Genomic DNA, 57,671 nt, shown 5'->3' with positions numbered 1-57,671 from the left:
GGAACAGCCAGTCCGACGAGAAGGAGACCACGCAGAAGCGCGTCTTCGAACCCTTGAACGCGTTGGCGAGAAGGCCGTCATGCTCGGCGGCGATGTCGAAATAGTCCATCGCGCGGGTGAGATAGAGATAGGAATTGGCGTCGAACCGGTCGACGAAGCTCGATCCCTGATGGCGCAGATAGCTCTCGATCTGGAAATCGGCCTCGAAGCCGAAACCGAACCGGTCGCGATCCTGCAGGTTGCGGCCGAACTTCCGGTGAAGCGCGATCTCCGAGAGATAGGTCACATGGGCGGTCATGCGCGCGACGGCCAGGCCTTTGACGGGCCGCTTGCCCTCGGAGAAATAGCGCCCGTTGCACCAATCGGGGTCCGCCATCACCGCCTGACGACCGACCTCATGGAAGGCGATGTTCTGGGCGGAATGGCGCGATCCCGTCGCGATCGGCACGGCCGCGAACACCTTGTCGGGATAGCTTACGGCCCATTGCAGCACCTGCATGCCGCCCATCGAGCCGCCGATGACCGCGAACAGCGTGTCGATGCCGAGGCGCTCGACGAGCATCTTCTGGGCGCGGACCATGTCGGGAATGGTGACGACGGGAAGGTCGAGACCGTAGGGCTCGCCGGTGCGCGGATCGATCGTCGCCGGCCCGGTCGACCCGAGGCAGCCGCCAATGACGTTCGAGCAGATCACGAAGAACTTGCTGGTATCGATGGGCTTTCCCTCGCCCACGAGCGACGACCACCAGCCGGGCTTGCCGGTCGTGGGCGAAGGCGAGGCGGCGTAGTGATCCATGGTCAGCGCATGGCAGAGCAGGACCGCATTGGTCTTGTCCGCATTGAGCGTGCCGTAGGTATTGTAGGCGATGCGGAAGGGGCCGAGATCCACCCCGGCATCCAGGCGCAAGGGCTGGTCGCCTCCGAATTCGGCGACGGGGCTCGATGGATTGTTCGCCTCCCGGCTTCCGACGGATCGGGCGAGGTGGGCGTTCGCGGCCGCTTCGTTCATGGGCGAGACATGTTCTTTCGATGCCTGTGTCGTCGGCTTTCTAGACGATTGCGGAGAAAGGGCAAACCGGAGGGCCCGCAAAGCGCCTCTCCGGCGCCTTGAAATGACCGGTCCGTCCGTGAGAGGCAGGCCGCGACGACGATCCACCTTCCGACTTCAATCGAGAGAGACCCCGTCATGGCCGAATTCACGCTGCGTGCAAATGCGCCCTTCGATCTGGAACCCCTTGCGCGCCTGCTTCACGCACCCGACGATCTCGCACGCGTCAACCCGAATGCGAAACACCCCTTCGACCCGCTGGAATGGCAGGAGAAGTGGCTGAACGAGCCGAGCGACCGCTCCTACTTCCTCATCGACGAGAGCGGCCGCGAGGTGGGCTTCTTCGCCCTGCGCGAAGGCATCGGCCCCGAGGTCCGCCACCTCGTCTACGTGTTCGTCGAGGAGGCAGCGCGCGGGGGAACCGGCAAGCTTCTCGCATCCCTTGCCGAGGAGAGGGCGCGCGAGCTCGGCGCGATCTCGATCACGCTCAAGGTCGAGCTCGACAACAAGCCGGCTCTGTCCGTCTACGAAGAGGCCGGATTCGAGGAGCTCGGCCGCTCCAATGGAATGGCGACGATGCGCAAGGATTGGGGTCCGAGCCTCGGCGTCTGACCGGAGAGGCCCTCGCCGGAGGTTCCGGTGTGGTTGAAATTGCAACCACAGATTAGATCTTGTCTACGACGAAACCCCAAATTAAGGGTCTTCGCGTACTTGAAGAGTCGATAACTCTGTTTCGGAGGCCGATCCAAGCTCCATGACGACTTTGCGCTCAGATTTGCCGGGTCTCCTCGTGGTGACGACCTCTCTTTTCGCTGCGGCAGGTATCGCGCTTCTACTCGTCTTGGGCATGCCGTTGCTGGCTGGGCTCGATCCGGTTCAGCAACGCGTAATGGAGGCGGTGGCGGGCGTCACCGCCCTCTCGACCTTCGCAACGACCGGCATCGGCCTGTTCTGGCTGTTTCCGCAGATGCGGCGCCAGTCGAAGGAGCGCGGCAAGCTGCAATCCCTCACCGGCGATCTGGAGCGCCGCTCGCAGGACCTCGAGACTGCGGCCCTCACCGATCCGCTGACCGGCCTGAACAACCGGCGTTTCTTCGACGAGGCCGTGCGATATTATCTCGACGAGTTCTGCAAGATCGGCCGCCCGCTCGGCTTCATGCTGCTCGATCTCGACCATTTCAAATCGATCAACGACACCCATGGTCACGATGTCGGGGACGAGGTGCTGCGCGCCATCGCGACCTGTCTTTCGGATTTCACGCGCCCGCACGACATCGTTGCACGCCTCGGCGGCGAGGAATTCGCGGTGATCGCACCCAATATGGGACGGGCCGAGGCCGAAGGCTTCGCCGATCGCATCCGGGAGGCGATCGGCAAGCTCGCGATCCGGTCGGGCAATGTCCACCTGCGCGTCACCGTCTCGATCGGCATCGCCATCTCGCAGCGCAGCGACGACGTCAACAGCTTCTACAAGCGCGCCGACGTCAATCTCTACAACGCCAAGCAAAGCGGTCGGAACCGGGTCTGCGCCTGACGGCCGGGCAGGCAGGCCTGTCTAAGCGAAGCGGTGAGGGGGCTTTCGCATTCGCGGGCCTTTTCGTTTATAGCGGCTTGGAAAACGGCATGTCCTGCCGAAATTCATCCAGACGATCAGGATCGGCATGACACAGACGGCGCAGTCGCAGCCCGGTGAGGCGAACCGGACGATGACGACCCTGCCATCCCGGCTCGTCGATACGGCGAAGGAGCCCTTCGTCTCTCTGACGGGCATCCTCGATGCGGCAGCGCTTCGCGCCCGGCTGGCCAAGCTGTGCGAGGACGATCCGGACGGCGATGGCCTGAAGGTTCGCCCCCGGATCCTCGCCGAACTGAAGACGGCCGTCCAGGAGGGCCGCGCGGCGATCCGGGCCATGCTCTTCGAGGACAACTTCGGCACGTTGTGTGCAAGGCGGCTCGCCGCCCTACAGGACGAACTGATCCGCATCCTCTACGATCTGGCCGTGACCCATGTGGGCGAACCGGGCGACGGGGCGGGGGACGAGAGGTTGTCCGTGCTCGCGGTCGGCGGCTACGGGCGCGGGACGCTAGCGCCGGGTTCCGACATCGACCTTCTCTTCCTGCTGCCGCAGAGGGAAACCGCGGTCGGGGAGCGTATCGCCGAATACATTCTGTACCTGCTCTGGGATCTGGGCTTCAAGGTCGGTCATGCCTCGCGCAGCGTGGACGAATGCATCGCCTTGTCCAAGGAGGACTTCACGATCCGCACCTCCATCCTCGAGCGGTGGCGGATCGCCGGGTCCGTCAGGCTCGCGGCGGATCTCGAGACGCGCTTCGACACCGAAGTCGTGCAGGGAACGAGCCGCGAGTTCATCGCCGCCAAGATGGCCGAGCGCGAGGCCCGCCACGCAAAGAGCGGCAATACGCGCTATCTCGTCGAGCCGAACGTGAAGGAAGGCAAGGGCGGGCTTCGCGACCTCAACACCCTGTTCTGGATCGCGAAATACCACTACCGGGTGGACACCTCGGAGGCCCTCGTGAAGGCGGGTGTCTTCTCCCGGCGCGAGCAGGCCCTGTTCGCAAAGGCCGAGGATTTCCTATGGGCGGTCCGCTGCCACATGCATTTCGAGACCGGAAAGGCGGAGGAGCGCTTGTCCTTCGACCTGCAGCCGACCATCGCCGACCGGCTGGGCTACAACCTGCATCCCGGCCTGCAGGCCGTCGAGCGGTTCATGAAGCACTACTTCCTCATCGCAAAGGATGTCGGCGACCTGACGCGCATCTTCTGCGCGGCGCTGGAAGAGGAGGAGGCCAAGGAGGCGCCGGGGCTGCGGGGCTTCGTCAGATCCTTGCGCCACCGGGCGAAATCGATCCCCGGAACCCTCGATTTCCATATCGACAACAACCGGATCAACGCCGTCTCGCGTGACGTCTTCAGAAAGGATCCGGTCAATATCCTGCGCATCTTCCGCCTCGCGGCGATGCACGATCTCGAATACCATCCGGACGCTCTGAAGCTGATCCGGCGCTCTCTCAGGCTCATCGGCGCGGATCTCCAGAAGGACCCGCATGCCAACGCCCTGTTCCTCGACGTCCTCACCGATCGGCGCAATCCGGAACTGCATCTGCGCCGCATGAACGAGGCGGGCGTCCTCGGTCGTTTCGTGCCCGAATTCGGCAAGATCGTCGCGATGATGCAGTTCAACATGTATCACCACTACACGGTGGACGAGCACCTGCTGCGCACGATCGCCGAGTTGTCGAGGCTGGAGCGCGGCGAACTCGCCGAAGAACTGCCGCTCTCCACCGAGATCGTCCGGACCCTTCGCGACAGGCGGCTCCTCTACGTCGCCCTGTTCCTGCACGACATCGCCAAGGGGCGGCCGGAAGACCATTCGCTCGCAGGGGCGAAGGTCGCACGGCACCTGTGTCCGCGTTTCGGCCTCGACGCGCGCGAGACCGAACTCGTCGCCTGGCTCGTCGAGGATCATCTCGTGATGTCGATGACGGCGCAGCAACGCGACCTCTCGGACCGCAAGACGATCATCGATTTCGCCGAGCGCGTGCGCACGCTGGAACGTCTGAAGCTTCTCGCCATCGTCACCGTCTGCGACATCCGGGCCGTCGGACCCGGGGTCTGGAACGGCTGGAAGGGGCAGCTGCTTCGCACCCTCTATCTTGAGACCGAACCGACATTGTCCGGCGGCTTCACGCTCACCTCGCGCGAGGAGCGGATCGCCATCGCCCGCCGCCGCCTGGACGCGCGTCTGGAGGATTGGGAGGAGGGCGAGCGCAAGGCCTATCTCGATCTTCACTACCCGAACTATTATCTCAACGTGCCGATCGACGAGCAGGTCGCCGATGCCGATTTCATCCGGCGCGTGGGCACCGGGGAGCCGCTCGCGACGGAGGTGACCACCGATCGCTTCCGGCAGGTGACCCGGATCAAGGTTCTCGCCCCCGATCATCCGCGCCTCGTTTCCCAGCTCGCCGGGGCCTGCGCGGGTTCTGACGCCAACATCGCCGATTCCCAGATCTTCACGCTGACCGATGGCCGGGCGCTCGACGTCATGACCATCTCGCAGTCCTTCGAGAACGAGGAGGACGAGCTCAGGCGCGCGGCGCGGATCTGCGAGAACATCCGCAAGCTCCTGCGCGGCGAGACCATGACCTCGCATCTCCTGGGAACGAAGCGGGCCGCCCGGCGCGCCGATCTCTTCAATGTCGAGCCGAAGATCACGGTGGACAATTCCCTCTCCAACCGCGTGACGGTGATCGAGGTCGAGGGTCTCGACCGCACCGGCCTTCTCGCCGACATCACCGGCGCGATCTCCGATCTCAGTCTCGACATCCGCTCCGCCCATATCTCGACTTATGGCGAGAAGATCATCGACGCCTTCTACGTGACCGATCTCATCGGTTCGAAGGTGACGTCCGAGGCGCGGATTGCCCGCATCGAACGGCGTCTCAAAAGCGTCCTCGAAAGTGCCGAAGGGGAGGTCTCCTCCTCGACGGTCATGGCGTCCGAAAGCGCCTTCGGTATCCAGGCCCCATGAGTCTCGTCTCCAAATTCGCCACCGTCGGTGGCGCGACCCTCGTCTCACGCGTCTTCGGTTTCGTCCGCGAGATGATGATGGCGTCCGCCCTCGGCGTCGGGCCGGTGGCCGACGCCTTCAATCTCGCCTTCCGGTTTCCCAACCTGTTCCGGCGGCTGTTCGCGGAAGGCGCGTTCAATGCCGCCTTCATCCCGCTCTTTTCGCGGGCGCTGGAGGAGAACGGCGAGGACAGCGCGCGCCGCTTCGCCTCGGAGGTCTATTCCACCCTGTTCGCGGTGCTCGCCGTCTTCACGGTCGTCGCCTGGATCTTCATGCCGTTCCTCGTCCAGACGATCATCGCGCCCGGGCTCGCCTATTGCGTCGACGAGGAAGCCGGGCGCGAGGCTTTGTCCTGCGCGGCCCGCTTCGACCTGACCGTGACCCTGTCGCGGATTATGTTCCCCTATCTCGCCTGCATGTCGCTGATGGCGATGGTGTCGGGCATCCTCAACGCGTTTCGCCGCTTCTTTGCGGCCGCGGCCGCTCCGACGGTCCTCAACTTCGTGCTGATCGGCGTCATCGCCTATGCGATCCAGACGGGATACGACAAGTCGGCGACGGCCTTCCTGATGAGCTGGGGCGTGCTCGTCGCAGGCATTCTCCAGCTTCTCATCGTCGTCGTCGCGATGCGCATGGCAGGCTTCTCCGTCAGGCTCGGCATGCCGCGCTGGACGCAGAACCTGAAGCGTCTGCTGATCCTCGCCGGTCCCGCCGCCCTCATCGGCGGCATCACGCAGATCAATCTCTTCGTCGGCCAGGCGATCGCCTCCTTCAAGCCGGGCGCGGTCTCGATCCTGCAATATGCCGATCGTCCCTATCAGCTGCCGCTCGGCATGGTCGGTGTCGCGATCGGTGTCGTGCTCCTGCCCGAACTCTCGCGCGCGCTGAAGGCCGGCCGGCTGAAGGAGGCTCAGCACACCCAGAACCGCAGCCTGGAATTTGCGCTGTTCCTTACCGTGCCGGCGGCCGTCGCCCTCTTCATCATTCCTGAGCCGATCATCCGCGTGATCTACGAGCGCGGCGAGTTCGACGCCTCCTCGACGCCGCTCGTCGCCTCCGTTCTCGGCCTCTACGCCCTCGGGCTGCCGGCCTTCGTCATCATGAAGGTGTTCCAGCCGGGCTATTTCGCGCGCGAGAACACGCGCAGCCCGATGATCGCGACCCTCATCTCGGCGATCGCCAACATCCTCCTGTCGCTCGCCTTGTTTCCGCTGATGGCCGAACAGGGCATCGCCGTCGCGACGACGATCGCCGGCTGGCTGAATGCCGGTCTTCTGTTCTGGGGGCTCTACCGCAAGGATCTCTGGGAGATCGACCGCCAGCTGATGAAGCGTGCGGCGCTCGTCGTCCTGTGCTCGGCGCTGATGGGCCTCTCGCTGGTCGCGATGATGTGGGAGCTCGGCGACTGGCTGAACCCTGCTGACCCGATCACGGCACAGATCGCGGCCATCGGCATTCTGGTGGTGGTCGCGATGGGCGTCTATTTCGCCCTCGCGCTCGCGACCGGAGCGGCCGATCGACGCCTCGTCCTCGCCGTCCTGCAGCGGCGCCGCGCCAAGCGTTGATCGGCGCCGCGGGCTCCGCGTGAGAACCGGCCACCCGCCGGCCGCGTGGAGCCTGCGCGACGCCCGGCGGATCCCGATCGGCGATCTCCACCGGACTTTCCTTTTGCGCGCGCGCCGTTATGGTGCGCCCACTTCGTCTTCCGGTTTGCACAGAGTTTCGCGATGACACAGCCCGTCCAGCCGCCCGCCTCGGCCTATTTCATAACGCCCGAAGCGGAGGATACGCAGACGCGCACCCTCTCGGTCATCGTCGACAACGAGCCCGGCGTCCTCGCCCGGGTGATCGGCCTGTTCTCCGGCCGCGGCTACAACATCGAGAGCCTCACCGTTTCGGAGACGGAGCACGAGCGCCACGTCTCGCGCATCACCATCGTCACGCGCGGCTTTCCGCATGTGATCGAGCAGCTGAAGAGCCAGCTCGACCGCATCGTCCCTGTCCATCGCGTGATCGATCTGACGCGCGACGGCTCCGTCAGTGAGGCCGGTCAGCCGATCCAGCGCGAGCTTGCGATCATCAAGGTGGCGGGGAAGGGCGACAGGCGCGTCGAGGCCCTGCGTCTCGCGGACATCTTCAGGGCCCGCGTCGTCGACTCCTCGATCGAGCATTTCGTGTTCGAGATCGTCGGCCGTCCCTCGAAGATCGATCGCTTCGTCGCGATCATGGAGCCGCTCGGCCTCGTCGAGATCTGCCGCACGGGCGTCGCCGCGCTGTCTCGTGGGCCCGCCGCCGACTGACGGCGTTCCGGCGAGGCGGCGAGCCGTCTCTTCCCGAAACTCGACGGGTCCTTCTGCAGGACCCGTCCTGATAGGCGATCGGTCCGCCTCAGTCGGCCGGCAGGAAGGGCACGTCGAAGGAGGGCGTCTTGCCGATCCATTCGGGGATCGGAAGGTTCTTCTCGCGCAGGAAGTCCGGATTGAACATCTTGGATTGATAGCGATTGCCGTAGTCGCACAGGATCGTCACGATCGTATGGCCGGGTCCGAGATCGCGGGCGAGGCGCTTGGCGCCGGCGATGTTGATGCCGGACGATCCGCCGAGGCAGAGACCCTCTTCAGTGACGAGATCGAAGACGATCCGCATCGCTTCCTCGTCGGTGATCTGATAGGCGAAATCCGGCTCGAACCCTTCGAGATTGGCCGTCACCCGGCCCTGTCCGATCCCCTCGGTGATCGAGGATCCCTCCGACTTCATCTCCCCGTGCTTGTAGTAGTTGTAGAGCGCCGCACCCATCGGGTCAGCGATGCCGATCTTGATGCGGCCGGAATGACGGCGCAGGCCGAGTGCGGTTCCCGCAAGGGTGCCGCCGGTGCCGACGGCGCAGATGAAGCCGTCGATCTCGCCGCCCGTGTCGTGCCAGATCTCCTCGGCGGTCGTCACCACGTGGCCGTCGCGATTGGCCACGTTGTCGAACTGGTTCGCCCAGATGGCGCCGGCCGGATGGCTCTTGGCCAGCTGTTCGGCGAGGCGTCCGGAGAGCTTCACGTAGTTGTTCGGGTTCTTGTAGGGAACGGCCGGCACCTCGACGAGTTCGGCGCCCATCAGCCGCAGCGCGTCCTTCTTTTCCTCGCTCTGGGTCTCCGGGATGACGATCACCGTGCGATAGCCGAGAGCGTCGGCGACGAGCGACAGCCCGATGCCGGTATTGCCGGCGGTTCCCTCCACGATGATCCCGCCCGGCTCGAGCAGGCCCTTTTCCTCGGCATCGCGAATGATGAAGAGCCCGGCCCGGTCCTTCACCGACTGGCCGGGATTGAGGAACTCCGCCTTGCCGTAGATCTCGCAGCCCGTTTCTTCGGACGCACGGTTCAGGCGGATGAGCGGCGTGTTGCCGATCGCATCGAGAACGGAATTGTAGCGGGGCATGGTTCTGTCGTCACTCGTTAGACTGTCGGAAGGACGTCGTGAAGGGTGGATCTAGTGTGGGTGTTTCTAAGGGCGAGTTCCGGTCAAGGGAAGTGTCCTAGAAGGAGGGCGGCGAGGGGCGCCGACTGGCTTTCGGGACGGGCGCATTCTGGACCGTCGGGCCGCCCGGAATTTGGGATTCGTGCCTAAAGATGCATCGGTATTTGTCGCGTGACGGAGCCCGCGATGTGCTATCAGCGGCGATATCTTTTGAACCCAGGCTGCGGCAGCGACGCGCTTGTTTCGGTGTTTTCGGAACGTTATAAGCCGGACGCTCGGCGATGGAGGACCGTATGAGTGAAACGCTTGATCTTTCGACCGCACTCTCGGAGGAAGGGTCGTTCATGAACGATCGGCAGAAAGAGTATTTCAGGCGCAAGCTTCAGCTCTGGAAGGCCGATATCCTTCGCGAGTCGAAGGAGACGCTCGAAGCGCTGGCGAACGGCAATCCGAATCAGGCCGATGCGGCCGATCGGGCCTCTTCGGAGACCGATCGCTCGATCGAGTTGCGGGCCCGCGACCGCCAGCGCAAGCTGGTGGGCAAGATCGATGCCGCGCTTCAGCGGATCGACGAGGGCACCTACGGCTATTGCGAGGAGACCGGGGAGCCGATCGCGCTCAAGCGGCTCGACGCCCGCCCGATCGCGACGCTCTCCCTGGAAGCCCAGGAGCGCCACGAACGGCGCGAAAAGATCTACCGCGACGAATAGTCTGCGGCCCGGCCCGGCAAACATGCCGGCCGGTATTCGACATGACGGTCGAGCGGCTTCGGGAGGTGCCGCTCTTCCCTTTCCTAGAGGTCGAGGACGATTTCGGCCTTCTGCCCAAGGACGGCAATTCATGATCGTCCGGCCGCGATCGGCCGAGACGGGTAATCGATCAGGCCGTGCGCGCGGTGCCCATGCCCGTGGCCCCCTGAAGCGCCGGCGCGGGTGAGCCGGCGGTCTCGTCCGCCCCGCTACGCTCCGGTCCGGAGAGGCCGGAAGCGACCACCAGATCGGTATGTCCCCCCAGCATCAGAAGATGTTCCTTGTCGTCGTGTCGCACGAGGACGAGCCGTCGGCGTTCGCCGATGCCGATCGTCTCGACGACTGCGAGGCGCGGCCGCTGCACCCGCGCGACCGAAAGCAGCGATCCGCCTGCCTGGGTGCGCCGCGCGAGCAGGAGAACGACGACGGCGAGCGCGCAGACCGAGGCCGCGACGAAGACGACCCAGAGAAGCGGGGCGAAGGTCTCGCCAGCGAGTTCGGCGAACCAGTTCGGCATGAGCGAGCCTCGATTGCACGGACGGGAGAAGGGACGCCGGCGGGCCTTGAGCCTGTCGGCCAAAGCTTCGGGCAAGGTCCGGATCGCGTCCTCCAGGGACGATTGCGGAAAACTACACTATCTTGGCCGGCATAAAAGCCACATCCCGCCATCGAGACAGCCCCGGCACCACCGGCAGGCTCGCAACTCGATCCGCGATGATTCAAGATAGCCCGTGCGGCGCGGAGCATGCGAGGACATGAATACGATGGCAGATACGTTCGACAAGCCTCTCGTCGATCGTACGGAGCGAGCGGGCAATGTGCGGCGTCTTCTGCTCCTCGGCGGCTGCCTCATCCTGGCGGCGGCGAGCCTTGCGCTGTTCGGCAACCTGCACGGGCGCCTCGCTCTGCTCGCGGTCTTCGCCGTCGTCGCGGTGATCGGCGTCATCTGCCTTTTCGGATTCGCCCTGGGTCTCCTCGCCATCGGAGGCCGGGCGGATGAAGGCGCTGCCGCGCGCAGCTTCCTCGATGGTGCCAATCAGGGCACCGTCTTCGTCGATGCGAAAGGCGCGGTGCACTATGCCAACCAGGCCTATGGCCGGCTGATCGGAAACGCGAGCGGCTCCTCGGTCCAGACGCCGGTGCAGATGCTGGCGCGCCATCCGGCCGTCGCCGAGGACGTCTACTGGCTCGCGAAGGCGGCGCGGGAGGGAACCGGCGGGCGCCGCGAATTCCGGCTCGATACCCCGCTTTCGGGCGAGGACGGCCATGCGCGCTGGTACCGCGTTTCGGTTCGGCCGATTTCCTCGCCGAGCGGCAAGCTGGAAGCCTGGCAGATCGCGGACATCACGGCCGACCGCCGCCAGGAGGAAGCCTCCTTCCGCTCGCTGCAGGATGCGATCGACTATCTGGACAAGGCGCCGGTCGGCTTCTTCGCCACCGATTCCGATTTCGATCTGACCTATCTCAACGCGACGCTCGCCAACTGGCTGGATACCGATCTCGGCGATTTTGAGCCCGGGCGAACGGCGCTCGACGATTTCCTGCCCAAATCCGTGCGCGCCGGCGTGATGGGCCGCATCGGATCGATCGGCGAAGGCGAGTCCCGGACGATCGAGGTCGATCTGACGACCAGAAGGGGCCGTGTTCTGCCGGTGCGCATGATCGTGCAGAAGGCGCGCGAGCGCGATGGAAGCCAGGGCCTGCGAACCATCGTCCTCAACGACAATCCGGGCGAGCGCACCCATTCGGAGGCTGCGGGTGCGCGTCTCAACCGGTTCTTCAACGCAGCGCCCATGGGGATCGCCACGCTGAACGAAGGGTTCGAGACCAAGCAGTCGAACCCGTCTTTCGCGCGCATCTTCGGCGATCGGGCATCCCAGCATGCGGTCGCCTTCCTGGATCTCCTGAACGACGAGAGCGCCGAGCGCATGCGCGAGCGGCTTCGTGCGGCGTCAGCCGGCGCTGCCGAGATCGCGCCCGTCGACGTGACCGTCAAAGGCGAACGGCCGCGCTCGGCCCGCGTCTATCTCAACGTGTTCCCCGACCGCGAGAGCGCCGAGGACGAAGCGATCATCCTCTTCGCCGTCGACACCACCGAACAGCGCGCCCTGGAAGACCAGTTCGCCAAGGCGCAGAAGATGCAGGCGGTCGGCAATCTCGCCGGCGGCATCGCGCACGACTTCAACAACGTCCTCACCGTCATCACGGCGTCGGTGGACTTCCTCCTGATGAACCAGAAGCCCGGCGATCCGTCCTTCCAGGACCTGCTCCTCATCAAGCAGAGCGCCAATCGCGCCGCCTCGCTGGTGCGCCAGCTTCTCGCCTATTCGCGCCGCCAGACCATGCGGCCGAAAATGCTGAGCCTCACCGACGTCGTCGCCGATCTCGACCTCCTCCTGAAGCGGATCGCGGGCGACCGGACCCGCCTCGAGCGCCGCCACGCCCGCGACCTGTGGCCGGTGATGGCCGATATCGGCCAGTTCGAGCAGGTGATCACCAATCTCGTCGGCAATGCCCGTGATGCGATGCCCGATGGCGGAACCATCACCATTGCCACCCGGAACGTGGAGGACCACGAGGTCGCCGCTTTCGGCTACGGCGAACTGGGCACCGCGGAATACGTCCTCGTCGAAGTGTCCGATACCGGCACCGGCATGCCGCCCGAAATCGCAGAGCGGATCTTCGAGCCGTTCTTCACCACCAAGGAGATCGGCAAGGGGACAGGCCTCGGCCTCTCCATGGTCTACGGCATCATCAAGCAGTCCAACGGCTTCATCTTCGTGGACTCGACCGAGGGCAAGGGAACGGTGTTCCGCATCTTCCTGCCGCGTTTCGTTCCCGAGCCCCAGCTCGGCGTCGCGCCGAAGGTCGGCGCCGTCGAAGCCGTCGAGAAGATGGACCTTTCGGGCAGCGCCACCATCCTTCTCGTCGAGGACGAGGACTATGTGCGGGCAGGAAGCGTGCGCGCGCTGAAGATGAAGGGCTACGACGTTCACGAGGCCGATTCAGGGCTCGACGCGCTCGACGTTCTGGAAGAGCTCGACGGCAAGATCGACCTCGTCGTCTCCGACGTGGTCATGCCCGAAATGGACGGGCCCACCCTGCTTCGCGAGATGCGCAAGAAGCGTCCCGAGATGAAGTTCATCTTCGTGTCGGGCTATGCCGAGGAAGCCTTCGCCAAGAACCTTCCGGAGGGCGAGAAGTTCGGCTTCCTCTCCAAGCCCTTCACCCAGAAGGAACTGGCGATGACGGTCAAGCAGATGCTCGAAAGCGAGGACTGAGGGACCGGGGCCGATATGTGACGAGGCGACCGGGACGCAGGTTTTACGCGGGGACCGGCCGCTGCCGGACACATCGCCGCGCCCTCTTCGGTTGGAGCGACGCGAGAGCGCTATTCGAGCGATCCGCATGAGCGGCACCTGTCGCATGGGATGTTCGAAGCTCGCGGGCGGTCAGCCATCGCGTCGGCCCCGGGGCGCCTATCCCGCGCGGAACAAAATGAAAACATCCACCTTGACGAGAACAAAAAGGGTACGTAGATCTGGCTCCTGACAGCGTTGCGCGCGGTGCGCCGAATGCATTAAGGAGCGGATCATCATGGCCCAGAATGCCCTCAGGCTCGTCGAGGAAAACTCCGTGGATAAGACCAAGGCGCTGGACGCCGCTCTCTCTCAGATCGAACGTGCCTTCGGCAAGGGTTCGATCATGAAGCTCGGTCAGAACAATCAGAGCATCGAGGTCGAGACCGTATCGACCGGTTCGCTGGGGCTCGACATCGCGCTCGGCATCGGCGGTCTGCCGAAGGGCCGCGTGATCGAAGTCTACGGTCCGGAAAGCTCGGGCAAGACGACGCTCGCTCTCCACACCATCGCGGAAGCCCAGAAGAAGGGCGGCATCTGCGCCTTCGTGGACGCCGAGCACGCGCTCGATCCTATCTATGCCCGCAAGCTGGGTGTCGATCTGGAAAACCTCCTGGTCTCGCAGCCCGATACGGGCGAACAGGCCCTCGAAATCGTCGATACGCTCGTCCGCTCGGGTGCGATCGACGTGCTGGTCGTCGATTCCGTCGCCGCGCTCACGCCGCGCGCCGAAATCGAGGGCGAGATGGGCGATTCCCTGCCGGGCATGCAGGCTCGCCTGATGAGCCAGGCCCTGCGCAAGCTGACGGGCTCGATCTCCCGTTCCAAGTGCATGGTCATCTTCATCAACCAGATCCGCATGAAGATCGGCGTGATGTTCGGCTCGCCCGAGACCACGACCGGCGGCAACGCCCTGAAGTTCTATGCGTCCGTCCGCCTCGATATCCGCCGGATCGGCTCGATCAAGGATCGCGACGAAGTGACCGGCAACCAGACCAAGGTGAAGGTCGTCAAGAACAAGCTCGCGCCGCCCTTCAAGCAGGTCGAGTTCGACATCATGTACGGCGAAGGCGTCTCCAAGATGGGCGAGCTCATCGATCTCGGCGTCAAGTCCGGCATCGTCGAGAAGTCCGGTGCCTGGTTCTCCTATAACAGCCAGCGCCTCGGGCAGGGCCGCGAGAACGCCAAGCAGTTCCTGCGCGACAATCCGGCGGCGGCTCAGGAGATCGAGCAGTCGATCCGACAGAATGCCGGCATTCTCGCTGAAAAGCTGCTCGATGATGGAGCCGAGGACACGGCGAGCGAGGATTGATCCTGCGTTCGCGCCGGTAAGATCGGCCTCTCGATTTACAGCGGCAATCGGGCTTTGTAGAACGACGCGGAACGAGCGGGGTGCGGAGAATCCTTCGCATGCCCGCTCCCCAGGCTGATTCTCCAAAGGTTGCGGCAATGAGCGGCGTCAACGAAATCCGGTCCGCGTTTCTGGACTACTTCGCGAAGAACGGGCATGAGAAGGTGTCCTCCTCGCCTCTCGTTCCGCGCAACGATCCGACGCTGATGTTCGTGAACGCGGGCATGGTCCAGTTCAAGAACGTCTTCACGGGCGAGGAGAAGCGGCCCTATTCAACCGCCGCGACCTCGCAGAAATGCGTGCGGGCCGGCGGCAAGCACAACGATCTCGATAATGTCGGTTATACCGCACGGCATCACACCTTCTTCGAGATGCTCGGCAACTTCTCGTTCGGCGACTATTTCAAGGACCGGGCGATCGAGCTCGCCTGGACGTTGATCACCAAGGAATTCGGCCTGCCGAAGGACAAGCTTCTCGTCACGGTCTATGCCGACGACGACGAGGCGGCGGCGCTCTGGAGGAAGATCGCCGGACTGTCGGACGATCGCATCATCCGGATCGGAACCTCCGACAATTTCTGGACCATGGGCGAGACCGGCCCCTGCGGTCCGTGTTCCGAGATCTTCTACGATCACGGCGAGGGCATTCCCGGAGGGCCTCCGGGGAGCCCGGACGAGGACGGCGACCGTTTCATCGAGATCTGGAATCTCGTCTTCATGCAGTACGAGCAGATGGCGGGCGGCGAGCGCGTCGATCTGCCCCGTCCTTCGATCGATACCGGCATGGGTCTCGAGCGCATCGCGGCCGTCCTTCAGGGCGTTCACGACAATTACGACATCGATCTCTTCAGGATCCTGATCGAGGCCGTCGAGAACACGATCGGCTCGCGCGCCGAAGGCAACCAGACCGCCAGCCACCGGGTCATCGCCGATCATCTGCGTTCGGCGGCCTTCCTCATTGCCGACGGCGTCCTGCCGTCGAACGAGGGGCGCGGCTACGTCTTGCGGCGCATCATGCGCCGGGCGATGCGCCATGCCCGTCTCCTAGGCGCCAGGGAACCCGTTCTCTTCAAGCTGCTCCCCACTCTCGTCGGCGAGATGGGCCGTGCCTATCCCGAGCTCGGACGGGGCGAGGCGCTCATCTCCGAGACGCTGAAGCTCGAGGAGAGGCGGTTCCTCCAGACGCTCGACCGTGGTCTGTCGCTTCTTGCCGATGCCACCGAGGGCATGGATGCCGGCCAGAAGCTGTCGGGCGAAACCGCGTTCAAGCTCTACGATACCTATGGCTTCCCCCTGGACCTGACCCAGGATGCCCTGCGCCAGCGCGGCATCGCGGTCGACCTCGACGCCTTCAATACGGCGATGGCTCGCCAGAAGGCGGAGGCGCGCAAGAGCTGGGTCGGCTCGGGTGAGGCTGCGACCGAGAAGGTCTGGTTTCCGATCCGCGAGCGTGTCGGCGCGACCGAGTTCCTCGGCTACGACACGGAGGAGGCGAGCGCTTCCGTTGCCGCTCTCGTGAAGGATGGCGCGGAGGTCGACGCGGCGAGCGAAGGTGACGAGATCTTCGTGGTCGTCAACCAGACCCCGTTCTACGGCGAGTCCGGCGGACAGCTCGGGGACACGGGTCGCATGACGCGCGGCGGCACCGTGATCGCCATTCAGGATACGCAGAAGCTCGCCGATGGCCTCTTCGTTCACCGCGGCATCGTGGAGTCCGGAAGCATCTCGGTCGGCGATGCGCTCGATCTCAAGGTGGAACACCGTCGCCGCTCGAAGATCCGGGCCAATCACTCCGCGACCCACCTCCTGCATGAGGGCCTGCGGGAAGTTCTCGGCAGCCACGTGGCGCAGAAGGGCTCCATGGTGGGTCCGGAGCGGCTGCGCTTCGACTTCTCCCATCCCAAGCCTCTCGATCGTTCCGAGATCGAAGCCGTCGAGCGTCTCGCCAATGGCGTCATTCGGCAGAACGCGCCGGTCGAGACCCGTCTGATGGCGGTCGACGATGCGATCGCCTCGGGCGCGATGGCGTTGTTCGGGGAGAAATACGGGGACGAGGTCCGCGTCGTGTCCATGGGCACCGCGATCGAGGGCGAGAAGGCCGGCAAGGCCTATTCCGTCGAACTGTGCGGCGGCACCCATGTCGCGGCCACCGGTGAGATCGGACTGGTCCATGTGGTCGGCGAAAGCGCTGTCGCCTCGGGGGTGCGCCGCATCGAGGCTCTAACGGGCGAGGCGGCGCGGGATTATCTGCGCGAACAGGACGCACGGGTCAGAAAGATGGCTTCGCTGCTGAAGGCATCGCCCGAGGATGCGCTGGCCCGCCTCGAAGCGGTGGTCGAAGAGCGCCGCCGTTTCGAACGCGAACTCGCCGAGGCGCGAAAGAGGCTCGCAATGGCGGGTGAGGGCGGAACGGGCGCTGCCCCCGAAGCGCGGACCGTCGCCGGCATCGCCTATCTGGGCCGTGTCCTCGAAGGTGTTTCGGGCCGTGACTTGAAAGGGCTCGTCGACGAAGCCAAAGCGGGCCTCGGCTCGGGCGTGGTCGCGTTTGCCGGCGTTGCGGACGGCAAGGTGTCGGTCGTCGTCGGCGTGACCGAGGACCTGACCGAGCGTTTCGACGCGGTGTCCCTCGTCAAGGCCGCAAGTCTCGCGATTGGCGGCAAGGGCGGCGGCGGTCGACCGGACATGGCCCAGGCGGGCGGACCGGACGCAGACAAGGCCAGTGAGGCCATCGCGGCCGTCGAGACGGAGCTGCAGCGCACCGAGGCCGCTTGAGCGGCCGAAGTCGTCGGCGTCGGTCGGCATCCGCCCTTTGTCGGGCACTGGCAATCGATCGGCCTTTCGAAGGAAAAAAGGGACGGGAGCCTTGCTCCCATCCCTCTCAGATCAGGTTCGTCTGAAACGATCAGTCGTTGCGGGTCGGGAGGGTCTGGACATCCTCCGCCGAGACTCCGACCGTCAGCTGGTCGTTGGTGACCGAGAAGTCGGAGAGCGGAACCAGCACGTCGTCGCGGTCGGGATAGGTGCTTCCGTCATCGTCGTCGAAGCTGACTTCCAGATGGGTCGGGGTCTGCGCGTCGGAGCCCAGAACATCGTCGACCTCACCAACCTTCGTGCCGCTCGCATCATAGACGTCCATGTCGTCGATCTGATCGACCGTCATGTTCAGCGGCGCGACGGTCACGTCGTCGGTGACTTCCGTCATCGCGGTCTGAGCAAAGGCGGTGCCAGCGAGAAGAAGCGTGGCGGCGAATGCGGTTCCGGTTCTCTTCAGCATGCAGGTAACTCCTTCGAAATCATTGAATTCGCGTCGTTAACCGCCTGCACGGGACTTGGTTTCAAGGAAAATTTCCCGTTCAGCCATCAGGGGGCGAGACGAAGGATCGTCTTCCGCTTCTGCTCTCTCGGATTGATGCGCATGCGCCAACCGGCGTTCCGCGCGCCGAGCCTGGGCGAACTTCCTGGGACGCTGCCGCCAGTGTTTCGAACCGACTGAGTGGCTGAGGGAGTGATCGCGCGAAGCCATCGCGCCCGGATCGTTCACCCGGTTCCGAAACGAAGAGCGCCGGGCGATCGGGCTGCACGGAGGGTGCAACCTGATCGCCCGGCGCGCCGGATCGTCGTTCAGTCTTAGAGGCGCCGGTCTTTCACAGCGCCTCGAAAAAGGTTCGGCCCGGCCCTCAGGCCTTCGCCATTTCCTTCTGGAGACCCTCGTCGACCTTGTCGAGGAAGCCGGTGGTGGAGAGCCAGGGCTGATCGGGGCCGATAAGAAGGGCGAGATCCTTCGTCATGAAACCGCGCTCGACGGTGTTGACGCAGACGGTCTCGAGCTTGTCGGCGAACATCTTCAGATCGTCGTTGCCATCGAGCTTCGCACGATGGGCGAGACCACGCGACCAGGCGAAGATCGAGGCGATGGAGTTCGTCGAGGTCTGCTCGCCCTTCTGGTGCTGGCGATAGTGCCGGGTCACGGTTCCGTGGGCCGCTTCCGCCTCCACGGTCTCGCCGTCCGGCGTCATCAGCACCGAGGTCATCAGGCCAAGTGAGCCGAAGCCCTGCGCGACCGTATCAGACTGCACGTCGCCGTCGTAGTTCTTGCAGGCCCAGACATAGCCGCCGGACCATTTCAGGTTCGAGGCGACCATGTCGTCGATCAGGCGGTGCTCGTAGCTGATCTTGGCGGCCTTGAACTTGTCCTCGAACTCGCTCTTGTAGATCTCCTCGAAGATGTCCTTGAAGCGTCCGTCATAGACCTTCATGATCGTGTTCTTCGTGGACAGATAGACCGGATAGCCGCGCTGCAGGCCGTAGTTCAGCGATGCGCGGGCAAAATCCTTGATCGATTCGTCGAGATTGTACATCGCCATGGCGACGCCCGATGCCGGTGCATCGAAGACTTCGTGCTCGATCGTCTCGCCGTCCTCGCCAACGAACTTTATCGTCAGCTTGCCCTTGCCGGGGAACTTGAAGTCGGTGGCGCGGTACTGGTCGCCATAGGCGTGACGCCCGACGATCACAGGCTTCGTCCAGCCGGGGACGAGACGCGGCACGTTCTTACAGATGATCGGCTCACGGAAGATCACGCCGCCGAGAATGTTGCGGATCGTGCCGTTGGGCGAACGCCACATCTTCTTCAGGCCGAATTCCTCGACACGGCCCTCGTCCGGCGTGATCGTGGCGCATTTCACGCCGACACCGTGGCGCTTGATCGCATGGGCGGCGTCGACCGTCACCTGATCGTCGGTCGCGTCGCGATGCTCGACGCCGAGATCGTAATATTCGAGGTCGATGTCGAGATAGGGATGGACCAGCTTTTCCTTGATGAATGCCCAGATAATCCGGGTCATCTCATCGCCGTCGAGTTCGACCACTGGATTCTCGACTTTGATCTTCGCCATCGGTGCCTTCCTTCGCAAAACGGTTCGGCGGTATGAAGCCGCCGACATGGTGACGCGGCGAACCCGCGCCAATTCGAACTTCGCGCCCTATACCACCCACCTGTGCGGAGGCAAAGGCAAGGCGGGCGCCGGATTGCCGTCCGGCTTCCGATCCGCAGTTCAGGAGTTCAGTGCGTGTCAGGCTCGGTATTCGTCAAGGCGCCATGCGGGCTCATCGAGGGTCGGCGACGCGGAAGGGTCAAGCGCTTTCTTGGCATTCCCTACGCGATGCCGCCGATCGGCCAGAAGCGGTTCGGTGCGCCGTTACGGCGCGAGACGCTTCCCGGATGCTACCGCGCTGTCGACTTCGGTCCCTCGGCCCCCCAGCGCAAGGCATTGCCGCGGCCGCTCGCGGCAATCGCCCGCTTCGCCAGCGAAACCAGCGAGGACTGCCTCAACCTCCATGTCTTCACCCCGGGCCGAAAGGGACGGCGTCCGGTGCTCGTCTTCATCCACGGAGGCGGCTTCTTCCTCGGCTCGGGCTCGCAATATGCCGGCGACGAACTGGCGGCGCGGGGCGACATCGTCGTCGTCTCGATCAACTACCGGCTCGGCCTCCTCGGCTTCAACGCGTTCACGGAACTGTTTGGGGACGACGAGCGCTTCGTCGCCAATGCCGGCCTTCTCGATCAACGCATGGCTCTGGAATGGGTGCGCGACAATATCGAGGCCTTCGGGGGCGACCCCGAGCGGATCACCATCGCGGGTGAATCGGCGGGCGCGGCTTCCGTCGGATACCATCTCGTCACAGATGGCTCGAAGACGCTGTTTTCGCAGGCGATCTGCCAGTCGGGCGCGGTCAACATGTTTCATCCGCGCGCCAAGGCCGTCGAGATCTCGCGGGCGGCCTTCGCGATGCTGTGTCCGGGCGGGAACCGCGAAACCCTGTTCGATCTCCCGGCCGGCCAGTTCGTCCGGGCGTTCTCCGCGCTCTCCGCGATGTTTCCGGGCATCCCGACCATGCCTTATGTGGACGGGCGCGAATTACCGGACGAGACCCTGCCGCAGATCTATGCCCGCGTCAAATCCGTCCCCCTCCTCATCGGCACGAACCGCGACGAGTTCACGCTCTTCGTCGACCTGCCGGGATTCAGCTTCCCGGTCGGCGCGAACGATCTCCTGTCCTGGGTCGAGCGGACCGGAGGGGCGGAACGGGCAGAGCGCGTCTCGGGCGTCTACAGCGCCGACAAGTCCGGCTCGACGGCATTCGGAACCGATATCCTGTTCAGGTCCGCGGCCATCCGGTTCGCGGAGGTTCACAGCCGCGAGGCGCCGACCTTCATGTATCGCCTCGACTGGCGCGCCAAGGGCCTGTTGCAGCGTCTGGGCGCGACCCATTCCGTCGACCTGCCGCTGATCTTCGATCAGTTCCTGAGGCCGTTCCGAAGCGTCTATCTCGGTGTCCTTCCAGATCCCGCCCGGCAGAGACTGGCCCTGCGCATGCAGGATCACTGGACGCATTTCGTGCGGACGGGACGGCCGGGAGAGGACTGGCCGGCCTATGCGCCGGAGCGGCGCTCCACCATGATCTTCGGCGTCAGCGACAGGATCGAGGACGATCCGGACGAGCCCCGGCGAACCGCCTGGGAGGGGCTCGACGGCTTCGTTCCCTAAAGCGCGGCGACGACCCGAAGCGGGCTGGAAACGGTCCCGTTTCGGCGATAGACCTCGCCATAGCCCGAGAAGCGCGCGAGAGAATGCCCGTGTCCGAACATGCCCCAAGCCCCTCGATCATCGCCCCGGCGATCATCCTCGTCGAACCGCAGATGGGGGAGAATATCGGCATGGTGGCCCGTGCGATGGCCAATTTCGGCCTCGTCGACCTGCGCCTCGTCAAGCCGAGGGACGGCTGGCCGAACGAGCGGGCAAGGGCGACGGCGAGCCGCGCCGACCATGTCCTCGACGCCGCCCGGGTGTTCGAGACCCTGAGGGAGGCGATCGGCGATCTCTCCCTCGTCTATGCGACGACGGCTCGCCCGCGCGACAGCTTCAAGCCGGTTCGCGGCCCGGAAGAGGCGGCCGAGCGGCTGGTCGCCCATTCGGCGATCGGCCGGACCGGCGTCCTGTTCGGCCGGGAGAAATACGGTCTGGAAAACGAGGAGGTCGGTCTTGCCGACGAGATCGTGACCTTTCCGGTCAATCCGCAATTTGCGTCCCTCAATATCGCGCAGGCGGTCCTTCTCGTCAGCTACGCCTTCACCAATGCGGCGCGGCCGGACCATCGTCCCCGGTTCGAGGCTCCGGTGACGACGAGAGCCGATAAGGCGGATCTCTTTCATCTGTTCGAGCATCTGGAGGCGGCGCTCGACCGGCGCAACTACTTCTTCCCGCCTCACAAGCGCGAGGCGCTCGTCCAGAACCTGCGCACGATGCTGACCAAGGCCGAATTCTCCGAGCAGGAGGTGCGCTCGCTTCGCGGCGTCATCCGCTCGCTCGAACGCCCCGTGCCGGACGACGAGGCACAGGCGCGCAAAGACGAGGATCATTCATGAGCGACGGTCCCATCCTCATCTTCGACAGCGGCGTCGGTGGGCTCACCGTTCTGCGCGAGGCCCGCGTTCTGATGCCGGACCGGCGTTTCGTCTTCGTCGCCGACGATGCTGGCTTTCCCTATGGCGACTGGGAGGAAGACGCGCTGACCCGGCGCCTCGTCGAACTCTTCGGCCGGCTGATCGCCGCTCACGGCCCGATCGCCTGCGTCATCGCCTGCAACACCGCCTCGACTCTTGCGCTCGACGCGCTTCGCGCGGCCTATCCCCAAATGCTCTTCGTCGGGACCGTGCCCGCGATCAAGCCCGCCGCCGAACGCACCCGGTCGGGCCTTGTCTCCGTGCTCGCCACCCCCGGCACGGTGCGCCGGCAATACACCCAGGATCTCATCGATCAATGGGCGACGCGCTGCCGCGTCAAGCTCGTCGGCAGCGTCGCCCTCGCAGCGCTCGCCGAGCGCTACATGCGCGGCGGCTTCGTGGACGAGGAGGCGGTTCTGACGGAGATCGCGCCCTGTTTCGTCGAGGAGGACGGGCGGCGCACGGATATCGTCGTCCTCGCCTGCACGCATTATCCGTTTCTCGTGAACCGCATGCGGAAGATGGCGCCCTGGCCGGTCGACTGGCTGGATCCGGCAGAGGCGATCGCGAGACAGGCCGAGCGTGTCGTCTCGACCCTGGGAACCCGCTCCATCAGCGGCGATTTCGATCCCGCCTTCTTCACGGGCGGCGAGCCGGATTTCGCAACGCGGCGGATCGTTCACGGCTTCGGATTGCGCACCCGCTGACGGGCGTGGGCAAAACATCCCCGCAAGGCTGGGGGCGCGGTGGTTGATTGCCGCGCGCACTGCATCATTTGGGCGGCGAATGACACGAGAGGGACCATGACGTGAAGCCCGACGAAATCCGCAAGCTCGACGCCTATCTGAAGCGCACCTTCGGCACCGATACCATCGCCGTGCGCGCGCTCCCCAAGCAGAACGACACGGCGGAGGTCTATCTCGGCGACGAGTTCATCGGCACGCTGACCAAGGACACCGAAGAGGGTGAGTTGTCCTACCACATGACCATGACGATCCTGGACATCGACCTGGAATAGCCGCTTCGGAACGTTCCGGTACAAACGAACCGGCCGCGAGCGATCGCGGCCGGTTTTTCGTGTCCGCCGGCCGGGCGGCGGACGAGGGAGAGAGCGCGTCTTCGACGTCCGCGCCCGGGGTCGATCAGCGAAGGCTGCCGACGAGGATCGAACGATCGTCGATGATGTCGACCCACTGGCCGGCATGGCGTTCGGACTGGCGCTTCAGATAGGTGTAGTTGGTCTCGTTCCACACGGAGACCTGCTCGACCAGATTGTCGAGGACGAAGTCGCCGCGATCGGTCCGCACGGTGAGGACCGCATGGCCTTCGCCGTTCGACTGGAGGACGACGGTGAGGAGGAGGGCGGAGGACGGCACGCCGGCCCGCTCCAGCATATACTGCTTTAGAAGGGCGTAGTCCTCGCAGTCGCCTTCCGTCGTCGGATAGGACCAGACATCGGCCTTGCCGTGCATGGCCATGTCCTCGCGCGGGTAGATGGCGGCGTTGACCGCGGCATTGACCTCGACGATGCGGCTCCAGAGGGCCTTGTCGAGTTTGGGGGCGCGGGCGGCCTGGCGCGGCTGGCAACGATCGGAATACTGCTGGCAGAATTCGTAATGGCCGATCGGCTGCGAGGTGACGCTGGTCGTCGGCATATGAACCGGACGCGCATCGGCAGAGGTGACGAAACCGGCGCAGAGGATCGTTGCGAGGGCGAACGAGGCGGTCTTGAGCGTCTGGAACATGGCGGGTGTCTCCCTGGTGTTGGGAAGACCCTGCGCTCATCGATTTGCTGCGAACCAAAGACCGGAGCGGCAATTTAGTTCAAATTGTCGGATATACTTCGGTAATACGTCTTGAAGCCTGTTCATCGGAATGAATAGAGATTTACCCGGCTTGTCATTGCTTCACGACGATCCGCCGAAATGCTCCGGTTTCGCCAACGGATCGATAACCCTACGGCTTCGTTGCGATCTCGAAAGCGTCTTCTGAAATGCGTGAACCCCTGTTCTGAAGGGCATTCGCCCGGATGCGCGGGGGAAGGAAAGCGTTAGGGGACGTGAAGGCTTCGTGACAGTTGATCAAAGTATAAAATCGCCGTTGAGACGGCTGAAACCATTCCGGGAAAGGTCGTGTTCATTTCCGGCGCGGCGCGGGTGATCGGCGCCTCGCAGCGAACTTCCTCGCTATGGTTTTCAGAAGATTTCCAAACGGCCACCGATCGCCGCCGGACCGGCGGATGGTCTGCATCCGACCGCATGTCGCGGGGGTCGGGGATCCATAAGAGCGAGGGCGGCGTGTCGAGACGCGATCATCGCGAGTATGGAAAGGAGCGTGCCCGAAAGCCGCGTTTCGCAGCCGGCGTCGCGGAATCCCGACTAAGGGTGCAGACCCCTCTCACGTCGCCGCGCGGTTCATCGCCGGCTGGGGGGCGGACATGGGGCCGTGAAGCGTCAGCGGAAAATAGCTTGCAAAGAGACAAGACCGGTTTCGCCCCCTGAGCTCCGGTCTGGAATGCAACTGGACCCAGCCACGGAGTGGGAGCTCGAAGCTTCGAGCGAAGCGTCGGTCAGGGGCGATGACCGCCCGATGCGTCGATCGCGATCCTGCTTCACGTCACGGAGGACCGGCCGGCGCTTCCGATCAGCGGAAGAGCCGCTGAAGCGCGTCTTCGCCGAGGACGCTCTTGAACTCGATGGCGAAGCCGTCTTCGAGATAGCGGACCACCCGGCCAGGCATCGCGCCGAGGGTGACGGCCGTTCCGATGACGGGCCGCACGGTCGAGGTGACAGCCGCGCCCGACAGCGAGAGATCGACGATCTTGACCTTGTAGCGCCGTCCATCGTCGAGAACGATGTCGCGGAACGGATTTTCCGGCTGGATACGCGCGTGGCGCCGGTCTTCGGCAAGGTTCATGATCTGGCGGTTGGTGAGCCAGGTGAGCTTTGCCGCTAGCTTCTCGCGCCGCCGCTCCGAACTCACCGTCCTCACGCTGAAGCCGCCATCGAAGATGGTCGCGACCTGTCCCTCGAGCCGGCCAACATGATCGGCATAGATGATGATCGTCTCGGCCGGATCGGGAACGACCGGCGCGATCACCTGGACCGAGCCCGGCGACATCTCGTCGATGCGGCAGGGAAATTCGGAGTGGTCCGAGCGCATGAACCTGCCGAGAATATCGATCGGAACGGAGTCGTATTCTCCCTCCGGGGTCGAAATGTCGAGCGTCATCCTGATGATCTCCCGGCGCTGGGCGACTCTTGCCATGCGTGCTTGCGCCGAATGTGAAGCAATAGGGTTAACGTGTGGTGCAGGTCGCGGAAATCGCCTCGCCGATCGCGTCTTCGCCGCCCGGCCGTCATCGCCGCGAGGGCTGCTTTGCCCAACCGGCGGGCGGGCACGGCTTTCGAACCGCGATCGCGAAGGTCAGTTGTGATTGGGCGAGCGGAGCTTGTAGGCGCCGTCGAACGGCCCTTCGAACAGTTCGTTGATCTGCGGATGGCGGACCGGCCGTCCGCTCTCGTCGGCGATCAGGTTCTGCTCCGAGCAATAGGCGACATACTCGGTCTCGGCGTTCTCGGCGAACAGGTGGTAGAACGGCTGGTCCTTGCGGGGGCGAACCTCCTCGGGGATCGACAGATACCATTCCTCGGTGTTGTCGAAGACGGGGTCGACATCGAAGATCACCCCTCTGAAGGGGAAGACCCGATGCTTGACGATCTGGCCGATTGAAAAACGAGCGGTTTGCATCGCGACGACAACTCCGTTACCTCGCCCGAAATAGCCAAGTTTCCCGGCGGCACGCAAGAACGATCCTCGATCCGGCATTCGCGTTGGGTTCTGTCCCGGATGGGGTCGTCACGCTATGCTCGAAATTCTAGGCCTCATCGCGCCCTTCTTCGGCCTCATCGCCCTCGGTTTCGCGGCGGGCCGGATCGTCGGCCATCCGGTCTCGGGGCTGGCCTGGCTCAACACCTTCGTCGTCTATCTCGCTCTGCCCGCGCTCTTCTTCCAGCTTCTGTCGAAGACGCCGGTCGAAAATCTGGGACAGGTGGGTTTCATTGCGGCGACCACGGCCGGCACCTTCATCGTATTCGCGCTTACGGTCGGCATCGGCCTCTGGGCGACGCGCGGCGATCTCGCGGCCTCGACCATCCAGGGCTTTGCGGGCGCCTATGGCAATATCGGCTATATGGGGCCGGGCCTTGCCCTCGCGGCGTTCGGCACCGGCGCGTCAGTTCCCGTCGCCCTCATCTTCTGCTTCGACAACACGCTCCACTTCACCATGGCGCCGCTCCTGATGGCGCTGGCGGGCGGGTCGGGAAGCTCCGTCCTGAAGGTCGCGGCAAGCGCCCTCAAGCGCATCTTCACCCATCCCTTCATCATCGCGACCATTCTCGGCGTCGCGGCCGCCGTGTTCGGCGTGAAGCCGCCCGAGCCTGCGGAGCGGTTCCTGACGCTGCTCGCGAACGCCGCCGCTCCCTGCGCGCTCTTCGCCATGGGCGTAACCCTGGCGCTGAGACGGCTGAACCGCGTTCCGGTCGAGTTGACCTGGCTCCTGCCGATCAAGCTCGTCCTTCACCCGTTGATCGTCTGGCTTCTGCTCGGCTTCGTTCCGGGCACCGATCCGGTTTGGGTCTATACGGCGATGCTGATGGCCTCGCTGCCGGCGGCGACGAATGTCTTCGTCATCGCCCAGCAATACGAGACCTGGGTGGAGCGGGCCTCGGCGACCGTCTTCGTCTCGACGGCCCTGTCGGTGTTGACGGTCGCGGGTCTTCTATACCTCATCACCGAGGGCCTGTTGCCGGCGCGACCATTCCTGCAGTGATTTCGGCAGTCCGAAGAGGCCCGCTCCCGGCGAGACGCCCTCGCGCATGGCGAAACGGCGCAGCGGGGACGCGGCGGCCATGATGCCGAGGCCGGCTGTGCGGCCGATCTGGACCGGCAGGAAGCCCGTGAGAAGCGAGCGGTTGAGGGCGTCGACACCGGCCGTGCGGCTCGTCACGTCGCCGCGCCGCTTGGCCTCGAAGCGCAGAAGCGTCGAACGGCGGCCGGGATCGTCCCGGCTTTCCTCCAGGCAGTCGCAAAGGACAGCGCAGTCCCGCAATCCCAGATTGAGGCCCTGCGCGCCGATCGGCGGGAAGACGTGCGCGGCTTCGCCGACGAGGGCGATGCGCTCGCCGGTGAGGCTGTCCACCGCCGCCCCGGAGAGGGGGAACGACTGAAGCTCCGTCTTCAGCGTCACCTTGCCGAGGATCGAGTGCATCTTCTCCTCGATGATGCGCTCGAGGCGATCGGGCTTCACGTCCACGTAGATCTCAGCGAGGTCCGGTTCCTCGACCCAGACGATGGCCGAGCTGCCACCCGGCATAGGTACCTGCGTGAAGGGGCCCGTCTTCGTATGGAACTCGGTCGAAACCGAGTCGTGGGCGCGCTCGTGATCGATGTTGAGGACGAGGGCGGTCTGGGGATAGCGCCAATGGCGGGTCTTGATGCCGGCCGCCTCGCGCATCGCCGAATTGCGACCGTCGGCGGCGATCACGAGACCTGCGCGGATGCGGGTGCCGTCCTCGAGGGTGACGATCGCCTCGTCCCGGTCCGCCTCGAAGGCGGTGGCCGCCATCTGCCGCGTTTCGAGCCGCTCCTCCCGGCTCGTCGCCGCGTCGAGGATCTCCGCCAGATCCTTGTTGAGGACGTTGTATCCGAACGCCGGAAGATCGATCTCGCTCGCGCGGAACTCGACGGTCGGAGCCCGGAAAAGGCGGCCCGTATCGTCGATCAGGCGCATCACCTTCAGGGGTTCGGCCTTGCGGGCGACCTCGCCCTCGATACCGATTCGGTCGAGGAAGGTCATCGAGGACCCGATCAGCGCGGTGGTGCGCTGGTCCGGCCGTGCGGCCGGGGCCACGAGCACGGTGTCGAACCCCATGCGGGCCATCGCGATCGCGGTGGCGGTTCCCGCAAGCCCGCCTCCAATGACTGCGATATCGCGCTTTTCCATCGATCGTCCTCGTCGCGTTGCGGAATTGCTCTGGGAAGGGAACGCAGAACTTGTCATTCGTTCCGTCCGTTCCCCGCGAATTACCGTCGCACCGCTCTATGTCCATGTGCGCGATGTCGCGTTATGCAATCGCGCAGGCGGACATTTGAAGAGCGAAGCAGAGGCCAGCATCCATCCATGAATTTCGACCTCACCCGTTTCGAGCAGTGGCGAGCCTTCCTCGTCCATATCCTGACGGCGACGGGCGCCTTCTTCGCCTTCCTCTCGCTCATCGCGGCCGGCGAGGGCAGGTTCGTCGACTGCTTCCTGTGGCTCGGCGTCGGTCTCTTCGTGGATGGCATCGACGGTCCGATCGCCCGCAAGTTCGACATCAAGCGCCGATTGCCGAACTGGTCGGGCGACATGCTCGATTCGGTCATCGACTATTCGACCTTCAGCCTGATCCCGGCCGTCGCCCTCTATCATTCGGGCATCATCGGCCGGCCGCTCTCCTTCGTGGCGGCCGCGCTCATCGTCATCACCAGCGCGATCTACTACGCGGATCTGCGCATGAAGACGAAGGACAACTTCTTCCGCGGATTCCCGGTCTGCTGGAACATGCTCGTCTTCACGCTCTTCGCGATCCATCCGAACGAGCTGACGGCCTTCGTCTTCGTCGCCCTCTGCGCCTTCGCGACCTTCCTTCCGATCAAGTTCCTCCACCCGGTGCGGGTGACGCGCCTGCGTCCTCTCAACCTCACGGTCTTCGCCCTGTGGTCGCTGCTCGGCATCGTCGCGCTCTTCCAGAGCCTCGAGCCCTCCTTCGCGGTGAAGGCGGGACTTGTCGTCACGGGCCTCTACCTTTTCGCAATCGGCGGCGTGCTGCAGGTCTACGACCGCATCCGCGGCCGCAATGACGGCGAAGACGAAACCATCCACAGCGAGGCCAACTCATGACGAAAGCGATGCGTATTCACGAGACGGGCGGGCCCGACGTGATGAAATGGGAAAACGTCGAGATCGCCGATCCCGGCGAAGGCGAGGTCCGCATTCGCCAGACGGCCGTCGGCGTCAATTTCATCGATACCTATTTTCGCGACGGGACCTATCCGGCGCCGAGCATGCCCTTCACGCCCGGCAAGGAAGGCGCCGGCATCGTCGAGGCGGTCGGCAAGGGCGTTTCGGATCTGAAGGAGGGCGACCGCGTCGCCTATGTGGGCGCGAACGGCTCCTATGCGGAAAAGGTCGTTCTGCCGGCCGCCTCTGCCGTGCCCGTTCCCGACGGCATCGCCGACGAGACCGCCGCCGCGATGATGCTGAAGGGCATGACCGCCGAATATCTCCTCAACCGGACCTTCAAGGTCGGCCCCGACACGACCATCCTCTTCCACGCGGCCGCCGGCGGCGTCGGGCTGATCCTCGGCCAGTGGGCGAGCCATCTCGGAGCCACCGTCATCGGAACCGCCGGAAGCGACGAGAAATGCGAACTCGCCAAGGCCAATGGCTACGATCATGCGATCAACTACAGCCGTGAGGATTTCGTCCAGCGCGTCGCCGAAATCACCGACGGCAAGAAATGCGACGTGGTCTATGACGGCGTCGGCAAGGACACGTTCGAGGGCAGCCTCGATTGCCTGAAGCGGCTCGGTCTGATGGTCAGCTTCGGCCAGTCGTCCGGCAGCGTGCCGCCGTTCTCGCCCGCGATCCTCAATCAGAAGGGCTCCCTGTTCTTCACGCGGCCGAGCCTCTTCAACTACACGGCGACGCGGGCGGAACTTCTCGACTGCGCGAACAACCTCTTCGACGTGGTCAAGTCGGGCGCGGTCAAGATCGAGATCGGCCAGACCTATCCCCTCTCGGAAGCGGTTCAGGCCCATCGTGACCTGCAGGGTCGCAAGACGACCGGGCAGACGGTGCTGACGATCGGCTGATCCTCGTTCCCGACGGAGTCCACGGATGCAGCGCGGAAGAGGGTTTCCGCGCTGCATTTTTGCATCGCGTCATGGAACGGGGTCATTCGTCAGATGTTGAAGCGGTGTTCTGCACTCTCTCCCCGAGGCACCCTTGACCATCCACATCTCCCCCAACAACAAGGCGACCCACTCGACCGTCGCCGGCAAGAGAAACTGGCGCGTGCGCGAGGGGCGGCCCTATCCTCTCGGGGCGACCTGGGACGGTCTCGGTGTCAATTTCGCGATCTTCTCGGCCCATGCGACGAAGGTCGAGCTCTGCGTCTTCTCGCCGGACGGCAAGACGGAGATCGAGCGCATCGAGCTCCCCGAATATACCGACGAGATCTATCACGGCTATCTGCCTGAAGCCCGGCCCGGCCTCATCTACGGTTACCGCGTCCACGGCCCCTACGAGCCCGATGCCGGCCACAGGTTCAATCCGAACAAGCTTCTGATCGATCCCTATGCCAAACAGATCCGGGGCGAGGTCAAATGGGACCATGCCCTGTTCGGCTACACGATCGGCCATGCCGACGAGGATCTGTCCTATGACGAGCGCGACTCGGCAGAATTCATGCCGCGCTGCGTCGTCGTCGATCCGGCCTTCACCTGGGGCGACGAGCGCCGTCCGAACGTTCCTTGGGACCGGACGATCTTCTACGAAACCCATGTTAAGGGGTTCACCCAGCGTCACCCGGCGGTCAACGACTTCGATCGCGGCAAGTTCTCAGGGCTCATGAGCCGCGAGGTCGTGGACTATATCCGCTCCCTCGGCGTGACCTCGGTCGAGTTCCTGCCGATCCACGCGCTGGTCGACGACAGCTATCTCGTCGATCAGGGGCTCCGCAATTACTGGGGCTACAACTCGATCGGCTTCTTCGCGCCGGATCCGCGCTACCTCGCGACGCCTGTCGTCAACGAGTTCAAGGAGCTCGTCTCGACCTTCCACCATGCCGGTCTCGAAGTCATTCTGGACGTCGTCTACAACCATACGGCGGAAGGCAACGAGAAGGGGCCGCACCTCTCCTTCAAGGGCATCGATAACGCCACCTATTACCGGCTTCTGCCGGATCAGCCGCGTTACTACATCAACGATACCGGCACCGGGAACACGGTGAACACCTCCCATCCCCGCGTGATGCAGCTCGTCACCGACTCCCTGCGCTATTGGGCCGGCGAGATGCGGGTCGACGGTTTCCGCTTCGATCTCGCGACGATTCTCGCCCGCGAGCCCACCGGCTTCTCCGAAGAGTCGAGCTTCCTGCATGCCTGCATGCAGGACCCGCTCCTTTCGCAGGTCAAGCTCGTGGCCGAGCCTTGGGATTGCGGCCCCGGCGGCTATCAGGTGGGTCGCTTCCCGCCGGGCTGGGCCGAGTGGAACGACGGTTATCGCGATACCGTGCGCGGCTACTGGCGCGGCGACGAGGGTTTCATTCCGAAGCTTGCGGGCAAACTCTCCGCATCCGCCGATCTCTTCGATAAGCGCGGCCGCAAGCCCTGGGCGAGCGTCAACTTCATCACCGCCCATGACGGTTTCACGCTGAACGACCTGGTGAGCTACAGCGAGAAGCACAACGAGGCGAACGGCGAGAACAATCAGGACGGCCACGACCACAACATCTCCTACAACTACGGAGAGGAAGGACCGACCGAGAACGAGGAAGTCAACGAGACGCGGATGCGCCAGATGCGCAACTTCTTCGCGACGCTCCTCTTCTCGCGCGGAACGCCGATGATTCTCGCGGGCGACGAATTCGCGCGCACCCAGGGCGGCAACAATAACGGCTATGCCCAGGACAACGAGATCGGCTGGGTCGACTGGAACGTTCCGGGAGCCTCGCGCGATCTCGCACGCTTCGTCCAGCGGCTGATCAAGCTGCGCCAGAGCCTGCCGCTTCTGCGGCGCGGGACCTTCCTCCACGGCACTTACGACGAAGAACTCGGCGTCAAGGATGTGGCCTGGATCAAGCCGACGGGGGAGGAGTTCAACGACGAGGACTGGTCGGATGCCGGAGCGAAGTGCTTCGGCGTGCTTCTCGACGGACGGGCCCAGTCGACCGGTATCCGCCGGCCCGGGAACGACGCGACCATGCTTCTGGTCATGAACTCCCATGACGACGTGGTGAACTTCAAGCTGCCGGAGGCGCCGGGTGGTCTGCGCTGGCAGCGCGTGTTCGACACCAATGCGCCGGAGGAGTTCGAGTTCGACCCCTACGACTTCGGACACGACTACATGGTGACCGCGCGCTCCTTCCTCATGTTCCTGCTGGAGCCTGACCGGCACGAGGAAGGACAGGAGGAGGCGATCCGCTCCTTCGCCTATATCCGCCAGGCTCTCGCCCAGGCGGCCGGCGATCCGCTCCGTCTCTGAGGCAGAGAGCGTCAGGCCTTTCGAAGAGCCGTCCGGTTCCGCCGGGCGGCTCTTCGCATTCGGGCGTCACCGTTCCTCGGCAAGAACAGCCAGCACCCTGTCCATGTCAGCGATCTCGCGGCGTTCGAGGAGGAGCCGGCGCGCAACCCGCAGGGCATGGCGCTCGAGTTGCGCGCGCATGGCGACGTCACCGATCGCCTCGAAGTCTTCCACATGGCTGATGCCGAGAATGCGCCGGATCATCTTGGCGCCCGCAAACCCGACCATGTCCTCGAAGACGGCTGCCAGATGACGATCCACGATCGCATCGCGGGCCGCGGCGTCGAGAATGTCGTGAGGAAAGATCTCGCTCCGGTCCTCCGACGCAAGCCGGCGGAAGCCCCGGTCGAATTCGATCCAGACGCGTTTCGCCGTCTCCAGGAGCCAGTCGGTCATCGCCCGCCGGTCGTCCGCCGCGTCCGCATGGCCGGGCTGGCTGATGGCTGCGAGGAGAAGATTGCCGATCAGGGCGCCCGGATCGAAGCCCATCGGCCCGTGGAAGGCCCATTCGGCATCGATCACCCGGGTTTCGGTATCGGTGACCATGACCGAACCGGTATGCAGGTCACCGTGGAGCAGCGCTTCGGACTTGGTGCGGAAGGCGAGTTTCATCTCGCTCGCCGCCTGCTTCAACGCGGAATCTTCGCGCAAGCGGACCGCGATCTCCTCATTGCCTTCCGTGATCCGGTTGAACGGGCGCTCGCCGTAGGGCCCGGTGAAGATCACCTCCTCCGTCGTCTGGCAGAGATGGGAATTGCCGGCGAAGCCTGCCGCGAGCGCCTTCTTCTGCGGCGTCGTCAGGTGAAAGTCCGATGTGCGATAGAGGGTATGGGCAAGAAATGCGCCCATATCCTCGGCGAAGTTCGCAAATCGCCGCCCCTTGACGAAGGCGAGCCGTGCGACCCGGTATCCGGAGAGATCCTCCATGACGAGGAGACCGAGGCTCTCGTCGTAATGCAGCTTCTCAGGCACTGAGCCCGGCAATGCGGCGAGTTGCCGTTCCAGCGCCTCCGCCTCGAAGGCGATGCGGGACACGGGAAACGGCCAGCCTTCGCCGATGACGCGGATATAGGGCAGGGCCTGCTTGACCACGATCGAGCCTTCGGGACCGCTCACGCGAAAGACGGCGTTCATATTGCCGTCGCTGATCTCGCTCGTTTCCCAGTCGTCCGGCGTTCCGCCGAGCTTGTCCGCGAGGGTGTCCACCTCGGCTACGATTGCGGAGATGTCGCGACGTTCGAGGACGCGATAGCCGGCGGGCGTTGGGAAGGATGCGGTCATCAATGGCCCTGTCGGGTTCGAAGATTGTCGTTCGCCATGAAAGGACGGGCTGGGCTGGGCTGCGGGCAGAGTCGGCTGGAGCCGCGGTCTTCTCCAGCTTCAGGCCGAGCAGCTCGCACCGCCCAGAACGCAGAACTTGGCGCAATGGGGGTGATTGAGCGCGACCGATCGGCGGGCCTCGTTGAGCGTGCCGCCCATGTCGAATTCGCGGTCGTAGGGCAGAAGCGTGCAGGCGGCGACGCGCGCCTCGTCTTCCCCCTTCCGCTTCACCACCATTCGGCTCGTCGCGCACATCACGTCCTTCGGGCTCTTGCCGAGGATCTGCCAGCAGGCCGTCGTAATTTCAGGAACGTCGATCGTCTCGTCCATCTCGGGAAACAGCACAAGCTCACCGGGATTGCCGGTATCGATCGCGATGCCCTTGTCTTCGAAGAGCCGGCGATATCCCTCACGCGCATCCGCATCGCTCTCGCTTGCGAGGTGACGTCCGGCGACGGCGATGCGAAAGCCGTTCCGCGACAGCCAGACGAGCCCGTCCATGGCGGGATCGAAGCTGCGTTCGCCGCGCTCGGCCTCATGCACGGCCTTGTCGTAGTGGTCGAGACTGACACGCAGGGTGAGCCGATCGCCATGGGCGGCGCGAAGTTCGAGGAGCGCGGCTTCGAGCTTGCGCATGGGGCGCATGCCGTTCGTCAGCACCAGCACGTCGAACCCGCGATCGAGAGCGTCGGTGAGCATTGGAATGATGTCGGGGTTCATGAACGGCTCGCCGCCGGTGAAGCCGATCTCCCCCGTCGCGAAATCGCCGGTCGTCACCTCGTCGAGGTAAGAGCGGACCTCGTCGTAAGTCAGATAGAGGAGGGCATCATTGGTCGGCGAACTCTCCATGAAGCAGTTGGCGCAGGCGAGGTTGCAGAGCGAACCGGTGTTGAACCAGAGGGTGTTCAATGCATGGAGCGGCACCCGCGCGCGGGTCTCGCCTTTCGCCGTAATGCGCGGATCGACGAATTTCTGCGGCTGAAGCTTGGGGCCGGGCGTGACGAAGGGTGAGGGGCCGCTCGGCATCGTCTTGGCGCGGATGAGGGTGGAGGACATGACTGGCAGTTCCGTCATTCGGGGGCAGGATGATGGGGCGAGGATGCCCGATCCGCCGTGCTTGGCGCTTTCTGCGCGGTGTCGGGCTTCGTGCTCTCCTTGTCTATACGCCCGCCCGGCGACGGATGTTTCATCCGATCCGTGATCCGGCCGCATGACCGCGAGGACGGCGTGGCTGGGACGGTGAGACGCCGCGATCCGAACGACGACTCAGAAGGGGCGGGAGATCGCCGGCGACACGAACGGCCCAAGCGAAGCGATGGCGCTTGCGACGACGAAGCCCCGGCGCGGGTCGCTTTTTGCGCAGATCGTGGGCGAAGTTTGTCCGGATTATGTCGGGATCTGTTGCGCGCGGGAGACAGGTTCCGCTCAGCCGGTAACCCTGTTTCGCGGTTCCTGTGAGGCCGGGCTGGGATGGGGCCGACTGTGCTTGAAATGCGCTATCGCCCCCATGGCCGGCATGGCAGAGAAGCGGCACAGCCTTTGAAGAAAACTGTGCCGAGTCCTGCAACCATTCCCGATGTCGGGACTTAATCAGGCAACGATAAAGGCTGGGCCGCATAGAATGTGGCAAAATTAACGAGGATTAAATAATCCGCATGCAAACTGCCGATATGTCAAACAATCAGGTACGGTTTCCGGTGCGCCGAACTGCCATCACGCTTCTCGCGGCCCTCGGCGCGTTCGCGGTGCTGACCGCGAGCTATGCGACCGCCGATCTGCCCGCTCCGGCCTCCGCGGCGAGCGAAAGCCTCGAGGCGAACTAATTTCAGCGGCGGTTCCAACGCGGCGATGATGGAAATGGGAAGGGGCCGGCGGGCCCCTTCTTCGTTTGTATGGTCTCGTCTTCATGGCGGGCGGGAAGCCTCGCGGCGCATCCCGTCTTGAACCGGCATGGACCGACCCGCTATCACTACCCGGCTCTCGCCGGTCCGTTCATCTCGAACCCGATCTTCGGCGCGGTGCAAATGGCGTTTATCGGGTGCCGGTCGAACGATGTTTCTCACGAATTTCAAGCGCAGCGGGCCAAGCCTTACGGCTGCCGCAATTTCCATTTGCCTTTTCCTTTCCCCCTTGGCGGGCGAGGCCCATGCCGAAGGCTGGGGCATCGGCAACTGGTTCGGCTGGGGATCGGATGAGAGCGCGGATGGCCGCGCGGATGGCCCGGCACCCGTACCCGCGGCGCCCGTGACGCCCGAGCCATCGGCTCGCGCCGAGCCGGCCTCGCCCAGTGCGCGGGAGCAGGTCCCCGCGACATCCGCCGAGATCACGCTCACCTTCGCGCCCCTCGTGCGCGAGACGGCTCCCGCGGTCGTCAACGTCTACGCCGCCCGGGCCGTGCCGCAACGGCTCTCGCCCTTTGCGGGCGATCCGTTCTTCGAGCAGTTCTTCGGCCGGCAGGCGCGCCCCGAACCCAGGATCGAGAGTTCGCTCGGCTCGGGCGTGATCGTCGATCCCTCCGGGCTCGTCGTGACCAACAACCACGTCATCGCCGATGCCGACGAGGTGCGAATCTCATTTGCGGACGGCCGGGAATTCGAAACGGAGATCCTCCTGAAGGACGCCAAGGTCGATCTCGCGGTCCTGCGCATCGAGGGAGGCGAGGGGACGTTCCCGACGGTCGGATTCGGCAATTCCGACGGGCTGGAGATCGGCGATCTGGTGCTTGCGATCGGCAACCCCTTCGGCATCGGGCAGACCGTGACGAACGGCATCGTCTCGGCGCTTGCCCGCACCCATCTCTCACCCGGTGATCCGGGTGTCTTCATCCAGACCGATGCGGCCATCAATCCGGGCAATTCCGGTGGCGCGCTCATCGACATGCGCGGCCGGCTGATCGGCGTCAACACAGCGATCTTCTCGAAGTCCGGCGGCTCGAACGGGATCGGTTTCGCCATTCCGTCCAATCTCGTGGCGAGCTTCGTTGCGGCGGCCAAGGCCGGCGGCGCATTCGAGCGTCCCTATGTGGGTGCGACCTTCGGACCCGTCACCGCCGATCTGGCCGAGGCCCTCGGTCTTGCGGCCCCGACGGGCGTGATCGTCCACCGGGTGGGAGAGGGCAGTCCGGCCGAAAAGGCCGGTCTTCGCGACGGAGACGTCGTGACCGCGGTCGGCTCGGCGCGCGTCTCGAACCCCGATGCGCTCGGCTATCAGCTGGCGACGGCCGGGATCGGCTCGACCATTGCGCTGACCGTCCTGCGGGACGGCGAGCAGGAGGCCTTGTCCCTCGATCTCGTCGGTGCGCCGGAGGTGCCGGCGCGCGACGAGCGAAGCCTCGGCGGACGGACGCCCTTTGCCGGAGCGGTGGTCTGGAACCTGTCGCCGAAAGTGGCCGAGACCCTGGATCTGCCGATGGAGAAGACGGGCGTGGTCGTCGCCGAGGTTGAGCGCGGCTCCCTCGCCGCCCGGTTCGGGCTCCAGCCCAAGGATATCATCGTTACCGTGAACCGGCAGGACATCGCCTCGACGCAGGCACTCGAACACCTCCTCGCCGAAGACTGGAACGGTTACGACTTCCAGATCGAGCGCGGCGGGCGTCTCCTCGAACAGCGGGTGCGTTGACCATGGCCGATCTCTTCGGTGAGCCCGAACCCGAGCGCGGCGCGCGAACGCGCGAGACTGAGACGCGAGGCGCACGGGACCCGGCGCGCAACACGGCACGGCGCCCGCTTGCTGATCGCCTGAGGCCGCTCTCGCTTCCTGATGTCGTCGGGCAGGATCACCTGACGGGCGAAGGCGGCGTCCTGTCGCGAATGCTCGCCTCCGGCAATCTCGGCTCGATGATCTTCTGGGGCCCGCCCGGAACGGGCAAGACGACGGTCGCGCGACTCCTTGCCAATGACAGCGACTACGCCTTCGACCAGATCTCTGCGATCTTCTCCGGCGTCGCGGACTTGAAGAAGGTCTTCGAGGCCGCGCGCCTGCGCCGCTCAAACGGCAGGCCGACGCTTCTCTTCGTCGACGAGATCCATCGCTTCAACCGGGCCCAGCAGGACAGTTTCCTGCCCGTGATGGAGGACGGAACGGTGGTCCTCGTTGGTGCGACGACCGAAAATCCATCCTTCGAACTGAACGCCGCGCTCCTCTCGCGCGCTAGGGTTCTCACCTTCAAGCCGCACGATGCAGCGAGCCTCGCGGCGCTTCTGGAGCGAGCGGAGGAGAGCGAAGGGCGCCCGCTTCCCCTCGATGCGGAAGCGCGGCAGGTGCTGCTGCGCATGGCCGATGGCGACGGGCGCGCGGTTCTGAGCCTTGCGGAGGAGATCTGGCGGGCGGCCGGCGAGGGCGAGATCTTCGACGCCGCCGTGCTGCAGGAGATCGTCCAGCGCCGGGCGCCCGTCTACGACAAGGGCCAGGACGGACACTACAACCTCATCTCGGCCCTCCATAAGTCCGTGCGCGGATCCGATCCCGACGCCGCGCTCTACTGGCTCTGCCGCATGCTCGATGCGGGCGAGGACCCGCTCTATCTCGGGCGGCGCCTGGTGCGGATGGCGTCGGAGGATATCGGTCTCGCCGACCCCCATGCCCTGCGCGTCGCGCTCGCGGCCAAGGATGCCTACGACTATCTGGGCTCGCCGGAAGGGGAACTGGCCCTCGCCGAAGCCACCGTCTATCTCGCCGCCGCGCCGAAATCGAACGCCGTCTACGTGGCCTATAAAGCCGCCATGCGATCGGCGAAGGCAAACGGGTCGCTTCTGCCGCCGCGCCATATCCTCAATGCGCCGACCAAGCTCATGAAGGAGGAGGGATACGGCTCGGGCTATCGCTACGACCACGACGAGCCGGACGCCTTTTCCGGGCAGGACTACTTCCCCGAGGAGATGGGCCGCGAGAGCTATTACAGACCGACCCCCTATGGGCGGGAGGAGTGGATCGGCAATCGGCTGTCCCATCTCAGGGAGCTGCGTGCGCGCCGCGACCGGTGATGAAGGATCGGCGATTTTTCAGCGGAGGAGAACCGGGCAATCGACGGCGAACGGCGGATTAAACGGTTGAATGGCTACCGAAGCTTCGTTAGCATCGCTTAAAAGTGATGAGCGGTTGGCTTGTCTCAACTCACATCGCGGTTCCCGCTCGAGACCCTCCTGTCCGCTTCGTCGACATCTGTCGCCGTCTGGTCGGGCGTTCCCGGTCATTCGAGGCCCTTCGGTTTCCGCCTCAGAACCAATGGAGGACTTCATCCATGTCGATGGAAGAAGACATGATACCGGAACAGTCGGTATCGGACTACGAGGTCGGACAGGACAACGTCCAGCGGTTCGGTCTGGACTACCACAACCCGGTCTTTCCGATCTCGGCCGGCATCATCATCCTCTTCGTCGCCTTCACGCTGATGTTCCCGGCCGTCTCGGAGAGCTTCTTCGGTTGGCTGCGTCCGGCGCTGACATCGACCTTCGACTGGCTGTTCCTGACCGCCGGCAACATCTTCGTCATCTTCTGCATCGGGCTCATCCTTTCGCCTCTCGGCAGCGTCCGGCTCGGCGGCAAGGATGCGACGCCCGATTACAACTATTTCGGCTGGTTCGCGATGCTGTTCGCCGCCGGCATGGGTATCGGCCTCGTCTTCTACGGCGTGTCGGAACCGGTCAGCCATTTCCAGTCGTCCGTGCAGGGCACCGACTGGGCGCCCCTCGGCGGCGCGGCCGGGGAGACCCTCGAAGCCCGTCGTCTCGGCATGGCCGCGACGCTCTATCACTGGGCCCTTCACCCCTGGGCGATCTACGCGGTCGTCGCGCTCGCGCTCGCCTTCTTCTCCTATAACTGGGGCCTGCCGCTCACCATGCGCTCGGCCTTCTACCCGGTTCTCGGCGATCGGATCTGGGGCTGGCCCGGTCACATCATCGACATCATGGCCGTCTTCGCGACGCTTTTCGGCCTCGCGACCTCCCTGGGTTTCGGTGCCGAGCAGGCCTCGTCGGGGCTCTCCTTCCTGTTCGGTGTGCCGGACACCATGACGACCAATGTCATTCTCATCGTCGTCATCACCGGTGTCGCGCTCGTCTCGGTCGTCGCCGGCCTCGACAGCGGCGTGAAGCGCCTTTCCGAGATCAACATGGTTCTCGCGATCACGCTTCTCGCCTTCGTCTTCCTCGTCGGTCCGACGATGGAGCTCGTGCGCGGCTTCTTCGGCAACACGGTCGCCTATTTCCGTGAACTCGTCCCGCTCTCGATGCCGTTCGGACGCGTCGACGACAACTACCGGACCGGCTGGACCACGTTCTACTGGGCCTGGTGGATGAGCTGGTCGCCCTTCGTCGGCATGTTCATCGCCCGCGTCTCGCGCGGCCGCACCGTCCGTGAATTCATGACCTGCGTGCTGGTGGTTCCGACCATCGTCTCGATCGTCTGGATGACCGTCTTCGGCGGTACCGCGCTGACCGAGACCATCGGCGGCTATACCGGTATCATCGATGCCGAACTGCCGGTGAAGCTCTTCGCCATGCTGAGCCAGCTTCCGCTGACGGAAATCACCTCCTTCGTCGGCATCGTCCTCGTCATCGTCTTCTTCGTGACCTCGTCGGACTCCGGCTCCCTGGTCATCGATACGATCACGGCCGGCGGCAAGCTCGATGCGCCGACCCCGCAGCGCGTGTTCTGGGCGACCTTCGAGGGGCTCATCGCGATCGCCCTCCTCCTGGGCGGCGGTCTCGCGGCGCTTCAGGGAGCGGCCATCGCGACCGGCTTCCCGTTCGCCATTCTTCTCCTCGTCCTCACCTATTCGACCCTTCGCGGGTTGATCCGCGAACGCAGGAGGCCGTTCCTCGAACACGTGGACACCTCCCGCACCGCAGCTGCGGAATAAGCATCAAGCGAACGCCCGGCGAGTGATCGCCGGGCGTTCTTCCTTTGGAATGCCGGCCGGTGCCGGCAGATTTTCGGACAGTCAGGCCGCGCCTCGATGATCCAGACACTTCTCGTCGTCGCAGGCGGAGGCCTCGGTGCCGGCATGCGTCATCTCGCATCGACGGCAGCCCTGCGGCTCCTCGGCCCCGGTTTTCCCTTGGGTACGGCCTTCGTCAATATCCTGGGCTCGTTCCTGATGGGGGTTCTCGTCGAGCTGCTCGCCCGCAAGTTCGGAATGAGCCAGCAATGGCGGCTGTTTCTTGCGACCGGCTTTCTCGGCGGCTTCACGACCTTTTCCTCCTTTTCCCTCGATGCCGTGAACCTGATCGATCGCGGGGCCCTTGCCCTCGCATTCCTCTACGTCGCAGGGTCCGTGATCCTCGGCATCGCCGGTCTTTTCGCCGGTCTCGCTCTCGTCAGGGCCGTGCTCTGAGACGGTGCCGCGCCGGTGGTGGGCCGGCATGGCGTTGCCCCGACCCCAAACGCCCGATAGAAGGCGAGCGATCGGAACCGTTTGAGGCTTACCTGCGAACCCGCGGCCCGGTATGATTTTCCGACGCGATGGAGCATCGTCCGATGGCGGCAGTCGAACAGCGATTGGTGGATGACGACGAGGCGGGCCTGAGGCTCGACCGTTGGTTCAAGCAGCATTATCCGGGTCTCGGCTTCGGCCAGCTCCAGAAGCTCCTGCGATCCGGGCAGATCCGCGTCGACGGTGGCCGCGCGAAATCCGATACCCGTGTCGCGCCGGGCCAGACGATCCGCATTCCGCCGCTCGCGACCGATGCGAAGTCCGTGACGAACAAGCCTCTTACGGCCAACACCATGAAGGGGCGCGAGGACGGCGACGTCCTGTCCCAGATGGTGATCTACGAGGACGAGAAGGTCATCGTCTTCAACAAGCCGGCCGGGCTCGCGGTCCAGGGCGGATCGGGTGTCGCCCGCCATGTGGACGACATGCTGGAGGCCTGGCGCAACAAGAAGGGCGAGAAGCCGCGTCTCGTCCACCGGCTCGATCGCGACACCTCGGGCATTCTCGTCGTCGCGCGCACGCGGGGGGCGGCGACCGCGCTGACCAAGGCCTTTCGCGAGCGCGACACCAAGAAGCTTTACTGGGCCGTGGTCAAGGGCGTGCCGACGCCGCATGAGGGCAAGGTCTCGACCTATCTGAAGAAGGAACAGACCCCCGACGGCGACCGCATGCGCATCGCCAGGCACGGCGAGGAGGGCGCCGACCACGCGCTGTCCTATTACCGTGTGGTCGATCAGGTCGCCCAGAACTTCGCCTGGCTCGAGCTCGAGCCGCATACGGGCCGAACCCATCAGCTGCGCGTCCACGCGCTGCACATGAACCATCCGATCCTCGGCGATCCGAAATATTTCGAGCACGACACCAATTGGGAGTTTCCCGGCGGCGTGCAGAAGCGCCTCCATCTCCATGCCCGGCGCATCGTCATTCCGCATCCGAATGGTGGCGTGATCGACCAGATCGCACCGCTGCCGCAGCACATGCGCCAGACCTTCAATCTCTTCGGCTTCAATGAAGCGGAACTTGAGGATTGAGCGCCAAGTGACGGACATCAAAGCGGTTCTCTTCGACTGCGATGGGACCATCGCCGACTCTGCGGGGCTCATCTGCGACATCATGGAGCGCTGTTTCGCCGCCCATGGCCTGATTCCGCCCGCTCGCGAAGAGACCCGTGCGATCATCGGCCTTTCGCTGGAAACGGCGATCCGCGCGCTGCGCCCGGCGCTGACGGCGAACGATGCCGCACGGCTCGCCGATGCCTACCGGGAGGAATACCGGTCCGAGCGTTCGCGGGCTCAGGTGCCCGACAGGCTGTTCGACGGCATGGAGACGCTGATCCGTGACCTGGCCGCGCGCGAGGCCGTGCTGGTCGGCATGGTCACCGGCAAGTCGCGTCGCGGCGTCGCCGCCCTCACGGCTTCGCATGGGATGACGGAGTGTTTCGCGGTGGTGCGGACGGCGGACGACTGCCCCTCCAAGCCCCACCCCGCAATGGTTCTGGAAAGCTGCGAGGAACTCGGCATCCGTCCCGGGAACGCCATCGTCGTCGGCGATACGAGCTACGACATGGAAATGGCCCGTGCCGCAGGAGCGTCTGCACTCGGCGTCTCCTGGGGCTCGCACCGGCCCGATCTCCTGAGGCGAAGCGGCGCGCTGCAGGTCGTCGAGACGGTCCCCGATCTCACCGTCGCGCTCGACCGCTGGCTGGGGGCGGGAGGCGCCGAACCATCCTCGCAGAAAGCCGCATTCGAACGAGACTGACCGAACATGTCGAACAATCCCGATATCCTGCAGCAGATGTTCGAGAACCCGAATGCGCTGCGCCGCGACCTGCCCAAGCGGTTCTATGAGGCTGCTTCCATCGAGGGTGCGGAGGGCGCGTTCGCGGTCTTGCTCGATGGGCGGCCCGTGAAGACCCCGTCGAAGAAGGCCCTGCGACTGCCGAACCGGTCGGTCGCGGAAGCCGTGCGCGGTGAATGGGAAGCCCAGGGCGAACGGATCGATCCCGCGACCATGCCCGCCACGCGTCTTGCCAATACGGTCATCGATGCGGTCGCCGAGGACCCCGGCATCGTCCTTGCCGAAGTCCCGCGCTATGCCGAGACGGATCTCCTTTTCTACCGGGCCGGCCATCCAGACGAACTGGTGGAGCGCCAGCGCCGCGCCTGGGACCCGCTTCTCGACTGGGCGCAGAAGCGGCTCGAGACCCGTTTCGTGCTCACCGAAGGCGTGATGCACGTCGCCCAGCCGCCCGAGGCGCTCTCCGCCTTCGCGATGGCGGTGGAGCCGATCACCGATCCCTGGACGGTCGCCGGCCTGCAGCAGGCGACGACCCTGACCGGCTCCGCGATCCTGGCGCTCGCGCTCTACGAGGGGCGTCTCGGCCATGTCGAGGCCTGGGACCTCTCGCGCGTCGACGAGGCCTGGAATATCGAGCGCTGGGGGCGGGACGAGGAGGCGGACCGAATGGCCGCCTTCAAGAAAGCCGATCTCGCGGCGGCCGCCCTGTTCATGGGGCGGGGCTGACCGCGATCGGCTCATGGCCGGCGTCCCGGCTGCGCCCTCCGTATGCTTCTTCGGCATCAAGGACCTGCGAATGGCATGACGGCGGCCGGACGCTTATATTGCGGTTCATGCGACCGCTTCCGACGGCCGCGATCCTCGTTCCTCTCGCTTGATCGCCCCGACCCTTTGATCTAGCGAATGCCATAGACCCTGCGAACCCGACCATATCGGAACCCTTTATGAGCCTGATCGACACGCGTGAGCCGAACCCGAAATCCTTCATTTCCGGCGCGACCGGCGACTGGGAGATCGTCATCGGCATGGAGGTTCATGCCCAGGTATCGTCCGATGCGAAGCTCTTCTCCGGCGCCTCGACCGATTTCGGCGCCGAGGCGAACTCCCATGTGAGCCTCGTCGACGCGGCCATGCCCGGCATGCTTCCGGTCATCAACGAGGAATGCGTGCGCCAGGCCGTGCGCACCGGGCTCGGCCTCAAGGCCCAGATCAACAAGCGCTCGGTCTTCGATCGCAAGAACTACTTCTATCCCGACCTGCCGCAGGGCTACCAGATCAGCCAGTTCAAGGACCCGATCGTCGGCGAGGGCGTCGTGACCGTCTCCGTCGGACCGGACCGCCAGGGCGAGTTCGAGGATATCGAGATCGGCATCGAGCGCCTGCATCTCGAACAGGATGCGGGCAAGCTGATGCACGACCAGCACCCGTCCATGAGCTTCGTCGATCTCAACCGTTCCGGCGTTGCGCTGATGGAGATCGTCTCCAAGCCCGACATGCGCTCGGCGGACGAGGCAAAGGCCTATCTCACCAAGCTGCGCACCATCCTGCGCTATCTCGGCACCTGCGACGGCAATATGGATGAAGGCTCCATGCGCGCCGATGTGAACGTCTCCGTGCGACGGCCGGGCGGCGCGTTCGGAACGCGCTGCGAGATCAAGAACGTCAACTCCATCCGCTTCGTCGGACAGGCCATCGAATCGGAAGCGCGCCGTCAGATCGCCCTTATCGAGGACGGCGGCACCGTCGAGCAGCAGACCCGGCTCTTCGATCCGGCAAAGGGCGAGACCCGGTCCATGCGCGACAAGGAAGACGCGCACGACTATCGCTATTTCCCCGATCCCGATCTTCTGCCGCTCGAATTCGATCAGGCCTATATCGACGCACTTCTCGCCGAACTGCCGGAGCTTCCCGACGACAAGAAGAACCGGCTGATCGAGGAGGCGGGCCTTTCCACCTACGATGCCTCGATCCTCGTCTCGGAAAAGGCGATCGCGGACTTCTTCGAGAAGGTCGCCAAGGGCCGGGACGGCAAGCAGGCGGCGAACTGGGTGATCAACGATCTTCTCGGCGCGCTGAACAAGAACGGGAAGAGCATCGAGGAGACGCCCGTATCGGCCGATCAGCTCGGCGCGATTCTCGACCTCATCCGCGAGGGAACGATTTCCGGCAAGATCGCGAAGGACCTCTTCGAGATCGTCTGGAACGAGGGCGGCGATCCGAAACGGATCGTCGAGGATCGCGGCATGAAGCAGGTGACCGATACCGGCGCGATCGAGAAGGCGGTGGACGAGGTGATCGCGGCCAATCCCGACAAGGTGGCACAGGCCCAGGCGAAGCCCTCGATGGCCGGCTGGTTCGTCGGTCAGGTGATGAAGGTGACCGGCGGCAAGGCCAATCCGCAGGCCGTCAACGCCATCGTCAAAGACAAGCTCGGTCTCGAATAGGCGGGGCGGGGATGTTCTTCATCCGCACGGCCATGGAGCGCGACCTGCCGGCTGTAAGCGCGCTCCTCGCCGAGACCTGGCACGCGACCTATGATCCGATCTACGGCCGGGAGCGCGTCGAGGAGATCATCCGCTCCTGGCATGGCGTCGAGCAGCTGCGCCCGAGGCTCTCGCGGCCGTCCTCGGAATTCATCGTCGCCGACAACGGGGAACGGCTGGCCGCGATGGGCTATGCCGCGACCTCTGATTCCGATCGTTCGCTCGTCGTGCTGCACCAGCTCTACGTCCTGCCGGGTGACCAAAGGACGGGAATCGGGTCCGAAATGCTGATCGAGCTGATGAACGCCTTTCCGGACAGCAGACGCATGCAATGCGAAGTCGAGCCGGCCAATCGCGGGGCCGTCCTGTTCTACGAGAAGCACGGCTTCAGGGGGCAGAAGACGGCCATCGCCAAGGGCAGTCTGGAAGACGGCGTGGAAGTCTCTGTCTTCGAAGCCGTTCTCGGAACGTGATCGCGGCCGGACGGACCCGGTCTCGCCGGGGGTCGTGACGATCCGCCCGGCCGTCTTCGCTGGACAACGGACCGCAGCGGCCGCATAAGGGCGGCAAAACCTCAATCGACGCATACGGGCAGACGCGCGATGAAAGAATGGCTCCTGCAGATCTTCACCTGGTGGAACGGCCAGACGATGGGGACGCGCTTCTACACCTGGCGGTACGGCACGAAGGTCGGCGAGGATATCTACGGCAATATCTATTACACCAATGCCGACAAGACCCGCCGCTGGATGATCTATAACGGGCCTGTCGAGGCCACCGCGATCCCGAGCGGCTGGCATGGCTGGATGCATCACCGCACCGACACTGCTCCCTCCGAAGAGACCTACAAGCCGCGCGAGTGGGAAAAGACCCACGAGAAGAACCACACCGGAACGCACGAAGCCTATCGCCCCGCCGGCTCGCTGCTGCGTCCCGAGAAGGACCGTCCGCGCGTGACCGGCGAATACGACGCCTGGACGCCGTAACCATGGATCGGACGCGTTCGTTCGCGTCCGGCGGCTTCGCGAATCGGTCGTGCGCTGGAAAACACGAGGGCCGCAGTGCTGAGCCGATTTTCAGGCCATCCGGTTTTCGTCGAAGCTCGGGTGGGGCATGGAGCCTCGATCGTCGCTTTGATGCCTGATTGAGAGTGTAGCGGTGCCGGAAGGTCGATCGCTGCAAGCTGCGGGTCCTCGAAAGTCGAGGCAGTCCGAGTAGCTGCGATGGGAAAGACGTCCGCCGATCCGAGGATGCGGCGACCCGCTGGATGGAAGAGTTTTAGAACCGTGAGCCACCGCCCATTCGCGCTTCATGCCCTGCTTGCAGCACTGCCTCTTTTCGCTTTCGGATCCGTTCCCGCTGCAGCGCAGACCCCGGAGCCGGCGCGGATCGACAATCCCGTCGCGGTGTTCTCTGGCCTCGACAAGATCACCGGGCGCCTCACGGAATTCGACGTCTTCATCGACGAGACCGTTCAGTTCGGCGCGCTTCAGGTGACGCCGAAGGTCTGCAAGACCAGCGCCGAGGGACAGGCGGCCCGCACCGATGCCTTCGTCGAGGTTGACGAGATCACCCTCGATCGGGAGATCAGGCGCATCTTTTCAGGCTGGATGTTCGCAGCATCCCCCGGCCTCAATGCCGTCGAGCATCCCGTCTACGACGTCTGGCTGAAGAGCTGTAAGACCGAATCGGCCGTCCCGGCGCCCGCCGAGTAGAAAGTCGCGCTGCCTTCCACCGCCTCTGCGAGCAGGGCCTGATAGTGCTCGCGCGGAATCTCCGTCGCGCCGAAACGCTCCAGATGCTCGGTCAGGAACTGCGTGTCGAGAAGCGTATAGCCGCCGCGTATCAGGCGCTCGCACAGGAAGATCAGCGCAACCTTGGACGCATCCGTCGCCCGCGAGAACATGCTCTCGCCGAAGAAGGCGCCGCCCAGCGAAACGCCATAGAGGCCGCCGACGAGCCGGTCCCCCTGCCAGGTCTCGACCGAATGGGCGAAACCTTCGCGGTGAAGCGCAATATAGAGATCGCGCACCGTCCGGTTGATCCAGGTTTCCGTGCGCCCGGGCTTGGGTTCGGCGCAACCGTCGAGGACGGCCGAAAAGGCCGTATCCACGCGGACCTCGAAACGCTCCTGACGGATGGTCTTCTTCAGGCTGCGCGGAACGTGGAGCTTATCCAGCGGAAGGATGCCCCGTTCGACGGGATCGACCCAGAAGAGGTTCGGGTCGTCCGCCGACTCGGCCATGGGGAAAATCCCGCAGGCATAGGCCTTGAGAAGGGTGGCAGGGGTGATCCGATATCCGTGTCCGCCACCCTTCGCCATTTTGCGTCAGCCTGCCTGGCCTTCGAGGAAATGCTCGAGCCAGTGAATGTCGTATTCACCGCGCTGCACGCTCTCGTTCGCGACGAGATCGCGGAAGAGCGGCAAGGTCGTCTTGATGCCGTCCAGCACGAATTCGTCGAGCGCCCGCTTCAGGCGCATGAGACATTCGTCCCGCGTGCGACCGTAGACGATGAGCTTGCCGACCAGGCTGTCGTAGAAGGGCGGGATCCGATAGCCCTGATAGACCGCCGAATCGATCCGCACGCCGAGGCCTCCGGGCGCGTGGTAATGGGTGATCTCACCGGGCGAGGGCACGAAGGTCCGCGGGTCCTCGGCATTGATGCGGCACTCGATCGCATGACCGGTGAAGGTCACCTCGTCCTGCGTGACCGAAAGGCCCTGGCCGCTGGCGATGCGGATCTGCTCGTGGACGAGATCCAGACCGGTGACCGCCTCCGTCACCGGATGCTCCACCTGCAGACGCGTGTTCATCTCGATGAAATAGAACTCGTCGTTCTCGTAGAGAAACTCGATCGTGCCGGCGCCGCGATAGTTGAGGCCCTTCATGGCCTCGGCGCAGATCGTGCCGATGCGGTCGCGCTGTTCCTGGGTGAGGGCGGGAGAGTTCGCCTCTTCCCACACCTTCTGGTTCCGCCGCTGCAGCGAGCAGTCGCGCTCGCCGAGATGGATCGCGTTGCCCTTGCCGTCGCCGAAGACCTGCACCTCGATATGCCGCGGCTTCTCGAGATATTTCTCGATATAGACCGCATCGTCGCCGAAGGCCGCGCCGGCTTCCGAGCGCGCGGTCGCGAGCGCCATCGGCAGGTCGGCCTCGGTGCGGGCGATCTTCATGCCGCGCCCACCGCCGCCGGCGGACGCCTTCACGAGCACCGGAAAGCCGATCTCACGGGAGATCTTCAAGGCCTCGTCATTGTCGGTGACGGCGCCGGGCGAACCCGGAACGACGGGGATGCCCAGCCGCTCCGCCGTCCGTTTGGCCTCGATCTTGTCGCCCATGGTGCGGATGTGCTGGGCGGTCGGGCCGATGAAGGTGAGCTGGTGGGCTTCCAGAATATCGGCGAAACGGGCGTTTTCCGACAGGAAGCCGTAACCGGGATGGACCGCGTCCGCCCCGGTGATCTCGCAGGCCGCGACGATCTGGGGAATGTTGAGATAGCTGTCGCGAGCCGCTGGCGGGCCGACGCAAACGCTCTCGTCGGCGAGGCGCACATGCATGGCGGAATTGTCGGCGGTCGAATGCACGGCGACCGTCGAAATTCCGAGTTCCTTGCAGGCGCGCAGAACCCGGAGCGCGATCTCGCCGCGATTGGCGATAAGAACCTTGGAGACCATTTTCGTGGAGCTTTCAGTCGATCACGAAGAGGGGTTCGCCAAATTCCACCGGCTGAGCGTTCTCGACCAGGATCTGGCGAACCGTGCCCGAACGGGGCGAGGGGATGTTGTTCATCGTCTTCATCGCTTCGATGATGCAGAGCGTGTCCCCTTCCTTGACGCTCTGACCGATCTCGACGAAGTTTTTCGAGCCGGGCGATGGGGCGTGATAGACGGTTCCGACCATCGGTGAGGAGACCGCGCCCTCGCTGGGCTGGGCCTGCGCGGCGGGCACCGCGTTCTGTTGGGGAGCCGGGGCGCTGGAGGATTGCGGCATCTGCGGAGCCAGGGCCGACTGATATTGCGGCTGCTGGTAATAGACCGGCGCGGCCTGCTCGATCTGCCGGGTCAATCTGATGCGCAACGCGTCCCGCTCGACTTCGATCTCGGTCAGGTCGCTTTCCTTGAGGATCGCCGCGAGTTCGCGAACGAGATCGGGGTCCAAGCTTTTGTCGCTCATTCTTGTTTCCTGTCGCCACCGCTATCGCGCGGTCGTCCTTGCTTCATCCGCGCCGGGCAAATGGGATCGAACCGAGCCGACGCAACAGGCTCGTTGCATGCACAATCCGGCCGCGGATTACAACGCTCCGCATCTATTTGGGGCGTTTTCCCGGCAGGATCACCCGGTGACGCGAAATTCCACGGCAAATGAGCGGCGGTGAACGGTCGTCGAAGCGATGGCGGCCGATCAGCCGCAGCTCACCGCGCCGCATTCGCGCATCGAGGCGACAATGGTTCGAAGGCCGTCGACCCCGATCCGCGCCTGAAGAACCTCGTTTCCGATGACATAGGTGGGGGTGCCATTGATCTGGAGGTCGTTGGCGAGAACCTGCACCTCCTGCAGCGCACCCATATTGGCGGAGACGGCGAGCTTCTCCTCGATCTTGGCGGTATCGATGCCGAGATCTTCGGCGACGGCGAGCGCCGATGCCTTGTCGGCACCGCCGCGCTTGCCGAGAAGCGTGGTGTGGAACGCCTGATAGTCGTCCGGCGACAGATCGCGGACCGCCATCGCGACGCGTGAGGCTTCGAGGGAGCCCGGCCCGAGGATCGGAAACTCCTTGAGGACGAAGCGAATCTCGTCATCCTCCTCGATGAGCTCAGTCATGTCGGCCAGCGCCTGACGGCAATAGCCGCAATTGTAGTCGAAGAATTCGGTGATCGTGACGTCGCCGTCGGGATTGCCGAGGACCATGCCTTCCGGCGCGTTCGTGAGGGCTTCCCGCGCGCTTTCGATCACGCCCGCCTGAGCGACCTTCTGCTCGGCATCCTGCTTGTCGCGCAGGGCCGTCATCGCCTCGACGATGACCTCGGGATGCTCGACCAGATAGGCCCGAACGATCGCCTCGATGTCGCTCTTCTGCGTGTCGTCGAAGCTCGACTGGGCTGCCGCCGGCAGGCTGAGTGCCGAGGTCGCGAGAAGGGTGGAAAGAAGGAAGCGGCTGAGCGATCGCATCGAAAGGCTGTCTCCTGGCTGCCTGTCCTGAGGAATGGTGCCGGACACTATCACGGCAGACCGGCGATGCCAGACGTCGACGTTCAGTTTTTCGCGACCGTGGCCGACCGTTTCGCTCTAGGGCCCAAGCGGTTATGTCGAGCGACGAAGAACGACAGGGCGAAAGGAGCCGACGGATGTCGAAGTCAGGCGGAAGAGGGGCGTCCATTCGCTCGCAGGTCGAACCGTTCCGGGCGATGAGCGTGATGGCGGAAGCCAACCGGCTTCGGGCCGAGGGCAGGAATGTCCTCTCGCTCGCCGTCGGGCAGCCGGTCTCCCCCGCACCGAGAGCCGCGCGGAAGGCGGCGCAGGCGATGATCGCGGCCGGTCCGGTCTCCTATACGGATGCGATGGGGCGCATGGATCTGCGCCGGGCGATCGCGGCCCATTACGAGACGAGCTACGGCGTTTGCGTCGATCCGGCGCGGGTGATGATCACCACCGGCGCATCGGGCGGCTTCAACATCGCCTTTCTCGCTGGCTTCGAGGCCGGCGACGAGATCGCGCTCGCCTCTCCCGGCTATCCCGCCTATCGCAACATCATGCGCGCGCTCGGCATCACCGCCCGCGAGATCCCCGTCGGCCCCGAGGACGACTACGTCCTGACGCGCGCCCATCTCGAAGACGCCTATGCGGAACGACCCTTTCAGGGCGTCCTGATCGCGAGCCCCGCCAATCCCACCGGCACGATGACCTCGCCGGACGAACTCGGACGCATCGCGGACTTCTGCCGCGAGACGGGCGTCCGGCTGATCTCGGACGAGATCTATCATCGCCTGAGCTTCGGCAAGACCGAGCGTTCCGTGCTCCAGGATCTCGACGAGGCGATCATCCTCAACTCGTTCTCCAAATATTATTGCATGACCGGCTGGCGGATCGGCTGGATGATCCTGCCGCCCGAACTCGTCGGAGCGGCCGAGAGGCTGGGCCAGAACATCTATATCTCGGCATCGGACCTCTCCCAGACGGCAGCTCTCGCGGCCCTCGGCGCCGCCGAGGAGCTCGACGCCGTTCGCGACAGCTACCGGCCCAAGCGCGCGGCCATGATGGAGAGATTGCCGGCGATCGGCTTTCGCGCGATCGCACCGATCGACGGCGCGTTCTACGCCTATGCGCAGATCCCGGAAGCCTTCGCATCGGCAACGCAGTTCGCCGCCCGGCTCCTCGCCGAGCAGCATGTGGCGCTGACGCCGGGGATCGATTTCGACCCGCTTCGTGGAGATGCCTTCGTGCGCCTCTCCTATGCCGGCGACGAACGAGACGTTCTTGAGGCTCTGGAGCGGATCGATTGCTTCGTGGCGAAGGGGTGACCGGCTACAGGCTCGCGTGACGTGAAAAAGGGGCCGGCGTGAGCCGACCCCTTTTTCAATCTGCTGTGGATCTGCGGCGCTCAGAAGAAGCCGCGATTCCACCATCCGCCGCGCCGCGGCTTTTCTTCCGCTTCGTCGCCGCCATTGGCCGAACTCGAGGTCACGAGCGGCTCGGTGAGGGGTTCGCGCCGAGGCGCTTCCGCTTCCGCTTCGGCGACGTCCGTTTCGGCCGCCTCGGCCTGGGTCTCCGTAGAGGCGTCGTTCGAGGCGAAAGGCGTCTCTTCGGTTTCGCTCGCGGCTTGTTCGTTCGCTCCGGCCGTCTCGTCCGAGGCGTGCGCAGCCTCACCGATCATCGAGGCGACCGGATCGTCGAAACGCTCGTCGGCCGTCGAAGGCGATGCCTGGCCGTCGGCTGGCTGTCCGGCTTCGATCGCATCGGCGGCGACCACCTGTTCATGGGTCTCGCTCGTCTCGACCGAAACGGCCTCCTCGGCCGTGTGCTCGGACGGTGCGGGCTGGCTGTCCCGTTCCTGCGTCTCGGTTTCGCCGGGCTCCGCATGATTTCGATCAGTTTGCGCGCTAGCGTCCGAACCATCGGTCTCATCGCCGGACATCGTCACGTCGGACGCGTCGTCCCCGGTCCGATCGCTGCCGTTGTCGTTGGCCGACTGGCCATCGCGCTGGCGACGGCCGCCCCGGCGTCCGCGGCGGCGGCGGCGGCGTCCCGAAGAGCCATCCTCGTCGTCCTCGGAGCCGTTGTCGGATTTGGCGGATGCCTCCTCGCCGTCGGCGGCCTGCGAATTGTCCTCGCCCTCGGTTTCGCTCTGATCCTCGTCGGACCCGCCGCGGCGCCGACGGCGGCGACGGCCGCGACCGCGCGACTTCTCGCTGGAGCCTTCGTCCTTCGCCTCGGTCTCGTCGGAGCGATCGTCGGAGGTGGAAGCGTCATCCTCGGTGCCCGCATCCTCCTCGAAGTCGCTCTCGTCCTGCTCGGCCTCGTTCGCCAGCTCCTCGTCGATCTCGTTCTCGTCCTGGATGGAGGCCGGATTGATGACGGTGCGGGTCACGGGCTTCGTCGCCGGCCCGCCCAGTTCGACGGTGACGTCGTTGTGGCCCATGGCGTGATCCGCCTGGATCACGATGCGCATCTGATTGGCCTGCTCGAGCTCGTCGATATGGTGGCGCTTCTCGTTGAGGATGAAGAGCGCGGTCTCGGTGGAGACCTTGACGATCAGGTCCCGGCCCTTGTTCTTCAGGAGATAGTCCTCGACATGGCGGATCGCATGGAGCGCCATCGAGGAGGTCGCGCGGATCATGCCCGTGCCTTCGCACATGGGGCAGGACTTCATGGTCGATTCGAGGACGCTCGCACGGATGCGCTGACGGCTCAGCTCCATCAGTCCGAAATGCGAGATCTTGCCGACCTGGATACGGGCGCGATCGCTCTTCAGGCAGTCCTTCATCTTCTTTTCGACGGCGCGGTTGTTCCGCTTCTCGTCCATGTCGATGAAGTCGACCACGATGAGGCCCGCCAGATCGCGCAGCCGCAGCTGCCGCGCGATTTCCTCGGCCGCTTCCAGATTGGTCTGGTAGGCTGTGTTCTCGATCGACATCTCGCGGGTCGAACGTCCGGAGTTCACGTCGATCGCGACCAGCGCTTCGGTCTGGTTGATGATGATGTAGCCGCCGGACTTCAGCGTCACATGGGGCTGCAGCATCTTGTCGAGCTGCGGCTCGATGCCCTGGCGCGCGAAGATCGGCGCCGGCTCCCGATAAGGCTGTACGACCTTTGCCTGGGACGGCATCAGCATGCGCATGAAGTCCTTCGCCTCGCGGTAGCCGGCCTCGCCGGATACGAGGATCTGGTCGATATCCTTGTTGAAGAGGTCGCGGATCGACCGCTTGATCAGGCTGCCCTCCTCGTAGACGAGGCTCGGCGCGATCGACTGGAGCGTCAGGGTGCGGACCGATTCCCACAGCCGCATCAGATATTCGTAGTCGCGCTTGATCTCGGCCTTGGTCCGATTGGCACCGGCGGTGCGCAGGATGATGCCCATGCCGCGCGGAATCTCGAGCTCGCGCACCATGTCGCGAAGACGCTTGCGGTCGGACTGGTTGGTGATCTTGCGCGAAATGCCGCCGCCGCGCGCCGTGTTCGGCATCAGCACCGAATAGCGGCCCGCCAGCGAGAGATAGGTGGTGAGCGCGGCGCCCTTGTTGCCACGCTCTTCCTTCACGACCTGGACGAGAAGAATCTGGCGGCGCTTGATGACCTCCTGAATCTTGTAGTTCTTGCGAACGCGGGCCTGGCGGACCGGAACCTCTTCCATCGCGTCTTCGGAGCCGACCTCGTCGACGCTGTCGTCGTCGTCGTCGCCGTCCGAGCCATCGTTCCCGTCGCCGTTCTTGCGCGAGCGGCCACGGCCGGAAGACCTGCGGCCGCGCTTCTGACGCTGGCCACCACGATGCGAGCGCGACTTGCCGTCCTCTTCGGAGGTCTCGTCGTCGCCGTCGTCCTCGCTCTCGCCGTCCTCATCGTCGCCATCGTCCGAATCGGAGTCGTCCTCGTCATCGTCCTCCGAGCCGTCCTCGTCTTCGGAGGCGCTTTCGTCCTCGTCGCCGTTCGTCTCGTGCGAGGATCCGCCACGCGCGCTCTCGCGGCGCTCGTCATCGCCTTCGCTCTCGCTCTCGTTGCCGCCCTCGTCCTCGGACGCTGCCTCGCCGTCGCTCTCTGCGTCGACATCCTCCGAAACGCTGTCGTCGGACTTGTCCTTGCGGCGGGCGGCCGATGCCTTGCGGCGGCGCTTCTTCTGCTCCTCGCGCTCGGCATCCGCGTCGTCGTCGTCGTTCTCGGCCTGGGCGCGCGCCAGTTCCTCGGCGACCAGCGCTTCGCGGTCGGCCTTGGGGATCTGGTAGTAGTCGGGGTGGATCTCGGAGAAGGCGAGGAAGCCGTGGCGCCCGCCGCCATATTCGACGAACGCGGCCTGAAGCGACGGCTCGACGCGCGTCACCTTGGCCAGATAGATGTTCCCCTTGAGCTGCTTCTTGTGCTCGGTCTCGAAATCAAATTCTTCGACGCGGTTACCGCGAACGACGACGACGCGCGTCTCTTCCGGATGCGAGGCGTCGATCAACATTTTGTTGGGCATGGATTGTCTCCAAAGCCCGGCTTCCACGATTGGCTGATCGTCTCAATGTGAATGAGGAAAATCGGATGGGTGTGAACCGGGCGGCGGACCGTTCCGTTTCCGACGGGACCGACACGACGCGCGCGGCAAACCCGACCGTGACGGTCGTCTTGCCCCTGCGCTGCGATGGCCGAATTGTCGCCGTCAAAGCGGAACTCCGCGAAATCTAAGGATGACCGCATCGAGGCGGCCGACGGTGGTGGTGCGACTCGCGAACGTAACGGATCGGGAGCCATTCATGAGTGCCGGGCGAGGCGTCTGCGACCGCTTCGCACGCGGCAAGAATTCTTCGGAAGTCTCACGCGCCAGCGTTAGGGGAGCGCGGCCATTCCAGGCCCTGTTCCCACGCATGTCGTCGGCGCGACGATCAGCTCGCCTCCCGGACCCGCAGCTCTGATATGAGGAGCGTCCGAGACGGAAAAGGTCCCTGACCTGCAAGACTTCTACATTCCCTCATATGCCCAGGCGCCGCGAGAAACAAGCCGTCGGGTCGGGCAGGGCTGACCTGTCGCTTGCGACGACGGTTTGCCGCCAACAGGTTTGCGGCAAGTCGCAGAGCGCATCATGCATCCGGCGGGTCGGCCATATTGACCGCAAACGTTTCGTCTAAGCCCGTCGCCCGAACCTGAAACGCGAATGCGTCGAGACTGTCCCCGTGATGTTGCGAATCGTCGGCTCCCTTCTCATCTTCATTCTTGCCTCCTTTGCTTCGCCCGCTGACCTCGCACGGGCCGAGACCGCGATCGTCACCCATGTGGAAATCCATCCGCCGGTCGACGGGAAGCAGAGCGCCGTCTTCGATTTCACCTCCGCGCCGGATGCGCGGCTCGTCGTCCTGCGCTTCCCGGACCGCATCGCGCTCGATCTTCGCGATGCGCTTCCGGCCGGCGACCCTGAATGGGACGGGGGCGAGGGACTGATCGAAAGCGTGCGCCACGGCGCAACCGGCCCCGATCGCTATCGCTATATCTTCCGCCCGCGAACGGGGGTGGAGGCGCGCCTCGACCGGATCGACGCCGAGAGCGGGGCCGGGGCGCGGTACGAGATCGTCTTCGCCGAAGCGGCAGAGACCGTCATCGCAGGCGAGCCGCGCCTTTCGGCACAGGCCGGGAGCGAAGGCAAGTCGGCGCGACCGGCATCGTCCGAACACGCAGCCGCGTCCGAGCATCAGTTCACCGTCGTCATCGATCCCGGCCATGGCGGCGAGGACAAGGGGGCGGTGGCGAAGAACGGCGTCATGGAGAAGGCCGTGAATCTCGCGGCCGCCAAGGCGCTTCGCGATGCGCTCGCGAGGCAGCCGGGCATTCGGATCGTCCTCACCCGCGAAGAGGACGTCTTCGTCGGCCTCGTCGAGCGCTCGGAGATCGCACGCCGGGAGAATGCCGACCTCTTCATCTCGCTTCACGCCGACAGCATCCGCTACGACGATCTTCGGGGCGCGACGATCTACACCCTGTCGGAAAAGGCATCCGACCGTCTCTCGCTCGAGATCGCGGCGAACGAGAACGCGGCCGATCGCTTCGGCGGCGCCGATTACGCGCCCGACCAGCCGGAGATCTTCGATATCCTGGCCGATCTCACCCGCCGCGAGACGGTGGGCTATTCGGAGCATTTCGCCTCGGCGCTGCTCGAGCGCATGCGCCGCTCGAAGATCCGCCTCATCAACAATCCGAAGCGGTCGGCAGGTTTCATGGTGCTGAAATCGCCCGATGTTCCCTCGGTCCTGATCGAGATGGGATTCATGTCGAATGCGAGCGATGCCAAGCTTCTCGCCGATACGAAATGGCGCCAGGAGATCATGCGGACGGTCGCCGACGCCATCATCGGCTTCTATGGCCTCGATCGCGACTGAGATCGGGGAGAACGAGCTCCGGCAGCGCCACGGGAGGAAAAGGCGCGAACGAAGCTGTCGGAGAGCTTGCGGCGGGCGCGCAATCATCGCTCTGCCGCATTTGACGGGCATGACGCAGGCCTGCACAGAAAGTCGGAACGCGGTTCGACCGTCCGCCGGGGTGGGGCGGATGGAAGAACGAACGGGCCGCATGGGGATCGTCTCGATTGTCGAGACCGGAAATCAGGGGTATCCGGCGACCCGTGTCGCTGGAGAACGGATATTGCACCGATGATCAGACTTATCGGCTATTTCTTCGGGATCGGCTCGGTCTTCTTCCTCCTCATCGCAGGCGGGCTCGCCTGGTATGTGGAGAAGGTGGGCGAGGACCTTCCCGACTATCAGGTTCTGGCCGATTACAAGCCGCCGGTGACGACGCGCATCCATGCCTCCGATGGTGCGCTGATGGCCGAATATGCGCGCGAGCGCCGTCTGTTCCTGCCGATCCAGGCGATTCCCTCCCGCGTAAAGAACGCCTTCCTCGCCGCCGAGGACAAGAATTTCTATTCCCATGGCGGCGTCGACATCGAGGGCATTGGCCGCGCCGTCATGGTGCTGGCCCAGGGCGGGCGCATGCAGGGCGCCTCCACGATCACCCAGCAGGTCGCAAAGAACTTTCTCCTCA

At 64.6% G+C, this 57,671-nt stretch carries 48 protein-coding genes (2 of these 48 cut by a window edge); 32 read left to right on the top strand and 16 right to left on the bottom strand.

Annotated elements, in window-relative coordinates; translation table 11 throughout:
- Positions 1-1,009 carry the 5' portion of a homoserine O-acetyltransferase MetX gene (metX, locus tag DYI37_RS16245; protein WP_116684319.1) on the bottom strand. Its footprint begins 179 nt before the window's first position, so 1,009 of the gene's 1,188 nt are visible here — the first part of the coding sequence; its start codon is at positions 1,007-1,009; the stop codon falls past the left edge of the window.
- A gap of 177 nt (positions 1,010-1,186) precedes the next feature.
- Here metX and DYI37_RS16240 point away from each other — a divergent pair, with 177 nt between their 5' ends.
- From DYI37_RS16240 to ilvN, 5 genes are all read left to right on the top strand, one after another.
- Positions 1,187-1,660, top strand: coding sequence for a GNAT family N-acetyltransferase (locus DYI37_RS16240; protein ID WP_116684318.1), 474 nt, complete (start codon positions 1,187-1,189; stop codon positions 1,658-1,660).
- Between the two features lie 142 nt (positions 1,661-1,802).
- Positions 1,803-2,582, top strand: a complete 780-nt coding sequence (locus DYI37_RS16235) for a GGDEF domain-containing protein (protein WP_116684317.1) — start codon at positions 1,803-1,805, stop codon at positions 2,580-2,582.
- A 172-nt stretch (positions 2,583-2,754) separates the two neighbouring features.
- Positions 2,755-5,601 carry a [protein-PII] uridylyltransferase gene (locus DYI37_RS16230; protein ID WP_116684417.1) on the top strand — a complete coding sequence of 949 codons (2,847 nt, stop codon included), beginning with the start codon at positions 2,755-2,757 and terminating at the stop codon, positions 5,599-5,601.
- Entirely contained in the window at positions 5,598-7,205 is a 1,608-nt protein-coding gene (murJ, locus tag DYI37_RS16225) for a murein biosynthesis integral membrane protein MurJ (RefSeq protein ID WP_116684316.1), read from the top strand. Before DYI37_RS16230 ends, murJ begins: the two co-directional genes overlap by 4 nt.
- 162 nt (positions 7,206-7,367) lie before the next feature.
- Entirely contained in the window at positions 7,368-7,940 is a 573-nt protein-coding gene (gene ilvN, locus DYI37_RS16220) for an acetolactate synthase small subunit (RefSeq protein ID WP_116684315.1), read from the top strand.
- A gap of 88 nt (positions 7,941-8,028) precedes the next feature.
- On the opposite strand, the gene DYI37_RS16215 is transcribed toward ilvN, so the two are convergent.
- Positions 8,029-9,069, bottom strand: a complete 1,041-nt coding sequence (locus tag DYI37_RS16215; RefSeq protein ID WP_116684314.1) for a cysteine synthase A — start codon at positions 9,067-9,069, stop codon at positions 8,029-8,031.
- Positions 9,070-9,401: 332 nt separating this feature from the next.
- On the opposite strand from DYI37_RS16215, the gene dksA reads away from it, so the two are divergent.
- Positions 9,402-9,818 carry an RNA polymerase-binding protein DksA gene (dksA, locus tag DYI37_RS16210; protein ID WP_116684416.1) on the top strand — a complete coding sequence of 139 codons (417 nt, stop codon included), beginning with the start codon at positions 9,402-9,404 and terminating at the stop codon, positions 9,816-9,818.
- 169 nt (positions 9,819-9,987) lie between these two features.
- On the opposite strand, the gene DYI37_RS16205 is transcribed toward dksA, so the two are convergent.
- Entirely contained in the window at positions 9,988-10,374 is a 387-nt protein-coding gene (locus tag DYI37_RS16205; protein WP_116684313.1) for a flagellar biosynthetic protein FliO, read from the bottom strand.
- Between the two features lie 247 nt (positions 10,375-10,621).
- Between DYI37_RS16205 and cckA the strand changes: the two genes are divergently transcribed.
- The 3 genes from cckA to alaS all read left to right on the top strand — a co-directional run bounded on the left by cckA (position 10,622) and on the right by alaS (position 17,338).
- Positions 10,622-13,138, top strand: a complete 2,517-nt coding sequence (cckA, locus tag DYI37_RS16200) for a cell cycle histidine kinase CckA (RefSeq protein WP_342634948.1) — start codon at positions 10,622-10,624, stop codon at positions 13,136-13,138.
- A 316-nt stretch (positions 13,139-13,454) separates the two neighbouring features.
- The gene (recA, locus tag DYI37_RS16195; protein ID WP_116684311.1) at positions 13,455-14,528 is read left to right on the top strand and encodes a recombinase RecA; all 1,074 of its coding nucleotides are present in this window, start codon (positions 13,455-13,457) and stop codon (positions 14,526-14,528) included.
- Between the two features lie 137 nt (positions 14,529-14,665).
- A complete protein-coding gene (gene alaS / locus DYI37_RS16190) occupies positions 14,666-17,338 on the top strand; it encodes an alanine--tRNA ligase (protein ID WP_116684310.1) in 2,673 nt (890 codons plus the stop codon).
- Between the two features lie 130 nt (positions 17,339-17,468).
- On the opposite strand, the gene DYI37_RS16185 is transcribed toward alaS, so the two are convergent.
- Together DYI37_RS16185 and DYI37_RS16180 are read right to left on the bottom strand one after the other, a co-directional pair.
- Entirely contained in the window at positions 17,469-17,840 is a 372-nt protein-coding gene (locus DYI37_RS16185) for a PRC-barrel domain-containing protein (RefSeq protein WP_116684309.1), read from the bottom strand.
- A 403-nt stretch (positions 17,841-18,243) separates the two neighbouring features.
- Positions 18,244-19,461, bottom strand: coding sequence for an NADP-dependent isocitrate dehydrogenase (locus tag DYI37_RS16180; protein ID WP_116684308.1), 1,218 nt, complete (start codon positions 19,459-19,461; stop codon positions 18,244-18,246).
- 174 nt (positions 19,462-19,635) lie between these two features.
- Between DYI37_RS16180 and DYI37_RS16175 the strand changes: the two genes are divergently transcribed.
- The 4 genes from DYI37_RS16175 (at position 19,636) to DYI37_RS16160 (ending at position 23,088) form a co-directional block, all read left to right on the top strand.
- Positions 19,636-21,114 (top strand): carboxylesterase/lipase family protein, encoded by a 1,479-nt coding sequence (locus DYI37_RS16175; RefSeq protein WP_245413965.1) that lies wholly within the window; start codon positions 19,636-19,638, stop codon positions 21,112-21,114.
- Positions 21,115-21,197: 83 nt separating this feature from the next.
- Positions 21,198-21,992: an RNA methyltransferase gene (locus tag DYI37_RS16170; RefSeq protein ID WP_116684307.1), complete on the top strand. Its 795-nt coding sequence runs from the start codon at positions 21,198-21,200 to the stop codon at positions 21,990-21,992.
- Positions 21,989-22,777: a glutamate racemase gene (gene murI / locus DYI37_RS16165; protein ID WP_116684306.1), complete on the top strand. Its 789-nt coding sequence runs from the start codon at positions 21,989-21,991 to the stop codon at positions 22,775-22,777. Before DYI37_RS16170 ends, murI begins: the two co-directional genes overlap by 4 nt.
- Before the next feature lie 101 nt (positions 22,778-22,878).
- The gene (locus DYI37_RS16160; RefSeq protein WP_116684305.1) at positions 22,879-23,088 is read left to right on the top strand and encodes a DUF3126 family protein; all 210 of its coding nucleotides are present in this window, start codon (positions 22,879-22,881) and stop codon (positions 23,086-23,088) included.
- Positions 23,089-23,212: 124 nt separating this feature from the next.
- Here DYI37_RS16160 and DYI37_RS16155 read toward each other — a convergent pair whose 3' ends face one another.
- From DYI37_RS16155 to hspQ, 3 genes are all read right to left on the bottom strand, one after another.
- On the bottom strand, positions 23,213-23,815 hold the full coding sequence (locus DYI37_RS16155) for a transglutaminase-like cysteine peptidase (RefSeq protein ID WP_116684304.1): 603 nt from the start codon (positions 23,813-23,815) through the stop codon (positions 23,213-23,215).
- An 898-nt stretch (positions 23,816-24,713) separates the two neighbouring features.
- Entirely contained in the window at positions 24,714-25,301 is a 588-nt protein-coding gene (locus tag DYI37_RS16150; protein ID WP_116684303.1) for a PilZ domain-containing protein, read from the bottom strand.
- Between the two features lie 195 nt (positions 25,302-25,496).
- Positions 25,497-25,820 carry a heat shock protein HspQ gene (hspQ, locus tag DYI37_RS16145; RefSeq protein ID WP_116684302.1) on the bottom strand — a complete coding sequence of 108 codons (324 nt, stop codon included), beginning with the start codon at positions 25,818-25,820 and terminating at the stop codon, positions 25,497-25,499.
- Positions 25,821-25,935: 115 nt separating this feature from the next.
- On the opposite strand from hspQ, the gene DYI37_RS16140 reads away from it, so the two are divergent.
- The gene (locus DYI37_RS16140) at positions 25,936-26,901 is read left to right on the top strand and encodes an AEC family transporter (protein ID WP_116684301.1); all 966 of its coding nucleotides are present in this window, start codon (positions 25,936-25,938) and stop codon (positions 26,899-26,901) included.
- Here the strand turns inward: DYI37_RS16140 and DYI37_RS16135 are convergent.
- Complete coding sequence (locus tag DYI37_RS16135) at positions 26,851-28,074, bottom strand: UbiH/UbiF family hydroxylase (protein WP_116684300.1); 1,224 nt, start codon at positions 28,072-28,074, stop codon at positions 26,851-26,853. The genes DYI37_RS16140 and DYI37_RS16135 overlap by 51 nt on opposite strands.
- A gap of 177 nt (positions 28,075-28,251) precedes the next feature.
- Between DYI37_RS16135 and pcsA the strand changes: the two genes are divergently transcribed.
- The 3 genes from pcsA (at position 28,252) to glgX (ending at position 32,376) form a co-directional block, all read left to right on the top strand.
- Positions 28,252-29,010, top strand: a complete 759-nt coding sequence (gene pcsA, locus DYI37_RS16130; RefSeq protein ID WP_116684299.1) for a phosphatidylcholine synthase — start codon at positions 28,252-28,254, stop codon at positions 29,008-29,010.
- Positions 29,007-29,984: a quinone oxidoreductase family protein gene (locus tag DYI37_RS16125; RefSeq protein WP_116684298.1), complete on the top strand. Its 978-nt coding sequence runs from the start codon at positions 29,007-29,009 to the stop codon at positions 29,982-29,984. The genes pcsA and DYI37_RS16125 overlap by 4 nt, the downstream gene beginning before the upstream one ends.
- Positions 29,985-30,123: 139 nt before the next feature.
- Complete coding sequence (gene glgX / locus DYI37_RS16120) at positions 30,124-32,376, top strand: glycogen debranching protein GlgX (RefSeq protein ID WP_245413973.1); 2,253 nt, start codon at positions 30,124-30,126, stop codon at positions 32,374-32,376.
- Positions 32,377-32,442: 66 nt separating this feature from the next.
- On the opposite strand, the gene mtnK is transcribed toward glgX, so the two are convergent.
- Together mtnK and DYI37_RS16110 are read right to left on the bottom strand one after the other, a co-directional pair.
- Positions 32,443-33,696, bottom strand: a complete 1,254-nt coding sequence (gene mtnK / locus DYI37_RS16115) for an S-methyl-5-thioribose kinase (protein ID WP_116684296.1) — start codon at positions 33,694-33,696, stop codon at positions 32,443-32,445.
- 99 nt (positions 33,697-33,795) lie between these two features.
- Positions 33,796-34,791 carry a radical SAM protein gene (locus DYI37_RS16110; protein WP_245413964.1) on the bottom strand — a complete coding sequence of 332 codons (996 nt, stop codon included), beginning with the start codon at positions 34,789-34,791 and terminating at the stop codon, positions 33,796-33,798.
- A 641-nt stretch (positions 34,792-35,432) separates the two neighbouring features.
- On the opposite strand from DYI37_RS16110, the gene DYI37_RS20440 reads away from it, so the two are divergent.
- The 12 genes from DYI37_RS20440 (at position 35,433) to DYI37_RS16055 (ending at position 47,162) form a co-directional block, all read left to right on the top strand.
- Positions 35,433-35,558 (top strand): hypothetical protein, encoded by a 126-nt coding sequence (locus DYI37_RS20440; protein ID WP_280987322.1) that lies wholly within the window; start codon positions 35,433-35,435, stop codon positions 35,556-35,558.
- Positions 35,559-35,787: 229 nt separating this feature from the next.
- A complete protein-coding gene (locus DYI37_RS16105) occupies positions 35,788-37,353 on the top strand; it encodes a DegQ family serine endoprotease (RefSeq protein ID WP_116684295.1) in 1,566 nt (521 codons plus the stop codon).
- 2 nt (positions 37,354-37,355) lie between these two features.
- Positions 37,356-38,717, top strand: a complete 1,362-nt coding sequence (locus DYI37_RS16100; protein ID WP_116684294.1) for a replication-associated recombination protein A — start codon at positions 37,356-37,358, stop codon at positions 38,715-38,717.
- A gap of 257 nt (positions 38,718-38,974) precedes the next feature.
- The gene (locus tag DYI37_RS16095; protein WP_116684293.1) at positions 38,975-40,594 is read left to right on the top strand and encodes a BCCT family transporter; all 1,620 of its coding nucleotides are present in this window, start codon (positions 38,975-38,977) and stop codon (positions 40,592-40,594) included.
- A 96-nt stretch (positions 40,595-40,690) separates the two neighbouring features.
- Complete coding sequence (gene crcB / locus DYI37_RS16090; protein WP_116684292.1) at positions 40,691-41,068, top strand: fluoride efflux transporter CrcB; 378 nt, start codon at positions 40,691-40,693, stop codon at positions 41,066-41,068.
- Between the two features lie 143 nt (positions 41,069-41,211).
- On the top strand, positions 41,212-42,198 hold the full coding sequence (locus DYI37_RS16085; protein WP_116684413.1) for an RluA family pseudouridine synthase: 987 nt from the start codon (positions 41,212-41,214) through the stop codon (positions 42,196-42,198).
- Between the two features lie 7 nt (positions 42,199-42,205).
- Positions 42,206-42,925, top strand: a complete 720-nt coding sequence (locus DYI37_RS16080; protein WP_342634947.1) for an HAD-IA family hydrolase — start codon at positions 42,206-42,208, stop codon at positions 42,923-42,925.
- Positions 42,926-42,931: 6 nt separating this feature from the next.
- Entirely contained in the window at positions 42,932-43,690 is a 759-nt protein-coding gene (locus tag DYI37_RS16075; protein ID WP_116684291.1) for an ATP12 family chaperone protein, read from the top strand.
- Positions 43,691-43,908: 218 nt separating this feature from the next.
- On the top strand, positions 43,909-45,408 hold the full coding sequence (gene gatB / locus DYI37_RS16070; protein WP_116684290.1) for an Asp-tRNA(Asn)/Glu-tRNA(Gln) amidotransferase subunit GatB: 1,500 nt from the start codon (positions 43,909-43,911) through the stop codon (positions 45,406-45,408).
- A gap of 11 nt (positions 45,409-45,419) precedes the next feature.
- Positions 45,420-45,920: a GNAT family N-acetyltransferase gene (locus DYI37_RS16065; protein WP_116684289.1), complete on the top strand. Its 501-nt coding sequence runs from the start codon at positions 45,420-45,422 to the stop codon at positions 45,918-45,920.
- Positions 45,921-46,049: 129 nt separating this feature from the next.
- A complete protein-coding gene (locus DYI37_RS16060; RefSeq protein ID WP_116684288.1) occupies positions 46,050-46,433 on the top strand; it encodes an NADH:ubiquinone oxidoreductase subunit NDUFA12 in 384 nt (127 codons plus the stop codon).
- Between the two features lie 264 nt (positions 46,434-46,697).
- Positions 46,698-47,162 (top strand): DUF2155 domain-containing protein, encoded by a 465-nt coding sequence (locus tag DYI37_RS16055; RefSeq protein ID WP_425365058.1) that lies wholly within the window; start codon positions 46,698-46,700, stop codon positions 47,160-47,162.
- Here DYI37_RS16055 and aat read toward each other — a convergent pair.
- The 4 genes from aat to DYI37_RS16035 form a co-directional block, all read right to left on the bottom strand.
- Positions 47,102-47,770 (bottom strand): leucyl/phenylalanyl-tRNA--protein transferase, encoded by a 669-nt coding sequence (gene aat, locus DYI37_RS16050; protein ID WP_116684287.1) that lies wholly within the window; start codon positions 47,768-47,770, stop codon positions 47,102-47,104. The two genes, DYI37_RS16055 and aat, sit on opposite strands and share 61 nt — an antisense overlap.
- Positions 47,771-47,776: 6 nt before the next feature.
- Entirely contained in the window at positions 47,777-49,123 is a 1,347-nt protein-coding gene (gene accC / locus DYI37_RS16045; protein ID WP_116684286.1) for an acetyl-CoA carboxylase biotin carboxylase subunit, read from the bottom strand.
- 13 nt (positions 49,124-49,136) lie between these two features.
- Positions 49,137-49,622: an acetyl-CoA carboxylase biotin carboxyl carrier protein gene (accB, locus tag DYI37_RS16040; protein ID WP_116684285.1), complete on the bottom strand. Its 486-nt coding sequence runs from the start codon at positions 49,620-49,622 to the stop codon at positions 49,137-49,139.
- Between the two features lie 228 nt (positions 49,623-49,850).
- On the bottom strand, positions 49,851-50,618 hold the full coding sequence (locus DYI37_RS16035; RefSeq protein ID WP_116684284.1) for a DsbA family protein: 768 nt from the start codon (positions 50,616-50,618) through the stop codon (positions 49,851-49,853).
- 176 nt (positions 50,619-50,794) lie between these two features.
- Between DYI37_RS16035 and DYI37_RS16030 the strand changes: the two genes are divergently transcribed.
- A complete protein-coding gene (locus DYI37_RS16030) occupies positions 50,795-51,967 on the top strand; it encodes a pyridoxal phosphate-dependent aminotransferase (RefSeq protein WP_116684283.1) in 1,173 nt (390 codons plus the stop codon).
- An 80-nt stretch (positions 51,968-52,047) separates the two neighbouring features.
- Here DYI37_RS16030 and DYI37_RS16025 read toward each other — a convergent pair whose 3' ends face one another.
- Positions 52,048-55,116 carry an Rne/Rng family ribonuclease gene (locus DYI37_RS16025; RefSeq protein ID WP_116684282.1) on the bottom strand — a complete coding sequence of 1,023 codons (3,069 nt, stop codon included), beginning with the start codon at positions 55,114-55,116 and terminating at the stop codon, positions 52,048-52,050.
- Positions 55,117-55,813: 697 nt separating this feature from the next.
- Between DYI37_RS16025 and DYI37_RS16020 the strand changes: the two genes are divergently transcribed.
- Positions 55,814-57,007, top strand: coding sequence for an N-acetylmuramoyl-L-alanine amidase family protein (locus DYI37_RS16020; protein WP_116684281.1), 1,194 nt, complete (start codon positions 55,814-55,816; stop codon positions 57,005-57,007).
- A 270-nt stretch (positions 57,008-57,277) separates the two neighbouring features.
- Positions 57,278-57,671 carry the 5' end (the start) of a penicillin-binding protein 1A gene (locus DYI37_RS16015; protein ID WP_116684280.1) on the top strand. It continues 2,051 nt past the right edge of the window, so only the first 394 of its 2,445 coding nucleotides appear in the window; its start codon is at positions 57,278-57,280; the stop codon falls past the right edge of the window.

The organism is Fulvimarina endophytica, from assembly GCF_003403015.1.
GTDB classification, from domain to species: domain Bacteria; phylum Pseudomonadota; class Alphaproteobacteria; order Rhizobiales; family Rhizobiaceae; genus Fulvimarina; species Fulvimarina endophytica.
Note: the sequence above shows the minus strand (reverse complement) of the source record. Positions and strands in the feature narration are given on the sequence as shown.

Bases quoted from the DNA above. Each gene is read 5' to 3' on its own strand.
- DYI37_RS16055 (WP_425365058.1), top strand. From the start codon at position 46,698: ATGCGGCGACCCGCTGGATGGAAGAGTTTTAGAACCGTGAGCCACCGC.
- DYI37_RS16140 (WP_116684301.1), top strand. From the start codon at position 25,936: ATGCTCGAAATTCTAGGCCTCATCGCGCCCTTCTTCGGCCTCATCGCC.
- accC (WP_116684286.1), bottom strand. From the start codon at position 49,123: ATGGTCTCCAAGGTTCTTATCGCCAATCGCGGCGAGATCGCGCTCCGG.
- DYI37_RS16185 (WP_116684309.1), bottom strand. From the start codon at position 17,840: ATGCTGAAGAGAACCGGAACCGCATTCGCCGCCACGCTTCTTCTCGCT.
- DYI37_RS16180 (WP_116684308.1), bottom strand. From the start codon at position 19,461: ATGGCGAAGATCAAAGTCGAGAATCCAGTGGTCGAACTCGACGGCGAT.
- accB (WP_116684285.1), bottom strand. From the start codon at position 49,622: ATGAGCGACAAAAGCTTGGACCCCGATCTCGTTCGCGAACTCGCGGCG.
- murI (WP_116684306.1), top strand. From the start codon at position 21,989: ATGAGCGACGGTCCCATCCTCATCTTCGACAGCGGCGTCGGTGGGCTC.
- DYI37_RS16125 (WP_116684298.1), top strand. From the start codon at position 29,007: ATGACGAAAGCGATGCGTATTCACGAGACGGGCGGGCCCGACGTGATG.
- ilvN (WP_116684315.1), top strand. From the start codon at position 7,368: ATGACACAGCCCGTCCAGCCGCCCGCCTCGGCCTATTTCATAACGCCC.
- DYI37_RS16150 (WP_116684303.1), bottom strand. From the start codon at position 25,301: ATGACGCTCGACATTTCGACCCCGGAGGGAGAATACGACTCCGTTCCG.
- DYI37_RS16170 (WP_116684307.1), top strand. From the start codon at position 21,198: ATGCCCGTGTCCGAACATGCCCCAAGCCCCTCGATCATCGCCCCGGCG.
- DYI37_RS16100 (WP_116684294.1), top strand. From the start codon at position 37,356: ATGGCCGATCTCTTCGGTGAGCCCGAACCCGAGCGCGGCGCGCGAACG.
- DYI37_RS16035 (WP_116684284.1), bottom strand. From the start codon at position 50,618: ATGCGATCGCTCAGCCGCTTCCTTCTTTCCACCCTTCTCGCGACCTCG.
- murJ (WP_116684316.1), top strand. From the start codon at position 5,598: ATGAGTCTCGTCTCCAAATTCGCCACCGTCGGTGGCGCGACCCTCGTC.
- hspQ (WP_116684302.1), bottom strand. From the start codon at position 25,820: ATGCAAACCGCTCGTTTTTCAATCGGCCAGATCGTCAAGCATCGGGTC.
- DYI37_RS16155 (WP_116684304.1), bottom strand. From the start codon at position 23,815: ATGTTCCAGACGCTCAAGACCGCCTCGTTCGCCCTCGCAACGATCCTC.
- DYI37_RS16135 (WP_116684300.1), bottom strand. From the start codon at position 28,074: ATGGAAAAGCGCGATATCGCAGTCATTGGAGGCGGGCTTGCGGGAACC.
- DYI37_RS16235 (WP_116684317.1), top strand. From the start codon at position 1,803: ATGACGACTTTGCGCTCAGATTTGCCGGGTCTCCTCGTGGTGACGACC.
- DYI37_RS16215 (WP_116684314.1), bottom strand. From the start codon at position 9,069: ATGCCCCGCTACAATTCCGTTCTCGATGCGATCGGCAACACGCCGCTC.
- DYI37_RS16095 (WP_116684293.1), top strand. From the start codon at position 38,975: ATGTCGATGGAAGAAGACATGATACCGGAACAGTCGGTATCGGACTAC.
- alaS (WP_116684310.1), top strand. From the start codon at position 14,666: ATGAGCGGCGTCAACGAAATCCGGTCCGCGTTTCTGGACTACTTCGCG.
- DYI37_RS16060 (WP_116684288.1), top strand. From the start codon at position 46,050: ATGAAAGAATGGCTCCTGCAGATCTTCACCTGGTGGAACGGCCAGACG.
- DYI37_RS16020 (WP_116684281.1), top strand. From the start codon at position 55,814: ATGTTGCGAATCGTCGGCTCCCTTCTCATCTTCATTCTTGCCTCCTTT.
- aat (WP_116684287.1), bottom strand. From the start codon at position 47,770: ATGGCGAAGGGTGGCGGACACGGATATCGGATCACCCCTGCCACCCTT.
- DYI37_RS16025 (WP_116684282.1), bottom strand. From the start codon at position 55,116: ATGCCCAACAAAATGTTGATCGACGCCTCGCATCCGGAAGAGACGCGC.
- DYI37_RS16240 (WP_116684318.1), top strand. From the start codon at position 1,187: ATGGCCGAATTCACGCTGCGTGCAAATGCGCCCTTCGATCTGGAACCC.
- DYI37_RS16085 (WP_116684413.1), top strand. From the start codon at position 41,212: ATGGCGGCAGTCGAACAGCGATTGGTGGATGACGACGAGGCGGGCCTG.
- dksA (WP_116684416.1), top strand. From the start codon at position 9,402: ATGAGTGAAACGCTTGATCTTTCGACCGCACTCTCGGAGGAAGGGTCG.
- DYI37_RS16230 (WP_116684417.1), top strand. From the start codon at position 2,755: ATGACGACCCTGCCATCCCGGCTCGTCGATACGGCGAAGGAGCCCTTC.
- DYI37_RS16030 (WP_116684283.1), top strand. From the start codon at position 50,795: ATGTCGAAGTCAGGCGGAAGAGGGGCGTCCATTCGCTCGCAGGTCGAA.
- DYI37_RS16075 (WP_116684291.1), top strand. From the start codon at position 42,932: ATGTCGAACAATCCCGATATCCTGCAGCAGATGTTCGAGAACCCGAAT.
- crcB (WP_116684292.1), top strand. From the start codon at position 40,691: ATGATCCAGACACTTCTCGTCGTCGCAGGCGGAGGCCTCGGTGCCGGC.
- mtnK (WP_116684296.1), bottom strand. From the start codon at position 33,696: ATGACCGCATCCTTCCCAACGCCCGCCGGCTATCGCGTCCTCGAACGT.
- DYI37_RS16205 (WP_116684313.1), bottom strand. From the start codon at position 10,374: ATGCCGAACTGGTTCGCCGAACTCGCTGGCGAGACCTTCGCCCCGCTT.
- gatB (WP_116684290.1), top strand. From the start codon at position 43,909: ATGAGCCTGATCGACACGCGTGAGCCGAACCCGAAATCCTTCATTTCC.
- cckA (WP_342634948.1), top strand. From the start codon at position 10,622: ATGGCAGATACGTTCGACAAGCCTCTCGTCGATCGTACGGAGCGAGCG.
- DYI37_RS16105 (WP_116684295.1), top strand. From the start codon at position 35,788: ATGTTTCTCACGAATTTCAAGCGCAGCGGGCCAAGCCTTACGGCTGCC.
- DYI37_RS16110 (WP_245413964.1), bottom strand. From the start codon at position 34,791: ATGTCCTCCACCCTCATCCGCGCCAAGACGATGCCGAGCGGCCCCTCA.
- recA (WP_116684311.1), top strand. From the start codon at position 13,455: ATGGCCCAGAATGCCCTCAGGCTCGTCGAGGAAAACTCCGTGGATAAG.
- pcsA (WP_116684299.1), top strand. From the start codon at position 28,252: ATGAATTTCGACCTCACCCGTTTCGAGCAGTGGCGAGCCTTCCTCGTC.
- DYI37_RS16065 (WP_116684289.1), top strand. From the start codon at position 45,420: ATGTTCTTCATCCGCACGGCCATGGAGCGCGACCTGCCGGCTGTAAGC.